The sequence below is a fragment of the Pandoraea vervacti genome, assembly GCF_000934605.2.
Lineage (GTDB): Bacteria > Pseudomonadota > Gammaproteobacteria > Burkholderiales > Burkholderiaceae > Pandoraea > Pandoraea vervacti.
The window spans coordinates 1,785,490-1,841,385 of the sequence record NZ_CP010897.2 but is presented as its reverse complement, the minus strand read 5'-3'; the positions used below and the strand labels follow the sequence as shown (position 1 = coordinate 1,841,385).

At 63.0% G+C, this 55,896-nt stretch carries 56 protein-coding genes and 1 tRNA gene (1 of these 57 only partly in view); 30 read left to right on the top strand and 27 right to left on the bottom strand.

Annotation, left to right across the window (positions count from 1 at the left end):
- Window positions 1–581 precede the first annotated feature (581 nt).
- The 6 genes from UC34_RS08295 to UC34_RS08275 form a co-directional block, all read right to left on the bottom strand.
- Window positions 582–863, bottom strand: a complete 282-nt coding sequence (locus UC34_RS08295) for a hypothetical protein (RefSeq protein WP_044455166.1) — start codon at window positions 861–863, stop codon at window positions 582–584.
- Between the two features lie 64 nt (window positions 864–927).
- Entirely contained in the window at window positions 928–1,872 is a 945-nt protein-coding gene (locus UC34_RS08290; protein WP_237165277.1) for a DNA/RNA non-specific endonuclease, read from the bottom strand.
- A 51-nt stretch (window positions 1,873–1,923) separates the two neighbouring features.
- Window positions 1,924–2,082: a hypothetical protein gene (locus tag UC34_RS25345; RefSeq protein WP_157123082.1), complete on the bottom strand. Its 159-nt coding sequence runs from the start codon at window positions 2,080–2,082 to the stop codon at window positions 1,924–1,926.
- A gap of 136 nt (window positions 2,083–2,218) precedes the next feature.
- Complete coding sequence (locus tag UC34_RS08285) at window positions 2,219–2,863, bottom strand: FMN-binding negative transcriptional regulator (protein WP_044455165.1); 645 nt, start codon at window positions 2,861–2,863, stop codon at window positions 2,219–2,221.
- 166 nt (window positions 2,864–3,029) lie between these two features.
- Complete coding sequence (locus UC34_RS08280; protein WP_237165322.1) at window positions 3,030–3,446, bottom strand: DUF2501 domain-containing protein; 417 nt, start codon at window positions 3,444–3,446, stop codon at window positions 3,030–3,032.
- 258 nt (window positions 3,447–3,704) lie between these two features.
- A complete protein-coding gene (locus UC34_RS08275) occupies window positions 3,705–5,336 on the bottom strand; it encodes a restriction endonuclease (RefSeq protein WP_044455164.1) in 1,632 nt (543 codons plus the stop codon).
- Window positions 5,337–5,870: 534 nt separating this feature from the next.
- Between UC34_RS08275 and UC34_RS08270 the strand changes: the two genes are divergently transcribed.
- The 5 genes from UC34_RS08270 (at window position 5,871) to UC34_RS08250 (ending at window position 9,633) form a co-directional block, all read left to right on the top strand.
- The gene (locus UC34_RS08270) at window positions 5,871–6,578 is read left to right on the top strand and encodes a phosphatase PAP2 family protein (RefSeq protein WP_044455163.1); all 708 of its coding nucleotides are present in this window, start codon (window positions 5,871–5,873) and stop codon (window positions 6,576–6,578) included.
- Window positions 6,579–6,666: 88 nt separating this feature from the next.
- The gene (locus tag UC34_RS08265) at window positions 6,667–7,428 is read left to right on the top strand and encodes a sulfite exporter TauE/SafE family protein (RefSeq protein ID WP_044455162.1); all 762 of its coding nucleotides are present in this window, start codon (window positions 6,667–6,669) and stop codon (window positions 7,426–7,428) included.
- A gap of 161 nt (window positions 7,429–7,589) precedes the next feature.
- Window positions 7,590–8,261: a phosphoribosyltransferase gene (locus UC34_RS08260; protein ID WP_237165276.1), complete on the top strand. Its 672-nt coding sequence runs from the start codon at window positions 7,590–7,592 to the stop codon at window positions 8,259–8,261.
- Window positions 8,262–8,462: 201 nt separating this feature from the next.
- Window positions 8,463–8,993 (top strand): glycine cleavage system transcriptional repressor, encoded by a 531-nt coding sequence (locus tag UC34_RS08255; RefSeq protein ID WP_044455161.1) that lies wholly within the window; start codon window positions 8,463–8,465, stop codon window positions 8,991–8,993.
- The gene (locus UC34_RS08250) at window positions 8,962–9,633 is read left to right on the top strand and encodes an SRPBCC family protein (protein WP_052810947.1); all 672 of its coding nucleotides are present in this window, start codon (window positions 8,962–8,964) and stop codon (window positions 9,631–9,633) included. The genes UC34_RS08255 and UC34_RS08250 overlap by 32 nt, the downstream gene beginning before the upstream one ends.
- 78 nt (window positions 9,634–9,711) lie before the next feature.
- Here UC34_RS08250 and UC34_RS08245 read toward each other — a convergent pair whose 3' ends face one another.
- Entirely contained in the window at window positions 9,712–10,470 is a 759-nt protein-coding gene (locus tag UC34_RS08245; protein ID WP_044455160.1) for an IclR family transcriptional regulator, read from the bottom strand.
- A 304-nt stretch (window positions 10,471–10,774) separates the two neighbouring features.
- Window positions 10,775–11,623 carry an NAD(P)-dependent oxidoreductase gene (locus UC34_RS08240; RefSeq protein ID WP_044455159.1) on the bottom strand — a complete coding sequence of 283 codons (849 nt, stop codon included), beginning with the start codon at window positions 11,621–11,623 and terminating at the stop codon, window positions 10,775–10,777.
- Window positions 11,624–11,970: 347 nt separating this feature from the next.
- Between UC34_RS08240 and ybgC the strand changes: the two genes are divergently transcribed.
- The 9 genes from ybgC (at window position 11,971) to UC34_RS08195 (ending at window position 19,073) form a co-directional block, all read left to right on the top strand.
- Window positions 11,971–12,453 (top strand): tol-pal system-associated acyl-CoA thioesterase, encoded by a 483-nt coding sequence (gene ybgC, locus UC34_RS08235; RefSeq protein ID WP_044455158.1) that lies wholly within the window; start codon window positions 11,971–11,973, stop codon window positions 12,451–12,453.
- Window positions 12,454–12,492: 39 nt separating this feature from the next.
- A complete protein-coding gene (gene tolQ / locus UC34_RS08230; protein ID WP_044455157.1) occupies window positions 12,493–13,167 on the top strand; it encodes a protein TolQ in 675 nt (224 codons plus the stop codon).
- Between the two features lie 21 nt (window positions 13,168–13,188).
- Window positions 13,189–13,623, top strand: a complete 435-nt coding sequence (gene tolR / locus UC34_RS08225; protein WP_044455156.1) for a protein TolR — start codon at window positions 13,189–13,191, stop codon at window positions 13,621–13,623.
- The gene (gene tolA / locus UC34_RS08220; protein WP_044455155.1) at window positions 13,620–14,690 is read left to right on the top strand and encodes a cell envelope integrity protein TolA; all 1,071 of its coding nucleotides are present in this window, start codon (window positions 13,620–13,622) and stop codon (window positions 14,688–14,690) included. Before tolR ends, tolA begins: the two co-directional genes overlap by 4 nt.
- Before the next feature lie 101 nt (window positions 14,691–14,791).
- Window positions 14,792–16,084, top strand: coding sequence for a Tol-Pal system beta propeller repeat protein TolB (gene tolB / locus UC34_RS08215; RefSeq protein WP_044455154.1), 1,293 nt, complete (start codon window positions 14,792–14,794; stop codon window positions 16,082–16,084).
- A gap of 30 nt (window positions 16,085–16,114) precedes the next feature.
- Window positions 16,115–16,615, top strand: a complete 501-nt coding sequence (locus tag UC34_RS08210; RefSeq protein WP_044455153.1) for an OmpA family protein — start codon at window positions 16,115–16,117, stop codon at window positions 16,613–16,615.
- A gap of 10 nt (window positions 16,616–16,625) precedes the next feature.
- Window positions 16,626–17,369, top strand: a complete 744-nt coding sequence (ybgF, locus tag UC34_RS08205; protein ID WP_044455152.1) for a tol-pal system protein YbgF — start codon at window positions 16,626–16,628, stop codon at window positions 17,367–17,369.
- A gap of 406 nt (window positions 17,370–17,775) precedes the next feature.
- Complete coding sequence (locus UC34_RS08200) at window positions 17,776–18,891, top strand: YeeE/YedE family protein (RefSeq protein ID WP_044455151.1); 1,116 nt, start codon at window positions 17,776–17,778, stop codon at window positions 18,889–18,891.
- A 106-nt stretch (window positions 18,892–18,997) separates the two neighbouring features.
- Window positions 18,998–19,073, top strand: a tRNA-Lys gene (locus UC34_RS08195).
- A 384-nt stretch (window positions 19,074–19,457) separates the two neighbouring features.
- Here UC34_RS08195 and UC34_RS08190 read toward each other — a convergent pair.
- Window positions 19,458–20,381 carry a phosphatidylinositol-specific phospholipase C gene (locus UC34_RS08190; RefSeq protein WP_237165275.1) on the bottom strand — a complete coding sequence of 308 codons (924 nt, stop codon included), beginning with the start codon at window positions 20,379–20,381 and terminating at the stop codon, window positions 19,458–19,460.
- Between the two features lie 138 nt (window positions 20,382–20,519).
- Here UC34_RS08190 and UC34_RS08185 point away from each other — a divergent pair, with 138 nt between their 5' ends.
- Window positions 20,520–21,572: a LacI family DNA-binding transcriptional regulator gene (locus tag UC34_RS08185; RefSeq protein ID WP_044455150.1), complete on the top strand. Its 1,053-nt coding sequence runs from the start codon at window positions 20,520–20,522 to the stop codon at window positions 21,570–21,572.
- Between the two features lie 3 nt (window positions 21,573–21,575).
- Here UC34_RS08185 and UC34_RS08180 read toward each other — a convergent pair whose 3' ends face one another.
- The 6 genes from UC34_RS08180 to UC34_RS08155 all read right to left on the bottom strand — a co-directional run bounded on the left by UC34_RS08180 (window position 21,576) and on the right by UC34_RS08155 (window position 28,159).
- On the bottom strand, window positions 21,576–22,460 hold the full coding sequence (locus UC34_RS08180) for a carbohydrate ABC transporter permease (RefSeq protein WP_044457905.1): 885 nt from the start codon (window positions 22,458–22,460) through the stop codon (window positions 21,576–21,578).
- 68 nt (window positions 22,461–22,528) lie between these two features.
- Complete coding sequence (locus tag UC34_RS08175) at window positions 22,529–23,401, bottom strand: carbohydrate ABC transporter permease (RefSeq protein ID WP_044455149.1); 873 nt, start codon at window positions 23,399–23,401, stop codon at window positions 22,529–22,531.
- A gap of 28 nt (window positions 23,402–23,429) precedes the next feature.
- Entirely contained in the window at window positions 23,430–24,671 is a 1,242-nt protein-coding gene (locus UC34_RS08170; RefSeq protein ID WP_044455148.1) for an ABC transporter substrate-binding protein, read from the bottom strand.
- Window positions 24,672–24,920: 249 nt separating this feature from the next.
- Window positions 24,921–26,498 (bottom strand): complex I subunit 4 family protein, encoded by a 1,578-nt coding sequence (locus UC34_RS08165; RefSeq protein WP_052810946.1) that lies wholly within the window; start codon window positions 26,496–26,498, stop codon window positions 24,921–24,923.
- A gap of 377 nt (window positions 26,499–26,875) precedes the next feature.
- Window positions 26,876–27,502 (bottom strand): flavin reductase family protein, encoded by a 627-nt coding sequence (locus UC34_RS08160; protein ID WP_044455147.1) that lies wholly within the window; start codon window positions 27,500–27,502, stop codon window positions 26,876–26,878.
- Between the two features lie 132 nt (window positions 27,503–27,634).
- Complete coding sequence (locus tag UC34_RS08155) at window positions 27,635–28,159, bottom strand: cupin domain-containing protein (protein WP_044455146.1); 525 nt, start codon at window positions 28,157–28,159, stop codon at window positions 27,635–27,637.
- Window positions 28,160–28,441: 282 nt separating this feature from the next.
- Between UC34_RS08155 and UC34_RS08145 the strand changes: the two genes are divergently transcribed.
- The 4 genes from UC34_RS08145 (at window position 28,442) to UC34_RS08130 (ending at window position 31,673) form a co-directional block, all read left to right on the top strand.
- The gene (locus tag UC34_RS08145; RefSeq protein WP_044455144.1) at window positions 28,442–29,095 is read left to right on the top strand and encodes a DsbA family oxidoreductase; all 654 of its coding nucleotides are present in this window, start codon (window positions 28,442–28,444) and stop codon (window positions 29,093–29,095) included.
- A gap of 6 nt (window positions 29,096–29,101) precedes the next feature.
- Window positions 29,102–30,508: an MFS transporter gene (locus tag UC34_RS08140; protein ID WP_084070444.1), complete on the top strand. Its 1,407-nt coding sequence runs from the start codon at window positions 29,102–29,104 to the stop codon at window positions 30,506–30,508.
- Between the two features lie 390 nt (window positions 30,509–30,898).
- Entirely contained in the window at window positions 30,899–31,237 is a 339-nt protein-coding gene (locus UC34_RS08135; protein WP_157123080.1) for an IPT/TIG domain-containing protein, read from the top strand.
- A 79-nt stretch (window positions 31,238–31,316) separates the two neighbouring features.
- On the top strand, window positions 31,317–31,673 hold the full coding sequence (locus UC34_RS08130) for an IPT/TIG domain-containing protein (RefSeq protein ID WP_072617446.1): 357 nt from the start codon (window positions 31,317–31,319) through the stop codon (window positions 31,671–31,673).
- A 162-nt stretch (window positions 31,674–31,835) separates the two neighbouring features.
- On the opposite strand, the gene UC34_RS08125 is transcribed toward UC34_RS08130, so the two are convergent.
- Window positions 31,836–33,034, bottom strand: a protein-coding gene (locus tag UC34_RS08125; protein WP_167370682.1) for an IS3 family transposase whose coding sequence is annotated in 2 segments (ribosomal slippage) — window positions 31,836–32,719 and window positions 32,719–33,034 — 1,200 coding nt in all. Because the reading frame shifts where the segments join, the coding sequence is not laid out codon by codon here.
- A gap of 385 nt (window positions 33,035–33,419) precedes the next feature.
- The gene (locus tag UC34_RS08115) at window positions 33,420–33,956 is read right to left on the bottom strand and encodes a lipocalin-like domain-containing protein (RefSeq protein ID WP_044455142.1); all 537 of its coding nucleotides are present in this window, start codon (window positions 33,954–33,956) and stop codon (window positions 33,420–33,422) included.
- A 146-nt stretch (window positions 33,957–34,102) separates the two neighbouring features.
- Between UC34_RS08115 and UC34_RS08110 the strand changes: the two genes are divergently transcribed.
- Window positions 34,103–34,987 carry a LysR substrate-binding domain-containing protein gene (locus tag UC34_RS08110; RefSeq protein ID WP_044455141.1) on the top strand — a complete coding sequence of 295 codons (885 nt, stop codon included), beginning with the start codon at window positions 34,103–34,105 and terminating at the stop codon, window positions 34,985–34,987.
- 124 nt (window positions 34,988–35,111) lie between these two features.
- Here UC34_RS08110 and UC34_RS08105 read toward each other — a convergent pair whose 3' ends face one another.
- Genes UC34_RS08105 through UC34_RS08095 form a run of 3 tightly spaced genes read right to left on the bottom strand, consistent with a single transcriptional unit; the run spans window position 35,112 to window position 36,796 of the window.
- A complete protein-coding gene (locus UC34_RS08105) occupies window positions 35,112–35,420 on the bottom strand; it encodes a YciI family protein (protein ID WP_044455140.1) in 309 nt (102 codons plus the stop codon).
- Between the two features lie 26 nt (window positions 35,421–35,446).
- Entirely contained in the window at window positions 35,447–36,052 is a 606-nt protein-coding gene (locus UC34_RS08100) for an FMN-dependent NADH-azoreductase (protein ID WP_044455139.1), read from the bottom strand.
- A gap of 24 nt (window positions 36,053–36,076) precedes the next feature.
- Window positions 36,077–36,796, bottom strand: coding sequence for an alpha/beta hydrolase (locus UC34_RS08095; RefSeq protein WP_237165320.1), 720 nt, complete (start codon window positions 36,794–36,796; stop codon window positions 36,077–36,079).
- 213 nt (window positions 36,797–37,009) lie between these two features.
- On the opposite strand from UC34_RS08095, the gene UC34_RS08090 reads away from it, so the two are divergent.
- Window positions 37,010–37,744 carry a DJ-1/PfpI family protein gene (locus UC34_RS08090; protein WP_237165274.1) on the top strand — a complete coding sequence of 245 codons (735 nt, stop codon included), beginning with the start codon at window positions 37,010–37,012 and terminating at the stop codon, window positions 37,742–37,744.
- Complete coding sequence (locus UC34_RS25795) at window positions 37,741–38,016, top strand: helix-turn-helix domain-containing protein (RefSeq protein ID WP_237165273.1); 276 nt, start codon at window positions 37,741–37,743, stop codon at window positions 38,014–38,016. Before UC34_RS08090 ends, UC34_RS25795 begins: the two co-directional genes overlap by 4 nt.
- Window positions 38,017–38,114: 98 nt before the next feature.
- Here the strand turns inward: UC34_RS25795 and glmS are convergent, their stop codons facing one another.
- Window positions 38,115–39,944, bottom strand: coding sequence for a glutamine--fructose-6-phosphate transaminase (isomerizing) (gene glmS / locus UC34_RS08085; protein ID WP_044455137.1), 1,830 nt, complete (start codon window positions 39,942–39,944; stop codon window positions 38,115–38,117).
- A 158-nt stretch (window positions 39,945–40,102) separates the two neighbouring features.
- On the opposite strand from glmS, the gene UC34_RS08080 reads away from it, so the two are divergent.
- The 4 genes from UC34_RS08080 (at window position 40,103) to UC34_RS08065 (ending at window position 43,959) form a co-directional block, all read left to right on the top strand.
- Entirely contained in the window at window positions 40,103–40,588 is a 486-nt protein-coding gene (locus UC34_RS08080) for an Lrp/AsnC family transcriptional regulator (RefSeq protein ID WP_044455136.1), read from the top strand.
- 103 nt (window positions 40,589–40,691) lie between these two features.
- Window positions 40,692–41,450 carry a DeoR/GlpR family DNA-binding transcription regulator gene (locus UC34_RS08075; RefSeq protein WP_044455135.1) on the top strand — a complete coding sequence of 253 codons (759 nt, stop codon included), beginning with the start codon at window positions 40,692–40,694 and terminating at the stop codon, window positions 41,448–41,450.
- A gap of 75 nt (window positions 41,451–41,525) precedes the next feature.
- Window positions 41,526–42,485, top strand: a complete 960-nt coding sequence (locus tag UC34_RS08070) for a glycerophosphodiester phosphodiesterase family protein (protein WP_044455134.1) — start codon at window positions 41,526–41,528, stop codon at window positions 42,483–42,485.
- 226 nt (window positions 42,486–42,711) lie between these two features.
- The gene (locus UC34_RS08065; protein WP_044455133.1) at window positions 42,712–43,959 is read left to right on the top strand and encodes a porin; all 1,248 of its coding nucleotides are present in this window, start codon (window positions 42,712–42,714) and stop codon (window positions 43,957–43,959) included.
- Between the two features lie 159 nt (window positions 43,960–44,118).
- On the opposite strand, the gene UC34_RS08060 is transcribed toward UC34_RS08065, so the two are convergent.
- From UC34_RS08060 to UC34_RS08035, 6 genes are all read right to left on the bottom strand, one after another.
- Complete coding sequence (locus UC34_RS08060; RefSeq protein WP_063389822.1) at window positions 44,119–45,009, bottom strand: AraC family transcriptional regulator; 891 nt, start codon at window positions 45,007–45,009, stop codon at window positions 44,119–44,121.
- Window positions 45,010–45,132: 123 nt separating this feature from the next.
- On the bottom strand, window positions 45,133–45,423 hold the full coding sequence (locus UC34_RS08055) for a DUF4148 domain-containing protein (protein WP_044455132.1): 291 nt from the start codon (window positions 45,421–45,423) through the stop codon (window positions 45,133–45,135).
- A gap of 376 nt (window positions 45,424–45,799) precedes the next feature.
- Window positions 45,800–46,291 (bottom strand): Rrf2 family transcriptional regulator, encoded by a 492-nt coding sequence (locus UC34_RS08050; RefSeq protein WP_044455131.1) that lies wholly within the window; start codon window positions 46,289–46,291, stop codon window positions 45,800–45,802.
- A gap of 187 nt (window positions 46,292–46,478) precedes the next feature.
- Window positions 46,479–47,213 carry a transporter gene (locus tag UC34_RS08045; protein ID WP_044455130.1) on the bottom strand — a complete coding sequence of 245 codons (735 nt, stop codon included), beginning with the start codon at window positions 47,211–47,213 and terminating at the stop codon, window positions 46,479–46,481.
- Window positions 47,214–47,357: 144 nt separating this feature from the next.
- Window positions 47,358–50,111 (bottom strand): magnesium-translocating P-type ATPase, encoded by a 2,754-nt coding sequence (gene mgtA / locus UC34_RS08040; protein WP_044455129.1) that lies wholly within the window; start codon window positions 50,109–50,111, stop codon window positions 47,358–47,360.
- 331 nt (window positions 50,112–50,442) lie between these two features.
- Window positions 50,443–50,793 (bottom strand): hypothetical protein, encoded by a 351-nt coding sequence (locus UC34_RS08035; protein ID WP_044455128.1) that lies wholly within the window; start codon window positions 50,791–50,793, stop codon window positions 50,443–50,445.
- A gap of 642 nt (window positions 50,794–51,435) precedes the next feature.
- Here UC34_RS08035 and UC34_RS08030 point away from each other — a divergent pair.
- From UC34_RS08030 to UC34_RS08015, 4 genes are all read left to right on the top strand, one after another.
- Window positions 51,436–51,954, top strand: coding sequence for a sigma-70 family RNA polymerase sigma factor (locus tag UC34_RS08030; protein ID WP_044455127.1), 519 nt, complete (start codon window positions 51,436–51,438; stop codon window positions 51,952–51,954).
- Window positions 51,955–51,957: 3 nt separating this feature from the next.
- Window positions 51,958–53,040, top strand: coding sequence for a FecR domain-containing protein (locus tag UC34_RS08025; RefSeq protein ID WP_237165272.1), 1,083 nt, complete (start codon window positions 51,958–51,960; stop codon window positions 53,038–53,040).
- A 247-nt stretch (window positions 53,041–53,287) separates the two neighbouring features.
- Entirely contained in the window at window positions 53,288–55,750 is a 2,463-nt protein-coding gene (locus UC34_RS08020) for a TonB-dependent receptor (RefSeq protein WP_084070440.1), read from the top strand.
- A gap of 71 nt (window positions 55,751–55,821) precedes the next feature.
- Window positions 55,822–55,896: the 5' end (the start) of a DUF4198 domain-containing protein gene (locus tag UC34_RS08015; RefSeq protein WP_084070439.1), read on the top strand. It continues 690 nt past the right edge of the window; the window shows 75 of its 765 coding nt (coding positions 1–75); its start codon is at window positions 55,822–55,824; its stop codon lies off the right edge, out of view.

Here is a 55,896-nt window from a genome sequence, read left to right as displayed (position 1 = left end):
TGCATCGTGATGAATCGTTCCCCAACCACTCGAATACACTTTTTTCCAACGGATGTGCATAAGTTACCTCGCGTTGTTTAGTGTTCGTAGCCTTGCCGGTCATCGATTCTCGCTATCGGAATCAACGAGACGCAGGGCTAGTATGCGCTTTGTCCGGCAACGGTAAACCCCTTATCCGTGCTGCGTCGCCACAAGGAAAACGCCTGATCCGTGTGGTTTTCGGGACCGGGAAATGTATCTCCCAATACCGTCACCGTGACGCGATTCGAGTTTTTTGGCGGAGCATGTCAATGCGACAGAATGTCGCAGGTGCGACAAGTTGTCGCGCAACCCGCATGAACCGTAGAACCGCCGGTTTTTGGCACCGGCGACAGGCAGGCGCATGTCGCAGGCAATGGCGTGACCCGCGATGGGGTGCTCAAGCAATCCTCGGGGCTGCGACGCCGCCCCGAAGGCGTTTCGTGCAATGCAACATCGATTTTTCAAATAAGCGACAAATCTGGGGTAATTCCGGGGGTGCGGCACGGCATGCGCCGCCCCTACGCCCGCCCATACCCCCGCCCCTTTGCTCTGCCGGACGCTCAGGATTCGAAGGGGTTCTTGACTTGTTTTACCGTCGTGCCCGTCGGCGTTTCGGCATGCGCGGGCAAATCGCCCCCCGAGAGCGCCGCCACAACCGCATCGAGGACTTCCTTGAGCGCCTGCGCCTGACGCAGCCCTTCGGCGTCGCGCCGGAACGCCACATTGCCGAAGATCGCCACGTGGTCGGTGTGGTTTTCGACGTTCAACTCACCGAGGGTCAGCGCTTCGGTATCGTTGGCGAACGGCGTGAATTTGACGTCGGCGGAAGACAAGTTCGACATTCGGGACTCCTGAATCGGGGGAAAGCAGTCGTTTGGGGTTGAATCGGGTAGTGACCGGATACGCTTAGCGAATGATCGTACGCAAGAAGTCGAGCACCGTCTGCACTTCGCGATACGTCGGCACGTCCTGATCGCGCTTGCGTTTGCCGCCCGCCGCCTTCGGCTTGGGCAGCGACATTGCCGTTTGCTTCACGCTCGCGGGCATGCCCGGAAAGAAATCGATGCCAGCGAGTTTTTCAAGCTCGGCCACGCTCACCACGGCATAGTCGCCTGTCGCCTCGTTCGCGACAAGATAGGCGCCCGCCTGCTTGCGCTTCGGATCGTAGACGACCTTGAAAAGCTGTGTCGGCACCATCACCCGGTCGCCAACCTGCGTGATCGTCTTGCCCTTGAAGAGCGGCCCGGTGATGACGAAGAGTTCGCCGCGGTCCTGCGCCAGCTTGCGCACGCTCGACTCGATGCCTGCCCACAAAAATCGGTTGTTCTCGCTGTTCTGCGGGACCATGTTCGAGAGCGAAAAACTCTCCGACTGCGCCTGCGGGTCCGGCATGTCGGCCGATGGCGCCATGTGGCCGCGGTCGTAGCCCGAACGTACGTAGTCACGCAATTCGGCGCGCTCGCTCGCGGGAAGCCGCGATTCGGCGTGGAAGTTGTTGACCCGTGAGATCTGGCGTGCATCGCTCAGGCCGGATCGCGTGAGGTGCTCGGCGGACCACAGCGGTGTGCGTGTCACCCCCGAGTGCATGACGCCGAATGCACTGAAGCACACCTCGCGCGCGGTGCGGGTCATGGCGCCGTTGGCGATGTCGGGTGCCGTGCCGGACCAATAGTGCTCGCCACACGCGGTGGTCGCCGCAGACGTGTCCTGCGAAAACGCCACGGCCGAGACGGCGGACAGGCAAAGAGAAATGAGAGAAAGGGAAAGAGGAAGGGGGATCGCCAACTGCCCGGCCATCGCGCGCAAACGGCTTGCGCGCACTGCGGTGACCGTCCATCGAGACTGCTTCATCGCACTGCTTTGGGTAAGACCTAAGGGGGTGCGATTGTAGCGGATGAACGGCTATTCGGGGACGACGTTCCCGGCGCCGTACGCGGCGCATTGCAATGTCTGGGCCGGACCGAGGTTGTCGCATTCGTCCGCCTGCACGCTCGGCATCCACGCCTGCCCGAGAAAGAGCAGGCACAGCATCAGGGCGAGCATGAGGAGCAGCGTTTTCATTGCGGCATCCGAGTTGGGTTGCCGCATTGTATGCGGGGACAATGGCGTGCGAGCGCCTCGCGCCCCGCAAAAGTGTTTCGTTTCGTTACCGGCCAAGCGTGAGGCGCGATCGCCGTGATCGAGATGATCGGGGCGCTCAGGCTGTCGGCACGTCTCCCCGACTGGCAACGAGCGCCGCCAGCGCGTCGCTGTGCGGCCCTTCGGCATGCAGACCGTTCACGACGCCAACGCGATCGGGCATCGGCCGGTTCTGTGACATCTTGAACTTGCCTTCGATGCGGCGAATCGGAATCTCCACACCGACAATGGCGCGCAGCATGCTGTCCACGTAGTCCGCCGGGGCGTCCTCGACGGCCCACGGCGCGGCGCGCCCGTGCTCCTGCGATTGCGTAAGCTCACCGACGAGGCGGCGCAACCACGCCGCGTCGTCGATCACGCGCGGCTTGCCCCACACATGCACGGCGGCGTAGTTCCAGGTGGGCACGACCTTGCCGTGCTCGGCCTTTGCGGCGTACCACGACGGCGTGATGTACCCCTGCGGTCCGGTAAAGGCGATCAGGCAATCGTCGACGTCGCGCAGCGCAGCGCCATGCGGATTGGCGCGCGCCAGATGTCCGCGAAGCGTACCGAACTCTCCCTCGTCGGCGTACATCAGAAACGGAATGGCGTCGGCCACCAGCCCCGCCGGGCCAGCGCTCACGAGCAGGCCGAGCGGGTGGGAACGAATCAGATCGTGCAGCACTTCGGGACGATCTTCGGTAAAGGCGGCGGGCTGATACATCGATGACTCCGGACGAAAGCGGCGAGGAAGGAACGACGCACAGCGTACGTCCGCGCGTGGCTCCCGGCAAAGACCCAATATCGATGATTTTCTTGATGCCACGACATTGGGAAAGCGGTGCCCCGCCTCCCGCTCATCTGTGACTGTCGGATCTGTGACTGTCGGCTCAGAGAAACGACTTGGCCTGATCTAGCACCTTGTCGCAGACCTTGCGCGTGAGCTGTTCCTTGAAGCCGCCGCCGTTCAGATCCACGGTCTTGCCGTCGGGCGACGACAGCATGCCTTTCACGCCGTCAAGATAGCCGGGGCTGGCAGCGGCCGAACCGGACTGTGTCCCGATCTTGCCAAGGAGCTTGTCCTTGACGTCGGTCGCCGAACTCAGATTGGCGCCACTCAGATAGTTGTTCTTGATGCAGAACTGAAGCACCCCGGTCGCGTTGCCGATACTGCTCGACGCGAGCGAGCCGGACGAGGCAAGACCACCGAGGCTTCCCGCCAAACCGCCCGAATCGCCACCGCCGACGCTGCCGCTACCACTACCCACGGCATTTTTCAGCAGATCCAGTTGGGCGTGTGCCTGCATCGGGGCGACGACGGCCAGCAGCAACGCGACGCTCGCCGCACCTCGGCTCGCCCATCCCCTGAAACCTGCTCGCGCCCGCTTCGCTGCGTCAGCCGCCGTGGCCTTGTGTGCCTGGTGTGCCTGGTGTGCGTTGTGTGCCTTGCATTCCATGCGTCGGGACATACGTTCCTCCGTGATGTGAATGACGTGGGGTCAGGTCGGAGCACTATAGCAGGCCCCACATGACGTATCACTCACCGCCTTGCCCCGGCACAGCCTTCACGACATGACAGCCACGGTATCGGCGGTGCCCGTCGTGTCCGGCACGACGACACTGGCATCGACGCCGGCGTTCTCCTTGAGCAGGAAGACCAGATGATGCCCGGCGAGCAATTCGATCCGGCGATCGCGCGCAAACTCCTCCACGCCCTCGCCGAACTCACCGGTCGTAATCAGCATGCCGCGCGCCGCACCGATCTGCTGCATCTCGGAGAGCACCGCACGCACCGCGGCCATGTCCAGTCTTGCGGCGCGGTCCATGACACGGAAGATGTGGACAACGACGTCGCCGCCGAAAATCGGATGCGGATCCCACGCCCGACAGGTAAGCATGCCTTCCTGATCGCCCGGCAGCAGCGGGGGCCCTTCGAAGCCATGCGAGCGCAGCAGGTGGAACATCACCTGCGTGAAATCCTTGTCGCTGAGCGTCATCAGGTTGAAACGCCGATCCACGGCGACATCGGCGTCCGTGACGACTTGCGTCATGTCCACACCGGCGACCGGCGCGACGGGCTCCAGGGCTTCGGGACGCGCCGACACGCGTGCGCCGAGCGCGGCAAGATGCGTCGCGGCATCGCCCTCGGTCAGCACGAGCGCGGCGAAGTCGGCACGCGCCACATGCACGCTTGCGAGACACACGCGCTCGTCGCCCGCCCGAGCGTAGACGTTGAACACGATGGCGCTCACATGACGCAACGGATCGGCCGCGAACAGCTCATGAAGCGAGCGCAGCACGATCTGGCGAAGCGCGTCGGCGTAGACTCGGGCACGCGTGGCGTCATCGGCGGGCACGCCCTGCATGGCGGCTTGCGCGGCGTTGTAGCGATATTCGAAGGCGACGGGAACTGCCGCGTCGAGCGTTGGCACGTCGTAGCCGATTGCGAGCAGCTTGTGGTTTTCGACGTAGTGCGCCGCCAGCGTTTGCTCGAAGGCCGTCGGATATGGACTGCGGCTGAGCACGATGCGGGCATAGCGCGTGATGGCGGCCGCTTCGCCGCGCAGCAGCGCGCCCTCGAAGTCCGCCACTGCCGCATTGTGTTGCGCGCTCTCGATACGCGCGGCTTCCGTGGCCTTTTGCTGTGCGATCTGCAGAATCATCGACCCTTGCGTTCGCCGGATCTTCGACGCTTCGTACTCACGCTCGGCATGCACGAATTCGCTGCGCGCCTTGGCGACGGCCTGCTCATAGCGTCCGGACGCGCCCGGCATCGCCAGCGCCAGACGTCCCGGTTTCTCGGGGGCAAAAGTCTCCCACTCGGGCTTGGGCAGAATCTTCGGAAGATGCCGGGTGTCGAGCACGGGCGGCGTGCTGCGAGCGCGCAGGTCCGCCGGCGGGATGCGCAGGTCGCGGGTCAGACCGTCGGCAAGCAAGCGGGACAATCGCGCCACCTCGAATCGGGCCCGCGCCCCTTCGGCGGCGGCTTCTGCCTGACGCCACGCCAGATGCAAGCGCTCGCTCGCGGCGGCGTCGCCTGCAGGGGCGCCTTCCCACGCGCGGTGCGCCTGATCCAGCGCCCGGACTTCCGCCAGCGAGCGTACCTGCGATTGGGCGTGTTGCTGTTCACGCGTGTGCGCGGCGCGCCAGAACTCACGCGCCAGTCGATCGATGATGCTCTCGAATCCCCGGATCACTCCTGCCCCCGCATGCAAATTTTGATTTTGTTTTGTCGACCGACGTTTGTGACGCTTACCACCCTTACGGCCAATCTACGGCAATTACGTAGGGGACGATTGTAGGACGTTGCGCCGCTTTGCCGCAAAAAATCTTTGCGTCTCAAGACGTCGTCGAGACTTCGGAGCATGGCACATCGACAACGTGGCGGCCATGACCGTCATCAAATCGCCATCGCGCCGAAGCACGCTTGCCTGTGGCGGAGGCACGCGCGGCGCGGTACGGGCGACGGCGTGACAGGCGACGTAAGGCCGGGCAAGCACCCATGCGCACGTGGAGGGCGTGCGCGTCGCTACTGACGCATAAGCCACTCAACCACGCTCAACGCTGCGTGAATGCCCCGAAGATTGTGCGCGGCCGTCCGATTGTCGCCAATGGCGACTACCATGACATCGTCTCACCGAATGTCCCCCGGTCCGTCATTGCGTTATTCCACTATTCCGGTACCCTCGTTATCCCGTTATCCCGTTATCCCGCCCCCCCGACATCGATTCATGACCCCACTTGCCCCCAGCACCGGACCGGCAACGCCGCCCGACACGCCAACCGCCGTCCCCTGCCTGCGCACCGCGCTTTGGAGCGCACTGGGCTGCCTGCTGATCGCCGTCGCATGCATTGCGTGGGTCGACCGCCCGGTCGCGGACTTCGCACATGCGCACACGCAAGGCACGCCATGGATCCAGCACGTCGCCGAACTGCCCGCGCCGCTGTTCGTTCTGGCATGGCCAGCGTTTGTCCTCCTTGGCGTCGCGCTGCTTTGGCGTCGCAAGCTGCCGGCGTGGGCAATCACACTGTGGCTGGCTGCCGGGGCGGTCGGCGTCGGCAGTCTGGCCAAACAGGCGCTGAAGTTCGTATTCGGCCGAACGTGGCCTGCCACGTGGATCCGTGACAATCCGTCGTATCTGCGCGACGGCGTATTCGAGTTCCGGCTCTTTGGCGGCGGCGACCAGGCGTTCGCGTCGTTCCCGTCCGGACACCTCACCGTGATGCTTGCCTTCACGACCGTGCTAGCGCTACGTCACCGCGCACTTCGTCTGCCGTGCGCAATCGCCATTGCCCTGACCGCCTTCGGGCAGCTCGCGTCCGCGTATCACTGGACCAGCGATGCGCTGGCGGGCGCGGCGCTCGGCATCGTCGCGGGCACGATGGTCGTTGCGGCATGGCAGCGGTGGCAGCCAGGGACACAGACGCTCGGGGCATAGTTCGCCGCACCAGGCACGCCATCGGGAACGCGGCCCGATTCATCTCGATGCGGGATCACAGCATAATGTCGGCGGAAAACAATAAACCATGACCGTCGATCCTTCGCTTCATCTCGTCCCCCTCATTGTCGGCGCCTGCGTTGCCGGCTTCGTACAAGGCCTGTCCGGCTTCGCCTTCAGCCTGGTGGCCCTCTCCTTCTGGGCCTGGTCGCTGCCGCCAACGCTCGCCGGCCCGCTGGCCGCCTTCTGCTCGCTCGTCGGCCAGTTGCTGGCGCTGCGCGCGGCGCGTCGCGCGGCGCCGCTCGATCGTCTGGCGCCGTTCGTGCTCTGCGGACTGGTCGGCGTGCCCGTAGGCGTGTGGATCCTGCGCTACCTGGACCCTGTGTGGTTTCGCGCGGGCATCGGGGCGATCCTCGTCATCTACTGCACGGTCCTCCTGCTCGCGGCACGCCTGCCGCGGATTCAACACGGTGGACGTACGGCCGACGGCATCGTGGGCTTCGTCGGCGGGGTCATGGGCGGCATCGGCGGGCTCGTCGGCGTAGCCCCGACGCTGTGGTGCACGCTACGCGGCTGGGACAAGGACACGCAGCGCGCCGTCATGCAGATCTTCTTCATCGTCATGCACACCCTTACCGTTACGCTTTATGCCGTGCATGGCGTGATCACCGTGCAAACGCTGCACGTGTTTGCGATCGCCGTGCCGTCGATGATCGTGCCGACGCTGATCGGCGCATGGGCGTACAGATTTCTCTCGGATCACGCGTTTCGCCGCATGGTGCTTGCGCTGCTGGCCTGCTCCGGCGTCACGCTGCTGGTCGGAACGGTGCCGGAGTTGCTTGTCCGATGAGATCGGTGGCGAGACATCCGGGGCAAAGCAGGCGAGGAGGGGCCGCCGGGCCTGACGGCATCGCGCAGCGCCGCAAACGCGCGTGAGGCTGCGGCGTTACGATAGCGGAACCGGATGGATTCCCCTAACTGACTCGTCGGACTTGCCACCGCACGCTCACCATGCCTGACATGCCTGCCGCTGCGTCTTTTCTCGATCGTGCCGCCGCAGGCCACGCACTGGCCGAAGCGCTTGCCGCACACGAGGCGCTCTCTCGTTGCGCACCGCCGCTGGTGCTCGCCATCCCGCGCGGTGGCGTGCCCGTCGCCATGCCCATCGCCCGTCAGTTGAACGGCACGCTCGACGTCCTGCTCGCGCACAAGCTGCGCGCGCCTCATCACGCCGAGCTCGCCGTGGGCGCGGTCGACGAGTTCGGCGGCATCTTCCTCGCCGATCACGCGCTGTCGCTAGGCGCGACCGGCACTTACCTCTCGCACGAAACCGCGCGGCAGCGCGCGCTGATCCAGCAACGGCGTCAGGCCTATACGCCGGGGCGCGGCGCGCCGCATGTCGCGGGACGACCGGTCGTCGTGGTCGATGACGGCATTGCGACCGGAGCGACCATGACGGCGGCATTGCGGGCGATGCGGCGCCTGGGCGCAACGCCGCTGGTGGCTTGCGCGCCGGTCGGCGCACGGGACGCCATCCAACGGCTGAACGCGCTGGCCGACGCCGTCGTCTGCCTGCAGACCCCGCAACCTTTCTACGCCGTTAGCGTGGCCTACAACGATTTCGCACAGACGGACGACGCTACGGTCATCGCGCTGCTCGCGATGGCGGCGGATCCCGGGTAAGTCACTGGTCGCACGGAACGAGGACCGCAGAACGAGAACGACAGAACGAGAGCGACGGTCGTCACATCCGGCGTTACCCGCCGTAGCGGCGCACCCCGCGATTGCACTACACTTGAGCCTGCTGCGCACGTCGGACCACGCCGGGGGACGAGCGCGCCGCCTGCGCCGCCTCTTGCCCCCTCAGTTTCGACGGAGCCTGTGATGACGACGTCCCTGATTCTCAACGTGATCGGTCCGGATCGCCCGGGTCTGGTCAACGCGATCGCCGATCGCGCCACCGCCGCCGGCGCCAACTGGCTGGAAAGCCGTCTCGCCAATCTCGCCGGCCAGTTCGCCGGCATCATCCATCTGCAAGTTCCCGACGATCGGGCCGATGCCCTCACCCAGGCCATGCACGGGCTGGAAACGCAGGGTCTGCAAATCTCGGTCACCCGGGCGCAAAGCGCTGCCGCCGATCCGGCAGCCCGCACGCTGCAGCTCGATCTCGTCGGACAGGATCATCCGGGCATCGTCAAGGAAATCTCGCACATGCTGTTCACGCGGGGCATCTCGATTGACGAACTGGCGACCGAATGTGTCGAAGGCTCGATGTCGGGCGGCACGCTCTTTCGAGCCACCGCGCGACTGCACGTGCCGGCCAGCGTGAGCACCGAGTCGCTGCGGGAGGTTCTGGAAAGTCTTGCCGACGACCTGATGGTCGATGTCGAACTCGATTCGCCTGCCGGTGCGTGAGCGCGCACCGATGAAGCGAGCCTTCCTGTTCCTGCTCGGGGCGGTGGCCATCGTCGCCCTGCTCTCGCTGCTTCCCCTGCCGTTCGAGCGCACGACGCATGTGGTGAGCGTAGTCACGTTACGTGCGCCGCCGCAAGTCGTGTACGACTATGCGACCACGCCGGCGAACTGGCCGAAGTGGCATCCGGCGTCGCTCACCGTCCAGGGGGCGACCGATCATCCGCTCGAGGTCGGCGAGGAAGTCGCCGAGGAATTCCGGCTCGCAGGCCGACACGGCATTCTTCACTGGAAAGTGATCGAGGCGAACCCGCCATTCGAATGGCGTATCGAGGGAGAAGTGAACCGGCGTCCGTCGGGCGAAGTCCGCTACAAGCTCACCCCGGACGGCACGGGTACCCGCTTCGAGCGAGACTTCATGTACCGCACGCCCAACTTGCTGTTCCTGATTCTCGATCCGGTCTTCATCGGACCGCGCGTGCGCGCCGAAGCCAGGCAAGGCGCGACACAACTCGAGCAGGTGTTCGAAGCGCTGGCGCCGGGCATCCCGTCGGCATCGTCGGCATCATCGACGTCCGCGACGCCCGCGATGCCCGAGACGGCCAGCGCCTCGGGGAGCCGCGTCGACGGTAAAGGACAATAAGGATCGATAAGCCCGGCCGAGCGTCGGTCAGCGCCAAAAAGACGACAGAGGGCATTTATCCCCCTGCCTCCTCGGCGCTTACTCGTTGAAGGTCGCCGCCATGGCTTCGGCGGCGTTCCGAAGCGCCGGCAGGAAGGTCATCAGCGTTTCCAGCGTGCAATGCTGGGCACTGGCCTGCACCGCGATCGCGGCACAGGCGCGATTGCGGTCGAGCATCACCGGCACGGCCACGGCGATCATGCCCGGTACGTGCTCCTCGTTATTCGTCCCGACCCGACGCTTGCGTGTCTCGACCAACTCGGCGCGCAGATCTTCCAGATCGGTAATGGTGTTCTCGGCACGCGGGCGCAACGGCAGGTGCGCGATCAGCTTCTCGCGTCGGGCCCTCGGCAGGAAGGCGAGCAGTAACTTGCCGCTTGCCGTGCAGTGCAGCGGCACGCGCGAGCCGGGGGAAAGCTTGAGCTGGCGCGACCAGTCGGTCTCCACACGGTCGAGGTAGACGAGGTCGTCCCCCGAGAGCATCGACAGGTTGCAAGTCTCGCCGAGCTTTTCGACCAGTTGCTGAAGAATGGCGTGACGCGCCGCCGCCGGCCCCACGTGCATCAGCGCATTGACGGCCATGGCGCGCACGCGCGACGACGGCTCATAGTGCCGGCTGCCCGCCTCGCGGGAAACGAGCCAGGCTGCTTCCAGTTGCTTGAGGATGCGATGCACCGTCTGCTTCGGCAGGCCGATCGCGCCCACGATTTCCGCGAGGGTCATCGGCGCGCCGGAGGCGCTGAGAATTTCGAGGATACGAAATGCGCGGACGGCCGCGGCGTTCGACTGATTGCTCATGTCGGTTGGATCTCGGGGTCGAGTTGTGTTCTGGATCGTTATCGCTCGCGGCGGTCTCCCTGCTCTGTCACGCCGACACGCCACCGCCCCAGCCCACTCCCAAGCTGCCACGTCGAAGTGCCGTCGCGCCGCGACGTCCCGTTTTCCGCATTCTAGTGCCAATCGTCTATTCCGACGATTGCAGACAAACCCGGAGATATTTCGAATATTTGATACCCGGCCAACAAAAAGCGGACGGAAGAGGTCAGGCAGGCGCCGAACCCGGTCCGTCCGCTATCGGACGCCGCGCAAGGGTTTGCCGCGCTTACGCTTTGCCCGACAACACGCGCAGTCGGTGGATCAGGCTGGACGTATCCCAGCGCGAACCGCCCAGTGCCTGAACGTCGCCATAGAACTGATCGACGAGCGCGGTCACCGGCAACGACACGCCATTTCGCTGCGCTTCTGCCAGACACAGTCCCAGATCCTTGCGCATCCAGTCCACGGCGAAGCCGAAGTCGAACTTCCCGTCGATCATCGTCTGGCCGCGGTTGTCCATCTGCCAGCTGGCGGCGGCCCCCTTGTTGATGACGTCGAGCACGAGCGGCATATCCAGTCCCGCGCGCTGGCCGAAGTTGATGGCCTCCGAGAGTCCCTGTACGAGACCGGCAATGCAGATCTGATTGACCATCTTGGCCAACTGACCGGCCCCGGCTTCGCCAATACGGGTCACCGCGCGGCCATAGGCGCCCAGCGTTGCGCGCACGCGCTCGAATGCCGGGGCGTCGCCACCGCACATGATCGTGAGCACGCCGTTCTTGGCGCCGGCTTCGCCGCCGGAGACCGGCGCGTCGACGAAATGCAAGCCCTTTTCGCGCGCCGCGGCGTAAAGCTCGCGCGCCACGTCGGCCGAGGCCGTGGTGTGGTCGACGAAAACGGCGTCGGCTTTCATGCCCGCGAACGCCCCATGCTCGCCGAGCACGATGCTGCGAAGGTCGTCGTCGTTGCCCACGCAGGCGGCCACGATGTCCGCGTCGCGCACCGCCTGCGCAGGCGTTGCGGCAGCCGAACCGCCGTACTCGCTGGCCCATTGCTGTGCCTTGGCGGCCGTACGGTTATAGACCGTCACCGTATGACCGGCGCGTTGGAGGTGACCCGCCATCGGATAACCCATCACGCCGAGCCCGAGGAAGGCGACGCGAAGGGTGGAAGATTGCGTTGTGGGGGAAGTCAATTCAAAGGCCTCGCAGGTTGAGCACTATGAGAGACCGGAGGGCGCGCGACGCAGGCGTGCGCACGCGGCGGTCTTGTCTGAAATACAGGGGGCTTGCGAGCCATCATTATAGAGACGGCCCGGGCTCACACGCTAGCGCAATCCCCCGTCACACGGGGCGTTAGCGCCCACTCTCCCCACTTTGGTGCGGCAGAACGGTTGCAATAATCGCTCGTAAACAAATCGGTATCACGCTTGTTTGAAAAATTCTGTTTCCGTGACTGGCGTTACCGCTCCGTTCCGATACAATGCGCGGCATGGCTGATTTTGATACCAGTTGGTCAATTCGCGTTTACTACGAGGACACGGACGCCGGAGGCGTCGTCTTCTACGCCAACTATTTAAAATTCTTCGAACGGGCCCGAACCGAATGGCTCCGTTCGCTTGGCATCGAACAACTTGAACTGGCCCGCAATACTGGAATGATCTTTATTGTGCGCGCCACTGCCGTCGACTATCTGAGCCCGGCCCGGCTCGACGACCTCGTCGTCGTGAAAAGCCGCATTGACCGTATCGGCGGCGCCTCGGTCGATTTCCTTCAGGAAGCGTGGCGCGACGCGCCGGACGGCACCAGCGAACTGTTGGCGCGCGGCAGCATCAAAATCGGCTGCGTGGCCGCCGCGACGTTGCGCCCCGGCAAGATTCCCGCGCACGTCCGTCACGCCATGCAATCGGCCGCCAAGGCGGCCAACACCCTGGCGAATGCCTCTGCCCGCGCGGCAGCCGCCTGAAGCCAGGGACAAAAATTCCGGTCAGTCAATAACCACACCATGCCCGATCAAGACCTTTCCATCATTTCGCTGGTCATGCATGCCAGCGTGCTCGCCCAGGCAGTCATGGGCTTGCTGCTGCTGCTCTCGCTGCTCTCGTGGACGCATATCTTTCGCAAGATCTTCGCGATCCGCCGTGCCCGCACCCAGACGGAGCGCTTCGAGCGTGACTTCTGGTCCGGCGGCGACCTTCAGGCGTTGTACCAAAGCGCACTGAACAACCGCCATCAGACGGGTTCGCTCGAACGCATCTTCGAATCGGGCATGCGCGAGTACATCAAGGCGAGCGAGAAAGGTCTGAACGATCCGCATGCGATTCTGGACGGCGCTCGCCGTGCCATGCGCGCCTGCTATCAACGTGAAATGGACGCCCTCGAAGCCAATTTACCGTTCCTCGCATCGGTCGGCTCGGTCAGCCCGTACATTGGTCTGTTCGGTACGGTGTGGGGTATCATGAACGCATTCCGCGGCCTCTCGAACGTGCAACAAGCCACGCTCGCCAATGTGGCGCCGGGTATCGCGGAAGCGCTGGTGGCCACGGCCATCGGTCTGTTCGCCGCTATCCCTGCCGTGGTTGCCTACAACCGCTTCGCCACCGACATCGACCGGCTGTCGATCCGCTTCGAGAGCTTCATCGAAGAATTCTCCAACATCCTGCAACGGCAGATTCACTAAGCATTCCGGGAGCGCCGAGACATGGCAGGTTCTATGCGCAACGCTCGCCGCGGCCGTCGCGCCATGGCGGACATCAACGTCGTACCGTACATCGACGTGATGCTGGTGCTGCTGGTCATCTTTATGGTGGCCGCCCCGCTGGTCGCGCCGTCGATCGTCAATCTGCCGAGCGTCGCCAACGCGAGCCCGCAGCAACAGACACCGCCGGTGGTCGTCAATATCGAAGCGGACAATCGCATGCTGGTGCGCTACAAGGATGGTGAGAACACCATCGAACAGCGTATGAGCGCCGGCGATCTGACCGGTTTCCTGCAAGGCCGCCAGGCGGCGAATCCGGATCAGCCGGTCGTCATTGCCGCCGACAAGTCGGTGAAGTACGAAATCGTCATGAACGTGATGTCCGATCTCAAGGCTCAGGGCGTGAAGCGCGTGGGCCTGCTCGTCAAGCAGAAATGAGTCGCACCGTCGCCCAGCCGGGCCGCCCCGTTCGTTCTGATCGTCCTGATCGTCCCGATCGACCTATTGGACCGCGCAACGCCGAGCGCGGCACGGGGCGGGCATTCCTGCTCGCGCTGCTCATGCACGCGCTGCTGTTCGCGCTGCTCTTCTACGGCATGCGCTGGCAGAACAGTTCGCCGGCCGGCTCCGAAGCGGAGTTGTGGACCCCGTCCGAGGTCGCCGAGCCGACACCGCAGGTCGTAACCCCGCCGCCGACGCCGGCACCGCCGGCCGTGGCCGCGCCTGCACCGCCGGAAGAAGACGCCGATATCGCGCTGCAGCAAAAGAAACGCAAGCAGGAACAGCAGGCCGCCGAGCAGGCGCGCCTGCTCGAAGCGCAGCAGGAAAAGGCGCGTCAGGAAGCGCTCAAGCAGAAGCAACTCGCCGAGCAGCAGGCCGCAGCCGAACTGGCGCGCAAGAAGGCGGCGGCCGACGAAGCCGCGCGACAGCAAAAGCTGGCTGATCAGAAGAAGGCCGACGAGAAGCGTCAGAAGGACGAAGAGGCCAAGAAGGCAGAACAACTCAAGCAGCAACAGGCAGACGCGCAAAAGAAGGCCGACGCCGAGAAGAAGGCTGCGGAAGACAAGGCAGCCAAGGCCAAGGCCGCGAAGGAAGCGGCGGCGCAAAAGGCGGCAGAGGCGGCGAAGGCCGATCGTCTGGCCTCGTTGCGCGGCATGGCTGGCGGAACTCCGGGCGCGACCGGCAACGGTCTGGGCTCGCAGGCGGGCGGTACCGGCTCGGGCGCTGGCGGCACGGCATCGGCGGGGTACGCCGACCGGGTGCGCGCCAAGGTCAAGCCGAATATTGCCTATGGCGGCGACACCGATGGCAACCCCACGGCCGTCGTTGCGGTGCGTCTTGCTCCGGATGGCAGCGTACTTTCGATGCAGCTGGTCAAGTCCAGCGGCAACCCCGCCTGGGATGCCGCCGTGCAGGCCGCCATCACCAAATCCGACCCGTTGCCGCGCGACACGAACGGCAAAGCCCCCCCGAGCGTCAATCTCCGCTTCAGCCCGAAGGGTTGACGGTGTTGTCAAACGGGAACGAAAACCGAGCGTTGTGAGTCCATTTTCACTCGAATGTGGTAAAAATGGCCCTTGCACCGCGTAACTGACCAAACGAACGCATGCGAATCTCCAGTCAATATGCATGGCGTGCGCTGGTGGCCACCTGGCTCACCGCGGCTTGCACGATCGCCCATGCGCAGACACCGCTGACCGTCGACATCACTGGCGTCGGTAGTAACCGCTACCCGATCGCCGTGTCGAACTTCAAGGGCACCGCACCGACGGACATCGTGTCCGTGGTCAAGGCCGACCTGAGCAACAGCGGCCGCTTCAACCAGATCGACACGGGCGGCGCCACCGTCGGCGTGGACGATTCGGTCGACCTCGGCACCTGGCGCGCCAAGGGTGCGAATGCGTTCGTCTCCGGCACCATCGTTCCGCAAGGCAACGGCAACTTCCAGGTCAGCTTCCGTCTTTACGACGCCGTGAACGGACAACCGCTCGGCGGGCTGGCCCTCACCTCCTCGCAGGCGAACCTGCGCCTGACCGCGCACAAGATCGCCGACTACATCTATCAGAAGTTGCTGGGCGATCGCGGCGTATTCGCCACGCGTCTGTCGTACGTGCTGCATAACGGTCCGAACTATCAGTTGCAGATCTCCGACTCGGACGGTCAGGATGCGCGCGTCGCGCTCAACAGCCGTGAGCCGATCATCTCGCCGGCCTGGTCGCCGGACGGCATCAAGGTCGCCTACGTCTCGTTCGAGAAGCGCAAGCCGGTCGTGTACATCCACGATCTGCCCAGCGGTCGCCGCGCCGTGCTCGCCAACGAGAAGGGCAACAACTCGGCGCCGTCATGGTCGCCGGACGGCAGCAAGCTCGCCGTGGCGCTCTCGCGCGACGGCAACACGCAGATTTATCAGGTCAACGCCAATGGCGGCGGCCTCAAACGTCTGTCGCGCAGCGGCGCGATCGACACCGAACCGCAGTATTCCCCGGACGGCAAATGGATTTTCTTCACGAGCGATCGTGGCGGTGGTCCGCAAATCTACAAAATGCCGGCCGGTGGCGAGAGTGAAGGCGGCGCGCAGCGCGTCACTTTCAAGGGGAGTTACAACGTCAGCCCGCGAATCAGTCCCGACGGCAAGTTGCTCGCGTTCATCGCGCGTCAGGGTGGCGGATTCAAGCTGTGCGTGCAGGATATGAGTACTGGCGATGTTACGGCTCTGACCGACACCAGCCACGACGAGTCACCGAGTTTTGCCGCGAACGGCAAGTACATTCTTTATGCAACGCAGTCGGGGGGCCGGAAGGTTCTTGCGGCAGTCTCGGTGGACGGGCAAACCCGGCAGATTCTTCAGGTTCGGGGAGGGGAAGTTCGCGAACCCTCCTGGGGCCCTTTCATGCAATAACATCAACAGCAACATCACTCGGAGGCTCATATGAGTTCCCTGCTTCGTAATATCCTCGCCATCTCTTCGCTGGCCGCGCTGGCCGCTTGCTCGTCGGGCGTGAAGCTCGACGACCAGGCTAACGCCAACAAGGGTCAAACCACGACCGACGCCCGCGCCGTCGCCCCCGTCGACGCTTCGGCCGACGAACTGAATAACCCGAACGGCCCGCTCGCCAAGCGCAGCGTGTACTTCGGCTTCGATTCGTACAGCGTCGATTCGCAGTACACCCCGCTGCTCCAGGCCCACTCGGCTTTCCTGACGAAGTACTCGCAACGTCGCGTGCTGCTGCAAGGCAACACCGACCCGCGCGGTACGAGCGAGTACAACCTGGCGCTGGGTCAGAAGCGTGCGGAAGCCGTTCTGAAGACGATGACGGCACTGGGCGCGAACGCCAGCCAGATGGAAGCCGTGTCGCTGGGCAAGGAAAAGGCTACGGGTACCGACGAAGCCACCTGGGCTCAGGACCGTCGCGTCGACCTGGCTTATTGATTGAATCGTTATGACGTCTCGTTTGCTTAAAAACATGATTTGCGCGGTGACGCTCGGCACTTCGGTGCTGAGCCCGCTCGCGCATGCCGGATTGTTCGACGACGACGAGGCGCGCAAAGCGATCCTCGATATCCGCAGCCGTCTGGATTCGGACAAGCAGCGGATCGAGGGGCTCACGCGCAACGTGCTGGATTTGAACAACCAGATCCAGCAGTTGCAACGTGATCTGGCCGACCAGCGCGGCCAGAACGAAGATCTGAAAAACCAGCTTGCCAACCTGCAACAGAGTCAGAAGGACTTCTATACCGACCTCGATGGCCGGTTGAAGAAATTCGAACCTCAGCAGATGACCGTCGGTGGCGTCACCGGCACCGTCCAACCGGGCGAGAAGGAAGTTTTCGACGCCGCGCTCGACAAATTCCGCAAGGGTGACTACAAAGGGGCGCAAACGGATTTCCGGACCTTCACCGCGAAGTATCCGGGCAGCCCGTATCAGCCTGAAGCGTTGTTCTGGCTTGGCAATTCGCAGTACGCCAACAACGATCTGAAGGGCTCGACCGCGACGCTGCAAGGCATCGTGACGAAATACCCGGATAGCCCCAAGGCTGCCGAAGCGCTGATGGCGATCGCCAGCAATGCTGCAGCGGCCGGGCAAGTGGCCGTCTCGAAAAAGGCGTATAACGACCTGTTGGCCAAGTATCCGAACAGCCAATCGGCCGCGGACGCCAAGAAGCGCTGGCCGAATCCGAAGTAAGACCTGCCTCGGGAGATTGCGCGAACCGATCTCCCGCTCCGGTCTCTCGTCATGCGTACGACGCCGCCTTTGGGCGGCGTTGTCGTTTTCAGCATCTTCAGCCCTCATCCATCCTCCCGGCCCTCCCGACATCCTCCCTGCCCTGTTTCGCCCTCCAATTGCGTCGGCTTTGCCGGACACGCGCGAGACCTCAAGTAGAATACGGACTTTCCAAACGTTCGAGGCGCGGCGTCTCAGGGGATGCGGGCGGGCCATCATGGCACTGCCACGTCATGACGACCGTGTCCGCGACAGGTACGCGCACCTGGCTGTGCGACATGTCTGATAACAACAAAGCCGGCCGCGCCCCGTGGCCCGCATCCATGTATCGAACGGCCGGGCACGGCCGCTATCGTCCTCTCGCCTCATGACCGACGTCGATCTCACCGCCCTCTCCCACACTGTCGTGTGGCTCACCTTCGGACTGGCCTTCGTGTTCGGGGCCGTGCTTCAACGCACCCACTTCTGCACGATGGGCGCGCTCTCGGACATCGTCAATATCGGCGACTGGAATCGCATGCGCATGTGGTGGCTCGCCATCGGCGTCGCCACGATCGGCACCGGCGTGATGGCGTCGCAAGGCATCATCGACCCGGTCAAGGCGATTTATACGACGCCGCGCTTTACGTGGCTGTCCTATCTCGTTGGGGGGTGGTGCTTCGGCGTGGGCATGGTGCTCGCTTCCGGTTGCGGCAGCAAGACGCTGGTGCGCATCGGCGGCGGCAACCTGAAATCGTTGCTCGTGTTCGTGATGATCGGCGTGTCGGCTTACATGACGCTCAAGGGTCTGTTCGCCGTATTGCGCGTCGCGGCGCTCGACAGCGTGCAAACGACGTTTGCGACGTCACAGGATCTGCCGACGTTGCTTGGCGGCGTGTTCGGCGGCGACGTGCATCGTGCACAACTCATCCTCGGTGTGGTGATCGGCGGCGCCTTTGTGATTGCCGCCGTCGCCCGTCGTGAATTCTGGACGTTCGACAATTGGCTCGGCGGGCTCGTCGTGGGCGCGATCATCGTGGCGCTGTGGTACGTGTCGGGCAACGTCGGCTACGTGGCTGAAAATCCGAACACGCTCGAAGAGAGTTTCGTGGCGACGAACTCCGGGAAGATGGAAGCCCTGTCGTTCGTCTCGCCGCTGGCTTACACGCTTTACTGGCTGATGATGTGGAGCGACACGAGCAACGTCATCACGCTGGGCATCTCCAGCGTGCTGGGCGTGATCGCGGGATCGTTCGTCTATGCGCTGGTATCACGCAATTTTCGCTGGGAAGGCTTTCAGGGAACCGAGGACACGGCCAATCACATGGTGGGCGGTGTGTTGATGGGGTTCGGCGGCGTGACGGCGCTGGGCTGCACCGTAGGCCAGGGCTTGTCGGGCGTATCGACGCTGGCGCTCGGTTCGTTCGTGGCGATCGGCGCAATTCTCGTGGGCGGCATCTGCGCATTCAAGTATCAGATGTGGCGCATTGAGCGCAGCGTTTGAGCACGAATTGCGCACAACCGCGAGAAAAGCCCGCTAATCGGACACATCTGCGTCCCAGAAGTATTGACACTATAACGACCCCGACGCTATAATCTTTTTCTTCGTTGGGTCGTTAGCTCAGTTGGTAGAGCAGCGGACTTTTAATCCGTTGGTCGCAGGTTCGAATCCTGCACGGCCTACCAGAATACAGAAGGGGTTGCGAGAAATCGCAACCCCTTTTCGTTTTTTCGGGGCGGGATTTCCATGAGCCATTGGTGATCTCGGCACGCGGCCTATAGTTGCGGCCCCAATCATTCCAGCCCTTCGTTGTGGGAATGCAGTTCTTGACACGCGCATCGCAGGCGCCAAAACTCGTTCGTCGTTTCGTGCACGGGCGCCTCTCGGAATTGCTCGACGGCATGTCTGACATACCGTCGAAGATCGACTGCGTTCTACGTTGTCCGAGAATGGCCTTTGGCGTCAGATGCTCTCAAGACGCCTTCCAGAAGATGTAGTCGGCCTGATATTTGACGGCTTGCTTCGCGCCTTTGGTTGCCATACTGCACTGCGCACTCGGGGCGTCATCGTTAGATGACTCGCGCTGCCAGCCAAGCATTGCGCGCGACCAGTTCCCGAACGAGCGCCCAATCGGCGTGTTCGCAAAAATCGTGCATCAACGTGCCGCACGGCCCCGAATATGCAGCCAACCGCGCGAGCAGCATGGCGTTGATTCCGCGCTGATCGTCGCGTGCGCCGCCGCACGCGACGCGAAAGGGATTCGCGCCCATGCCGGTGCCGCTGCAAAAATTGAGCACCCAGCGTTGCGCCGCAAGGCGCGCCGTCTGCCCGAGCAATGCGTCGATGCGGCGAAATTTGTAGTCGATGGCGCGCTCGATCGGCACGCGGTACTCGTCCTGAATCGTGAACGAAGCCCCGGGCGCGTCGATATCGAACGTTGCGTTATCCGGCCACGCCGTGAGATCGATGCCCAGCGCTTCGCTGGCCGTGTGCGAACGAGCAAAGCGCCGCAGCACCACAATGCGCCCCCGCACGTCGCCAAGCATAGGAATCGTGTCGCCCAGATACCATCGCACGTGCGCGGCGTAGCGCTCGACGTAAGCGGCAAAGGTCTGCGCGAAACTGCGCGAGCAGTGCCGATCGCCACATTCGTCCTTGATCGACATGACGATGCACTCGCCGGGGTGCCGCGCGAAGAACGCCGCGCACGTCGCGACGACATCGTCGAACCTCAACCCCAATGCAACGCGCTGATGGTTGATGTGAAACGCATCGTCTTCGTGACGGCAGCGAATGTCGAGCGCCCGCACACCGCGCGCCAATTGGACGGCAAGGCTCGCCCCTTGTGTTTTGACGAGTGCGTCGTCCACGGTATAAGCGCAGGTATCGTGACTGCCGGGCAACGTCAGACGATTGAGCGCGATATCGTCGGGCAGCGTTGTCATCCAGCCGGCCATGCCCGCGCCGGTCGACTCAATAGGCATCAGGTTCATGAGAAATCATTCCCCGGCGCCGTCTGGCGACCGGCATCGTACGTGTTACCGTTGCCTCTCGTTTCGTCGTCATCTTCCTGCCCTTTTCTTCGGGCACGCTGCGCGAAGCAAGCTTTGCGTCTCCTTACTCGCCACGCCATGCCGAAGAAACAAACGTCCTGGGTCACCGCCGCCGATGTCGCTCGTCACGCGGGCGTCTCGCGCTCCGCCGTATCGCGCGCTTTCTCGCCCACGGCCAGCATCGCCCCCGAGACCCGGGAGCGCGTTATGGAAGCTGCCCGCTCGCTCGGCTATCAGGTCAACCTGATCGCGCGCGAGATGATCATGCAACGCAGCAGCATGGTCGGGGTCGTCACCGCCGGGTTCGAAAACCCGTTCCGTGCGAAGCTCCTCGCACACATTATTGCCGCGCTCGGACGCCACAAGCTCACCCCCATCGTGGTGAATGCCGACGATCCGGTGCAGATCCGGCAATCGCTGGACATGCTGCTGAGCTACCGGATCGGCGGCGTCGTCATGACCTCCGCGTCCCCCCCACTCGGCCTCGCGCGCCAATACCTCGAAGGCGAAATCCCGGTAGTGATGATCAACCGCGCATCGAATCTGCCGGGCGCCGATGTCGCCGTGAGCGACAACGCCGCAGGCGCCAGCCTCGCGGCGCACATGCTGATCGACGCCGGCGCTACCCGTCTGGCTTTCGTCGGGCCGACGCGGCCGAGCTACAACGGCAAGGCGCGTTGCGCCGGCTTCCTGCGCGCGACCCGGCACATTGCCAACGCCGACCCGCATCGCGTACACCGCGTCGACACGCACGGCACGACCGGCGACACCTACGAGTGCGGCGTAGCGGCCGCGCACGCCCTGCTCTCGCAGGCCTCGCGGCCCGACGGCGTCTTCTGTTCGTCCGACCTGCTGGCGCTCGGCTTCATCGATACGGCTCGCCGACACTTCGCGATGCGCGTGCCGGAAGACGTGCGTATCGTCGGCTTCGACGACATTCCTGCGGCGAGCTACGAGAACTACCAGCTCAGCACCATCGCGCAAGATACTCATGCGCTGGCCGACGCCGCGACCGACATGCTCATCGAGCGGAGGAACGCCTATTCCGGTGCGTCCCGCACCCGCGTCGTGCCGGTCGCCCGCGTGGTACGCCATAGCTGCGGCCTCACGCCAGCGAACCGACTCCCCTGACGATCATTTGAGTCCGCCGGAAAAGCCATGCAGCAAATACCGCTGCACGTATCCGGCGAGCGCGAGCGTGGGCAGCGACGCCATCACCCCCACGCTCATCAGATCGCCCCAGTCGATGCCGTTCTCCGTCACGTAACCTGCCACGGCAAGCGGCAACGTAAAGCGGCTCGGCGACGAGACAAACAACAAGGCGAGCAGAAATTCGTTCCAGGCGGCGATCAGCACGAAAATCGCCGTGGCTACCAGCCCGGGCGCGCATAGCGGCAGCATGATGTGAACGAGTCGCTGGACGAGTCCAGCGCCATCGATACAGGCGGCCTCGTCGTAATCCACCGGAATCTCCCGCACGAACGAGAGCAGCATCCAGATGGCGAGCGGCAATGTGTACACCTGATACACCAGCATGAGGCCGACTTCGGAATCGAGCAGGTGCAGTGTTTTCGCCAACGAAAACAGCGGCACGGCCACGGTAATCGGCGGCATCAGCTTAACGGCGAGCACGAGCATCAGAAACACGATGTCGAGACGCCCCGGAAACCGCAGGCGCACCAGCGCATATGCCGCCGGAAACGCCAGCGTGAGCGAAAGCAACGTCGTGCCGACGCTCACGAGCAGCGAGTTGAGCATCTGACGACCGATGCCGCTCTCCCATACCACCTGGAAGTGCTGCAACGTCGGCGCGTGCGGCCACAGGGCGAGGGGACGTTCGAGCCGCTCCAGCGTCGGCATGAACGCCGCGCCGACCATCCAGACACACGGCAGGAGCATCAGGATCAGCGCAGCCATACGCAACGCCCAGAGCGCCGCGTGCTGTCTCGACGCGCGAAACGCGGGCGCGCCCGTCTGCCTAGCCTGCGAGGGGTGCGCAGTTGCAGGATTCGCACCCATCCCCGAAGCGGCGGAAGCGGTGGAAGCGGTGGAAGGAACGGCGTTCGTCATACGATCGGTCATACCGTTCATCGCGCCCTCGGCTGACGAATCGACATCCACACGTTGACCGACACCAGTACCGACGCCACGAGCAACATCAACACCGAAGCCGCACCGGCCGGTCCCACACTGAAAAAACGAAAGCCTGTGTCATAGACATAGGTCGACAACGTCTGCGTGGCATTCCCCGGACCACCGCCAGTGAGCGCATAGACCTTGTCGAAGAGCTTAAACGTGTCGATCGAGCGCAACAGCAACGCGAGTACGAACTGCGGCACGAGCAACGGCAGCGTGATGTCGCGCAGACGTTGCCACTCGTTCGCGCCGTCGGTGCGCGCCGCCTCGTACAACTCGGAATCGATGGACTGAATGCCCGCGAGAACGATGAGAAACGCCATCGGTGTCCATTGCCAGACGTCCACGAGAATGAGCGACCAGATCGCCATGCCCGGATCCGAGAGCCATGGCACGCCGGGCATGCCGAACTTCGCGAGCCATGCGTTCAGGAACCCGCCGAAATTCAGCCAGTTGCGCCAGATGGCCGAGCACACGAGCGTCGAGAGCATCATCGGCAGGATCAGCAACGGCATGACGAAGCGCCGCCCGCGAAACACCCGCGAGAACAACAGCGCCAACGCACCGCCGAGCGCCACCTCGCATATCGATGCGACAACGGTGAAGTGCACCGTATTGAAGAAGCTCGCCGAAAAGTTGTCGTCGGCGAGTACCGCCCGATAATTCCTCAGGCCCGCGAATACCCGGCGCCCGGAAGCGTAGTCGACATGAAAGAACGAATCGACCAGCACTTGCAGCACCGGATACAACGCCAGCACGGCAATCACGGCGAACGCCGGTCCAACGAGCCAGACCAAGGGCAACCCGCGACGCACAGCGCTCATGGAATCGTCAAATGTCCGTGTGGCGTGATCAGTTGGCCGCGGTGGCAATCACCGGTGCGATTTTCTGCGACGCCTGTCGCAGCGCCACCTCCGGCGTGAGTTGTCCGATGAGCGCCAGTTGCAGCGAATCGCCCAGCAGGCTTTCGATCTGCTCCCAGTTCTTGACCCGCGGACGTGCGCGGCCCGCTTCGAGCGCCTTCAATTGATCCGGGTACCAACGGAACTGCTTCACCAGCGCGGGGTCTTCGAACACGCTCTTGCGGGTGGGAGGAATGCCCATCGCGGCCAGACGCGTCTGCGTCTCATGCGAGCTCAGGTACGCGAGGAACGCGTGGGCCAGCGCAGCGTGCCGGGCGTCCTTCGGGATGGCCATCTGCCAGATGCCGAGCATGGGCGCCGATCCCTTCACTTGTCCGGGCGGCGCCTGCAAAGCGACGTCGCCGACAACGCGCGACTGCTTCGGATCGTCTAGCGCGGGCACCCATGCCGGCCACACTTCGATGGCCTGCGCAGCGGCGCCCTTTTGCAGCGCATCGCGCACCTCGGCCGCACCGTACACGGCAACGTCTCTGGGCGCATGGGCCTTGAGCGAGACGAACACCTTCAATGCGGCGAGCGCCTGCGGCGAATCGATCGCGACCTTCCCGTTCGTGTCGATCACGTCACCGCCGTAGGCCCACAGAATCGGCAGAAAGCCCGTCACGACCGGATTGCCCTTCGTGCCACGGAACACGACGCCGGACACGGCTGGATCGGCGCTGGTCGCCTGCGCGATCTTCAACACGTCGTCCCAGGTGCGCGGGGCTTGCAGTTTGTACTTGGCGAGCAGGTCGCGACGGTAGGCGAACATTTCGACGTTGCCGACGACCGGCAACGCGTACAGATTGCCGTTCGGCGCGCGCCCCAGCGCCACGGTGGACGCCACCATATCGGCATCGACCAGTGTCGTCGGCAGCGGCTTGAGCCAGCCATTCGCCATGAATTCCGGCGACCAGGTGTCGTCCATCATCACGAGGTCGTAAGCGCCGGTACCTTCGCGCATCGACAGCTTCAGCTTCTGATAAAGATTGGCATTGGGCAGCTTGAGCAACTCGATGTCGGCATCGGGATGCTGCTTCCTGAAGCCCGCGACAGCGTCGGTGAGGCCCTTGCCGTATATGTCGTCGCGCCCGGCGATCACCAGATCGGCCGCACTCGCGCCTGCCGCCGCAACGAACAGCCCCACAGACGCAGCGACGCACGCAGCGCGCAGGCGGGTGAATGGTTTCATACGATCTCTCAGCGGGTTGACGACATCGGCGGACCGCGATTTGCACACGTGTGCAAATCTGGCACAGAAACTGGCCAGTTGCATGGCATGTCGACATTCTGGCGAGGGATCGTTAAAGAATTGTGGCAGCAAGCCAGGCGCTGCCAAATGAACAAGAGCGGACCAACAGCGAACCGAACGTGGACCATCAGGGGAACGCCGGGGCGCCCTGTGGCGCCCGCGTCCATGTCTGCGCTCAACGTCAACGCGTCAGGCATCCGGGCGCACGCCCTTCACCGTCGCTGTCGCATGGCCCGCAGTGTCGGCGTGAGGGTCGGTGTGCCGTCGCCCGGCCACCTCCGCACTGCCCGGGTCGCCCGCAGGCAACCGGTGGTTCTCGATGTCCTGCACGACCTGGATAGCGGTCGCGTCGATGCCATCGGTCAATGGCTTTGGATCGAGGCCGATACCGAGCACCATGACCGCCATCGCCCCCAGCAAGGCGAACTCACGACGGCTCAAATCGTTGAGCGAGGCCACACGTTCATTGCCCACGCGACCGAAGATCACGCGCTTGTACATCCACAGGGTATAGGCCGCGCTTAGCACGAGCGTGAGCGAGGCCAGCGCACCGATCCAGAAGTTGGCCTTGATGGCGCCCATCAGCACCAGAAACTCGCCCACGAAACCGGACGTGCCCGGCATGCCGACATTCGCCATCGAAAACAGCATGGTGAACGCGGCGAAGCGCGGCATGGTGCTCGCCACCCCGCCATATCCGTCGATCGACGCGCTGCCGGTGCGGTCGTACAACATGCCGGTGCACAGCAGCATGGCGCCCGACACGATGCCGTAGGAGATCATCTGCATGACCGCGCCGTCGGTGCCCATCTCCGAAAAGAGAAACAGGCCGAGCGTCACCAGTCCCATGTGCGCCACGGCGGAATAGGCCAGCAGTTTGCGCAGATCGGTCTGCACCAGGGCCACCAGACTCGCGTAAATCACGGCGACGAGCGACAGCACCACCATCAGCGGCGCAAGGAAGTGACTGGCGTCGGGCAGCAGCGGCAAATTGAAGCGCAGCAATCCGTAGCCACCGAGCTTGAGCATGCCGAGCATGACGGCCGCGCCGGTCGGGCCGTCGAGATGCACTTCGGGCAGCCATGTGTGCACCGGCCACATCGGCACCTTGACCGAGAACGCGGCAAGGAATCCGATGAAGAGCATGACCTGCACGGCGAGCGGCAAATGCAGCGCCTGCCAGCGCGCCATGTCGAAACTCTGCGTCTGCATGTAGAGATACAGCATCGAGACGAGCATCATCAGCGAACCGGTCAGTGAAAAAAAGAAGAACTTCACCGCCGCGCGGGTCTTGTTGGCCCGCCCATACACGCCGATCAGCAGGTAAAGCGGCAACAACGTCGCTTCGAAGAAGACGAAGAACAACATACCGTCCTGCGCGGTAAACACGCCCTGCATCAGACCGGAGAGCACCAGAAAGCTGCCGAAGTACGCGCTCGTGCGCGTGGTCACGGCACGCCATGAAGCGAGTACGACGATGATCGTGGTCACGCCGGTCAGAGCGACGAGCCACAGCGAAATGCCGTCGATGCCCACATGCCACGATGCGTCGAACGCGTCGATCCAGCGAAAGCGCTCCACGAACTGCAAATGCGAGACGCTGGTCTGGAATCCACGCACGAGCGGCACGATCGGCGCGGCCGACATCACGGCAGCGACAAGCGATGCCCAACGCACGGTATTGGGGTGACGATCACGGCCGAGCAGCATGACGAGCGCGCCGGCGACGATGGGAAGCCAGATCAGGAGGGACAGGATGGGGAACATGAAGGGTCCTGGTGTGCCGCAACAAAAACGAGCGCAATTGCGCTATGTCGACGCGGCCACGGACGAACTTACCCCTCGCGCCTCACATGACGCGAAACGCGAAAAACAAGGCATATCAATGCCTGCAGAGGGGACGCCGGGCGCAGAGGCGCCAACGAAGGTGGCAAGCATACGCGCGTCAAATGTATTTTGCATCGCAGCAAATTTTACAAATGATTGCGAGTGCGTTGTCCGACTGGCCGGTCGGCGTTTGGCGTGTCGCAGGCGGCCTTGCGCGGTAAAGCCGGGACACGGGGAGCGTGCGAACGCAGCAAGCACTGAGAACGCGCGATGAACCGCCGCGCGTTACCGCGAGAGCGTCGGAATTGAAACGTCGCTCAGACCTTGGGACGGCGCAGATCGAACATCGGACCGATCTCGGCATAGTCGCCGAGATACCCGGCGCGCATGACCGGGTGCGCGCGGGCGGTGTCGAAGAGGCCATCGTCGTTCAGGAACTCGCGACGAATATGCACGCCGACCACCTGCCCCAACGTCAGCCAGTTGTTCATGGGTTTGCCATCGAGGTCGTGCATGCGCACCACTTGCAGCAGCTTGCATTCGAGCGACGCGGGCGACTCGGCCACATGCGGCACGTCTACATTGACGCCGGGCGCCTTGGTCAGCCCGGCGAGCTCGAATTCGTCGACCTCGTGCGGCACAGACGCCGACGATTGATTCATCTGTGCGACGAGGGTCTTGCTCGTCAGATTCCAGACGAACTCGCGCGTGGCTTCGATGTTGGATAAAGAGTCCTTGTAGCCTTCGCTGCAAAACCCGATGATCGGCGGGAAAGTGGCAAACGCCCCGAAGAAGCTGTAGGGCGCGAGATTGGCGCGGCCTTGCGCATCGCAGCTGGAAATCCAGCCGATCACGCGCGGCGCGACAATTGCCTTGAACGGGTCGTGCGACAAGCCGTGGCCTTTGGCCGGATCGTAGAAATGAACGTCGTCGGATTGGGACATGGGAGTGGATAAGCGATGGAGTGCGGTATTGCGTCGATGCTATCGCACTCTGATGATTTGCGTTTGCCGTCCATTTTTCCCCGATCTCCGATAACAGCTTGCGCCTTCCCGTCGCGGACTTCAAGCGCAAGGTCAGGCCGATGCGCTGCGGCCCAGGCGTTCGATCAGGTCGCGATGCATCGGCCATTGCACGCCCAGCGCCGCCGGGTCGGCCATTTCGAAATCCTCGAAGGCAAAGCCCGGCGCTACGGTACACCCGACCAGCGCGTAACGCGTCGACGGCGCGGGTTGCGCGGCAAACCAATGCCCGGCCGGCACGACATGCTGGAGTTGCTCGCCGCTCGCAACATCATGACCGAGGCGCGTGGTGATTTGTTTGCCAGACATATCGATCTCATGAATCAATAACGTGCCGCCCAGATGAAAATGCCAGACTTCGTCGCTGCGAATGCGATGGAACGCAGAAAAATCACCTGCTTCGAGCAGATAGAGAATCGCCGTCGAGACATTGCGAGCGCCGGAGAATCCGCTGGGTAACGCCTGGACGGCGATCGTATCCGAGGCGCGGTACGTCTCGCGATAATGTCCTCCTTCGGGGTGCGGCAACAGGCCAAGCGCAGCGACGAGCTCGGCTGCGGAGGATGCAGCTGTGGACATAACGGACTCCTTGGAAAGTCTTCACACGATATCGCATGTCGTTATCGTAACGAAGGCGAACGCCGCCTGATTCGCCTGACAGAACGAATATTCCGACAGATAAAACACATCGCAAACAAATCGCCCCCGTCCCAGCTCCCCAAACGGCGCATCGCGCCAGGCCACGCGCACAAACGCGGCGCGCATCGGCGAGATTTTTCGATTTGTGCGACGATTGCCGTATTGCGTCGCGCCAGGCGACGCGTTTTTCATTGCACGCGCCGTTGTTGGCGCCGTCGGATCATGTCTGCCACTCTCAAGATTGACTTTGTTTCGGATGTCGCCTGCCCGTGGTGCGCCATCGGCCTTGCCTCGTTGAAGACGGCACTTGCCCGTCTGGGTAACGAGGTCGACGCCAACCTGCACTTCAGCCCCTTCGAACTGAACCCCGACATGCCGGCGCAGGGCGTGCCGCTTGCCGACTACATGTCGCGCAAGTATGGTCTGTCGCCGGAGCAACTGGCCCAGAATCAGGCGAACATCAGCGCGCGCGCCGCCGCAGAAGGTTTTCCTATGCGCATGGATCTGCGCACGCATGCTTACAACACGTTCGATGCGCACCGCCTGCTGCACTGGGCGCAGACGCTCGGCAACGACAAGCAACTCGCGCTCAAGGAAGCGCTGTTTCGCGCTTACTTCGTCGAGGGCAAGCGTACGAGCGATCCGGAAGTGCTGGTCGACGCTGCGCAACAGGCCGGCCTTGACGCCGCACGTGCGCGCGAGATCCTGTCGACGAACGAATACGCGGAGCAAGTCCGTGCGCTTGAGCGTCATTATCAGAACCTGGGCATCAGTTCCGTGCCTGCCATCATCTTCAACAACCGTCATCTGGTGAGTGGCGGCCAGCCGCCCGACGTCTTCGAGCAAGCCATTCGTCAGATTCTGGCCGAGGGCTGAGCCGTCATGTCGTCGTTGCCCCCGACCGCCGAGCATTCGACGGTGAGCGCCCCTGCGGCGCAATTGCACGAACCGCCCGCCTCCGGACGCGGCCTCGCGATGACGGCGATTCTCCTCGCCGTCTCGCTGGCCAGTCTCGATACCGCCATCGCCAATACGGCCCTGCCGCAAATGGCGCTCGACCTGAAAACGACGCCGTCGGCGTCCGTCTGGATCGTCAATGCCTATCAGTTGGCGATGGTCGCCACCTTGCTGCCGTTTGCCTCGCTGGGCGAGCGTGTCGGACACAAACGCGTTTTCATGTGGGGCGTGGCGCTGTTTCTCGTCGCATCGCTGCTGTGTGCGCTCTCCCCTTCGCTGGGCTTTCTCGCCGGCGCGCGCGTGCTGCAGGGGGTGGGCGCGGCGGCGGTGATGAGCGTCAACATTGCGCTCATTCGTTTCCTGTACCCGGCCGCGCAATTGGGGCGTGGTGTCGGCCTCAATGCGCTGATCGTCGGCATCTCGTTTGCCATCGGCCCGACGGTGGCGTCACTGGTGCTTGCGTTTGCGAGCTGGCCCTGGCTGTTCCTCATCAACGTGCCGACCGGGCTGCTGGCGCTGGCGTTCTCGCGTCGCAATCTGCCGGATACGCCGCGCAGCGAGCACAAGCCGGACATGATCGCCGCGCTGCTCAACGTGCTGACGTTCTCGCTGCTGATCTTCGCGCTGAGCCAGAGTGCGCAACAGGCCGACTGGCATCTGACGCTCGCCTGCTTCGTCGGCGCCCTCGTCTTCGGATGGGCATTGATCCGACGTGAGCGCGGCCATCGTGCGCCGATGCTGCCGGTGGATCTGCTGCGCTTACCGGCGTTTGCCTTGTCGACGCTGACGGCGATCTGTGCGTTTGCGACGCAGGGGTTGGGGTTGGTGTCGTTGCCGTTCTACTTCGAGAACGTACTGCATCGCAGTCCGATCGAGACCGGTTTCTTGATGACACCGTGGCCGTTCTTCGTCGCCGCGATTGCCCCGCTCGCGGGACGCCTGTCCGACAGGTATCCGCCGGGCGCATTGGGCGCGATTGGATTGGCAATGCTCAGCGCTGGGATGGCCTTGCTGGCGATCATGCCGGAGCAGGCGCAGTTGTGGGATATCGGCTGGCGCATGGCGTTGTGCGGTCTGGGCTTCGGCTTCTTCCAGTCGCCGAACCTGAAGGCTTTCATGCACAGTGCGCCGCCGGAGCGCAGTGGCGGCGCGAGCGGGATGGTGGGCACATCGCGTCTGCTGGGACAGGCGACAGGTGCCGCGCTGGTCGCACTCGCACTCGGCCTATTCGGCACGCACGGCTCGACGTGGGCACTGGCGTGGGGCGCCGTGTTTTCTGCGGCGGGATGTGTTGCGAGCGGAATGCGGTTGGTGGGCAAGCGCCCGCATTGATTGCGCTTCACCGAGCTGAAATGCAAAGCCCCGCCGAGTGCGGGGCTTTGTCGTTTGGGGAGGTGGACCTGTCAGGGTTGACAGGTACCGAACGCATCGTCATCACCTAAAGTGAGAATCGTCCGGGACCTAGTCCGTTGCGCTGTTCGCCCGGCACCGTTTTCGGCGGCCACCGCCCGGCCCGGTAGCAGCGGAAGCCGAGGGAACGCATGCCCCAATTGGCGAGCACTTTACCGCCCTAGGCGACGGGATCTGGGTCAGTTCAACAAAGTCTGAACATCGGTTTAACCTGAGAACCTGATTGACGGCAGACGTGCGTGCGCCGCCCGTCGCCCCCCTTGGATAGAAGTGGCGCTTGCGCCCACCTCCGGATACCGTAAGAGGCAGATCATGGCGACCATTACGAATTTCACTGGCGGGGACGTCGATCGCGCAGGTGGCACCCCGTTTACGATGACGGGAACTGGACTGGCGAAAACCGTGCAGGTCTACTTCGTCGACGCGGCTGGCAAGAAAATCCATGCGGCCAGTTTCACTGTCGTGAGCGATACAAAGGTCACCGGTATCTTTCCGCCATTCTCGAGTTCGGGCAAGGCAAGTGTCACGTTAAGTGTCGGTGAGCACGCGACGCCCACCGCCTCCACAAGCTCCGGCATCCTCGACAACTCGTACGAATACGCGAATGAGTTTTTTGTTTTTGGGTTGCCGTCCGAGAGGCCGAAGCAGTAGAGGGCACCCCCACTCACTTCTCAATACCCAACCTGACGAAACTCTGGGTTCAACGTCTCATTCTTGTGGGGGGTCTACGATGGTATCCATAACCAATATCGAGCTTGGAAGCTTCAGCATGACGGGCGGGAGTGCGTTCACCATTTCCGGCACTGGGCTATCTGAAGTGGCACAAGTGCACTTCATCGACGCAGCGAACAAGAGAAATCCGGCCAAGACGTTCACGATCGTCAGTGACACCAAAATCACCGGCGTCTTTCCCGCACTTTCGGCGCCCGGTGGAGTAGTCGTCGTATTGAGAGTAAGACGAGATGCGACTGCTGCCGTGAGTCAAACCCGTACAGCTGATGACTCCCCCATCGTCGATCCGTGGGAAGTCCACCTGCAAAACCAAATCGCTTTCGTCAATCAATTCCATGTCGGACCTGTTTTTTAGATGGATAGATCTGTGGAAAAAATTTGCGAGTCTTAATCTCGCTCGCTGACTCCTCGGTGCTTCCAATACAAGCGAGACTCGTCATGGCGACCATTACCAAAATCGATGTTGGGAATACAAGCAGCTGGAGTTGCCCCTGTAACTCAGGACAGGCGGACACTGTTAGGTTGATGACACCGCATTACGCCTGAACTCGCGAGGCGAGCGGTATTTCAAGGCTTTGTGCGGGTGGCGCTCATTGTAGTGTTCAAACGCGATTGCCAGACGCGAGAGCGCTGTTGGTGCGTCAGGCTTGTCCATATAGGCGACGTAATCGTGCTTCATGGTCTTCACGAACGATTCGGCCATGCCATTGCTCTGCGGCGAACGGACCGGCGTGGTCAGCGGCTCAAGACCCAGTTCGCGAGCGAAGCTGCGCGTGCGGTAGTCGATGTAGGCCGAGCCGTTGTCCGTCAGCCATTCGATGGGGTGCGCGGCCTGCGTGGTGCCGAAGCGCTGTTCGACGGCGGCCAGCATCACGTCTCGCACCACATCACCGCTATGCCCGCCGGTCGTTGCGGCCCAGCTAATCGCCTCGCGGTCGCAGCAGTCCAACGCAAACGTCACGCGCAGCGGCGTACCATCGTCGCACCGGAACTCGAAGCCATCGGAGCACCAGCGGGTGTTGCTGCGCTCCACGGCAACGCGACCGTCATGCCGCCGCTTGTCTTGCCGCACGCCGGGGCGGCGCAGCAGCAACTGATGCTCCCGCATGACCCGATACACGCGCTTGACGTTGATGCACGGCGCACCGCTCTGCTCCCGACTGCGGCGCAGCAGCGCCCAGACACGCCGGTAGCCATAGGTAGGAAGGTGCGCCACATGGGCCTGAATCTCCTCGACCAGCCCGGCATCGTTGGTCACGCGGGCACGGCGACCATCGCGCCAGTCGGACGAGCGAGCTCGCTTGACCGCCACGGCAGAGCGCGCCACGCCGAGAACTTCGCAGACCGTCTTCATCGGTCGTCCCCCGGCAGCAAGGGCGAGCGCGCAATCAGGTTTTTTGACCGGCCCCATTCCACGGCTTCTTTCAGGATTTCGACCTCCAACGTCTTCTTCCCGAGTAGCCGTTGCAACTCCTTGATTTCCTTGATGGCGGCGGCTAGCTCAGATGCCGGTACAACGGTTTCACCCGCCTTCACCGCCGCCAGACTGCCTTCCTGGTATTGCTTGCGCCAGCCGAACACCTGGTTGGCATTGACGCCGTGCCGACGTGCAACGGCCGACACCGACGCTCCCGGCTCCAATGTTTCCTGCACGATGGCGATTTTTTCCTGCGCCGTGCGCCGACGACGGCGCTCCGGCTCGGTCAGAATTTCGATGCTTTCCACGTAATGACTAGGCTTACTGATAGGCACAAGACTATCCCTTATTTTAAGAGAGTCCTCGTGTCCTCAGATACGTGGGGCCGCTCCAGCAGCCGCAATGGGGGGCAATTTACAGTGACTGGAACGGGACTCTCCAACACCGTTGCCGTCTATTTTCTGCTATTTGCAACAGGTCAAAGAATTCCCGCTCAAAGTTTCACGATCGTTAGCGATACAAAAATTACCGGCACGTACTCGGCATTCCCCACTCCGGGATTGGCACAGCTGAACGTGACGGTTGAAGAGGACGTCTAAGTTGGCGAAACATGCCTGCCTGTCTACGACAGGTCGGTCGCATAGTTAGCCGACTTACCCTACCCAACCTTTAACGTCGTTTTCATCAATCGCCGAGATCGCTATCGCTCACCCGCTGCCAGATCGAGATCGGCACATCCCCGTTCGGACGTGGTGTCACGCGATAGCTCAACACGTCGCCGTTCAATTCGTAATTGCGCTTCTGCACCTGCCCTTCCCAATTCGGAAATGACGCGCTCTGAATATGGAAGCTCAACGTGCCGGCCGCCGAGTCGACCTTCAGCGTGCCGAAGTGCGTGCTGGAACCCATGACGGCCGCCTTGTATTCCTCCGCAGACGCAACGGCCTTATCCCCCGAGATAAATTTCACTCGCTCCGATTTGAAGATTTGCAGCGAGTAATGACCTTGCGCGTCGATCACGAGCCTCCCCTTCGGGTCGGCGCCGTAGTCGCGTGCGCGCGAACCGTCGGGGCGTTGAACGTCTGCCGCGACCAACGTCCATGTCCCTATCAGCGCACGTTGGTCCGTCTTCGCGTCCGCTTGCGCGGCGTTCGCCGTCAGTCCATACGCCACAAGCATCGCGCCGATCGCGCTCCATTGGCACATCGTCTGAGCCTTCATGCCTCGTTTCCTTCTCCGTTTGGGTTGGCACAGCGCGACAACCGTTGCCGCGCACCGGTGACGCTTCATTTCACGCGTCGATGCTACCCGCACGAAACTTCAGTGGATGCGATAATTCAGCACTCTCAGTTCAGAGATTCTGCACAATGATGCGACCCAATCTCGACATGGATGCGCTGCGCACCTTGATTGCGACGCAGAAGCTCGGCAGCCTGAATCGGGCCGCGGAGCGGATCGGGCGGTCGCAATCCGCTGTCAGCCAGCAAATGCGAAAGCTCGAAGCACAGGTCGGGATGCCCCTGTTCCGGCGCAAAGGACGCGGCCTCGCGCTCACCGATGCCGGAGAAAAAGTCGTCTCGTATGCGCATCGCATTCTCGATCTGAACGACGAAGCAGTCCGGTCGGTGCGCGCGACGTCGGTCGAAGGCGTGGTGCGCTTCGGCTTGCCGGGCGATTTTGCGGAAACGTGGTTGCCTGCCGCGTTGGGGCAGTTCAAGAGGACACATCCGGGTGTTCGCGTGGAAGTTGCGGTTGAGCGAAACGGTGCACTACTTGAACGGCTCGACCGGGGCGAACTCGACATGGTCCTGGCAATGGGCTACGAGACGCGCGCCGAGGCCGAACCGGTCGCCACACTGCCCATGACGTGGATCGGTCCGGCGCACACGCATGGCGCGATGCGGCCGGGTGAGCCGGGTGAGCCACTCGATCTGGCGCTTTACGACGCGCCATGCTTTTTCCGACGCGCTGGCTTGGCAGCGCTCGACAACGCGGGTATTTCGTGGCGCGTCGCCTATACCACGGCGAGCCTTCAGAGTTTGTGGTCAGGGGTTGCCGCAGGGCTCGGCATCACGCTCAGAACGGCCACCGGACTGCCGTCGACGCTCAAACCGCTCGGTGAGAGGGATGGTCTTCCTGCGCTGCCGGCAGTCGAACTCTGCTTGCATGCGGGGCATCAGGACATGACACCCGCGCTGGCCCGTCTCAAGCAAGTCGTGACAGAGAACGCTTTGGCAAACCTCGCGACCTGAAGGCTGTGAGAGGTGCCTGAAACGTCGCGCGACGCGGCGTTTTGTCATACTGCCGCCGGTGCGCTTCTGCTCTCCTGACGACGCCGCTGCACCATGGCTTGCACTGCCTCCGGCAGTCTCTGCGTTAAATCACCTTGGCTTGCTCGGCCCACATTTGGGGGAAACCTTCGGCACGGATTGCCGGCGTGATGGCATGAATGCTGAAGCCAGCCAGTTGGTGGACGGCAAAGGGGTCAGTTGCAACCATCTGTTGTATGTCCGCTTCTTGCTCGCCATGTGCGAGGATGAACCCACCCGTGCCGTCAAGCAGCGGGCCGGCAATCAGGATGCGGCCTTGCCGGATATTGTCGACCAACCATGTCTTGTGGCCTTCGAGTTGTGCCCGGACTTCCTGCCCCGGGCGCAGATAGTTAAGGGTGATGGCAAATAGCATGCTTGCTCCGCGCGAATTGAGGTGATTTACAGGCTGGCAATGGCGCTTTTGGCCTTGGCAATGCCTGCCTGACGGATTTCAGCGCCCCTCGAAGCCCCCTCCGCGCGGACGAAATGCACATCCTCGATACCCAGGAAGCCGAAGAATGCGCGCAGATAGCGCTCCTGAAAGTCCATGTGCGCCAGCGGGCCTTCGGCATAGAAGCCGCCACGAGCCGAGGCAACGATTACGCGCTTGCCACCGGCCAGTCCAACGGGGCCACGCTCGGTGTACTGGAACGTTCGTCCGGCCTGGGCCAGGCGATCCAGCCATGCCTTGAGCTGGGTGGGGACGGAAAAGTTGTACATGGGAGCCGCCACGACAATGACGTCGCTGGCCATGAATTCCTCCAGTAGCAATTCCGATACTTGGTGTTCCTGCAGCGTGACTTCGTCAAATGCAGTCACGCCGGTGGGCCGGAATCCGGCGGCGATGGCACCGGTCAGATGGCGAATTTCCTGCTGCACCACATCGCGGTAGACAAGGCGAGTTTCAGGGTGTGTGGCTTGCAGCTGCTGCACAACAGAAGCAGCCAAGTCACGAGTGATGGACTGTTCGCAAAGAATGCTGGCATCAATATGCAAAATGTTCATGGCAATTCCCTGATGGGTGAGTCGTTAGCGGCTGGCTGCCTTGGCTGCCCGATCAAGCAGACTGGCGATAGTGGCAGGGTGAGACATCATGGATAGATGACTGGATGACACGGAGTAGACGGTGGCACCGATCTGGCTGGCCATGCGCAGTTGCACCTCCGGCCGCAACGCCTGGTCACGCGTGGTATTCACATACCAGCTGGGTTTGTCATGCCATGCGGCATGGCCGACTTTGCCGCCAAAGCTGGCGATGGCAATGGGTTGCTGTACGGCGGCTAACAGCCGTGCCTGCTTGAGGGAGATATCTGCGGCCATCACCTGGCGAAACTGTGCGGGTTGGTCCAGCCAGAGCATTCCATGCTCGTCTGCCTTCAATCCGTCCATGGGGGCATGCAGGCGGGTCAGCAAGTCACCGACCGATTCGTCGCTATCCGGCGCCAGGGCCGACAGATAGACCAAGCCTTTCACGTTGGCGGCATTGCCCGCCTGAGTGATGACGGCTCCGGCCCAGGAGTGGCCTACCAGCAGCACGTCACCACTTTGCCGTTGCAACACCCTTTCGGTCGCGGCCACATCATCAGCCAATGAAGTCAGCGGGTTTTGCACGGCAGTAACGTGATAACCCAGACGCTGCAGCCTGCCGATGACTTGCGCCCAACTGGAACCATCGACGAATGCACCATGCACCAGCACGATGTTGCGGATGGCGGGCGCAGCCTGGCCTGGCGTGCTTGTCAGTGCCATCAGCAGACCGGCGAGGATCAGTAGTTGTTGCTTCCAGGCGCGAAGCTTCCGCGCACCGGCATTCTTTCCTAAAAGACCTTTTGAATCATTGGCTTGTGACATTTTCCCGGTCCAGCTGATCAATGTCATGCAGTGTAGCCGGACGAATGCTGGCCAATAAGATGGCGAATCAGACATTGTTCATGCAAAATTCGCCAAACAAACAAGGGGAAGATGATGCAGATCGCAATCGTGGCACTGGAGGGCAGTTTGTCGTCCGCCATCAGTGGTCTGGCTGACATGTTCTGGATCTGTAATCAGGCGAGTCGCAACCCGCCGCCGGGGGTGGTGACCGCGCTGGCTGGCAGTCCCGGGCCGCTGTTTCACACCCGTATTGTCAGTACTGATGGCCAGCCGCTGCGCGACCCGCAAGGGCGATGGATTCCGGTTGACGCCGCATTTGATGCCGACACAGCCTACGACGCCATCCTGATTGCCGGCATGGCGCTGGGACCTGACGGCGCGCCCCCGCATACCGAAGCGCACGCACAGGCAGCCCACTGGCTGTCATCCCGCCACCACGCTGGCGTGCTGATTGGCGGCGCCTGTGCCGGCACCTTTGTGCTGGGCCAAGCTGGCTTGCTCGACCGGCGCCGTTGCACCACCACGTGGTGGTTACACCATGTGTTCAAGCAGCGCTTTCCTGCCGCCTTCCATGTGTGGGGCAGTGCCCTGGAAGAGCAGGACGGCATCATTACCACCGGAGGGCCGCTTTCCTGGGTCGATCTGGCCTTGCATGTCATCCGGCGACTGGCTGGCCCGGCGCTTGCCAAGCTGGCGGCAGACATTTCCGTGGCTGACAGCCAGCCTCTGCCACAATTGCTTTATGTTCCACGTGGCTTCGTCAACACGGCCAACCCCCTGCTGTTGCAGGCAGAGCAAATCATTCGCCATGCGCATCCGGCATGACCGCGCAAGCCTTGGCCCAGGCATTGCACCTGAGTGAGCGCACCTTACACCGCCGCCTGAAGCAACTGACGGGTGAGTCACCCAAAGCCTTTATGACCCGAGTCCGTATCGAAACGGCCTGCGTGTTATTGGGTACACCGGGCATCAGCATAAAGCAGGTGGCCAGTCAGTGCGGTTATGGAGATGAAACCGCTTTCCGGCGGGCCTTCATACAAGCCATGGGCCTTCCCCCTCAGGATTACCGCCGCAAAATGCAAAGCCGCCAGCACTGACAGGTGAACTTGCTAACGGCCCGGCACAGCGTACTGCTACCGGAATGCGTTGTGCTTCTTCTGAGCAAAGCAAAAGCCTCCCGCCCGTTTGCCGCCTCTCACTCCACCGTCACCGACTTCGCCAGATTCCTTGGCTTGTCCACATCGGTGCCCCGTGCCACTGCGGCGTGATACGCGAGCAGTTGCATCGGGATGGTGTGCAGAATCGGCGAGAGCAGACCGTAGTGTTCGGTCAGGCGGATCACCTCGATATCGGGTCCCGGCGATAGCCCGCAATCGCTATCCGCAAAGACGTAGAGCTTGCCGTTGCGCGCGCTCACTTCGTGCATGTTCGATTTCAGCTTCTCCAGCAATTTGTCGTTGGGCGCCACCGCCACCACCGGCATCTCATCGCTCACCAACGCCAGCGGTCCGTGCTTGAGCTCGCCGGCCGGATACGCTTCTGCGTGGATGTACGAAATCTCTTTCATCTTCAGCGCGCCTTCCATCGCCACCGGATAATGCAGCCCCCGCCCGAGAAAAAGGATGTCCTGCCGGCGCGTCAACTGCTCCGCCCAGCCGATGATCTGCGGCTCCAGTGCAAGCACCTTGGCGATCGCATCGGGCAGATGACGCAACGCCTTGAGATGCGCCGGCTCATCCGCCTCGGACAGACGATTGCGGGTTTGCGCCAACGTCAACGCCAGAATGAACAGCGACACCAATTGCGTCGTGAACGCCTTGGTCGAGGCCACGCCGATCTCCACCCCCGCCCGCGTGAAAAACGTCAATGCGCATTCGCGCGCCAGCGCACTCGTCGCCACGTTGCAAATCGCCAGCGTATGCAACATCCCCCGTTGCTTCGCCACGTGAACGGCGCCCAGCACGTCCGCCGTCTCGCCGCTCTGTGAGACGGCGACGACCAGCGTCCTCGCGTTCGGCACACTGTCGCGATAGCGATACTCGCTCGCAATCTCCACACTCACCGGCACCTGCGCGAGACTCTCGATCCAGTACTTCGCCGTCAACGCCGCGTGATAGCTCCCGCCGCAAGCCAGCAACAGCACCGAATCCACCGCGTTGAACACACGCCAGGCGTTATCGCCGAACAACTCCGGCATGATCGAGGTGACGTCGAGCAACGTGTCCGCCACCGCGCGCGGTTGCTCGAAAATCTCCTTCTGCATGTAATAACGATACGGTCCGAGATCCGCCGCACCGCTGTGCGCCGCCACCTGATTCACGGCGCGCTCGACACGATGACCCTGCGCATTCACCACCCAGTAACGATGCAGCTGAACATCCGCCACGTCGCCGTTCTCCAGATACACGATGCGATCGGTAACGTTCGCGAGCGCAATGGCATCGGAGGCCAGAAAGTTCTCGCCGTCGCCGACGCCGACAATCAGCGGCATGCCGTCGCGCGCACCCACGAGCCGATGCGGTTCGTCACGGCAGATCACGGCGATCGCGTAACTCCCAAGCAATTGCGCCGTGGCCGCCCTGACCGCCTCGAACAAATCGCCGTCGTAAAGATGATCGATCAGATGCGCGATGACTTCGCTGTCCGTCTGGCTCGCGAACGTGTAGCCCTGCGTCACCAGCATGGCGCGCAATGCCTCGTGGTTCTCGATGATGCCGTTATGCGACAGCGCGATGCGCGGCGTCTGCGCGTTCGGCGAGAAGTGAGGATGGGCGTTGTCGGTAATCGGCTTGCCATGCGTCGCCCAGCGCGTGTGCGCAATGCCCGTGTAACCCGCAAGCCCGAGCCGCGCCACCTCCTGCTGCAGATTCGCCACGCGCTCGACGCTGCGCGCCCGGACCAGATTGCGGTCCCGATACAGCGCAACGCCGCACGAGTCATACCCGCGATACTCAAGGCGCTTCAGCCCGTCGACCAGATTGGGCACGATGTCCCGTTGCGCCACCGCGCCGATGATTCCACACATAACGCTTCTCCAGAAGGATTCGTTGCCAGCCAGTGAAGCGATGGTAGAGTCGGTGGATTGAAATTAATCTTCAATATATACATCGATATGAAATTAAAATTCACCATCGTCTTCTAGTGAAATTAAATTTCACGCGCAACTTACAACGGGAATCCGACATGGCGAGTCTCACCCTCGACGATCTTGACCTGCGTATCCTCGGCGTACTTCAGACCGACGCCTCCATTTCGAATCTGGAATTGTCGCGACGCGTCCATGCGTCTGCGCCGACATGCTTGCGACGCGTACGCGTACTCAGAGAGGCCGGGATCATTGCCCGCCAGATCGCCATCATCGACGCCGCGAAGCTCGGCCCGACGCTGCGCGCCATCGTCGAAGTGAGCCTGGACAGGCAGGCCGCCGAGGATTACGACGCCTTCGAAGCCTACATCTGCGAAGAACCCGCCGTGACGCAGTGCTACCGCGTCTCGCCGGGGCCGGACTTCGTGGTCATTGCCGAGGTCCCTGACATGGCCGCCTACGACGAACTGGCGCGGCGCCTGTTCAAGAGCGCCGCCAACATTCGCAACGTACGCACGTTCTTTTCGACTCGTTGCGCCAAGTTCGAAGCGAATGCGCCGGTTCATGCGAAAGCGTCTCGCTGAATGAAAATGTTCATTTGAACATCCGACATCGTCATTTGAATGTCATTCTCGGGTGTCAAAGTGGCGCCCATTCCAGAACGAATGCGCAACGCCCGACCGCCCGATGGACCTTTCCGAACGTCAGACCCGCATCGTCGCGCTCTTTCGCCAGCATGGGGAAATGAGCGTTGACGCCCTCGCCGACCATTTCGGCGTAGCGACGCAAACGATTCGCCGCGACGTGAACACGTTGTGCGACGCGAACGTGCTGCGTCGCTATCATGGCGGCGCGCGTCTCATGCCCCCTGGCACGAATCAGCCGTACGAGGTGCGCCGGGTGCGCAATCTCGAAGGCAAGCTGCGCATCGGGCATGCCGCCGCCGAGCGCATTCCCGATGGCGCGACCGTACTGCTGGGCATCGGCACCACGCCGGAACAGGTCGCTGTCGCCCTGGTGCATCGCAAACGCCTGTGCGTCATCACAAACAACCTGCGTGCGGCGCTCGTGCTTGCGAGCAATCCCGAACATCGCGTGATCGTGCCCGGTGGCGAATTGCGCTCGCCCAATCCCGAGATTCTTGGCGACGAAGCCGACCGGCTGTTTCGTGCGTATCGCGCCGACGTTGGCGTGTACAGCGTTGGCGGTATCGACGACGACGGCACGCTGCTCGATTACGACCGCGAGGAAGCGGCGTCGCGCGAAGCGCTGCGTGAGGCCAGCCGGTATCGCATGCTTGTGGCCGACGCCTACAAATTCACGCGCAAGCCCAGCGTGCGCGGCGGCCAGCTGGATGAGCATGACCTCGTGATTACGGATGCGCCGCTGCCCGACACGTTGCGTCAGCGCCTGCCGATCGCATCGCCGGAAATCCTTGTTGTCTGAACCCGTCGCCACCACGCCTCATTTCGCATGCCCACCTCCCTGTTCACGCCCGCCCTCGCAACGAGATCGCCCACCATGCCATCCATCCCCCTGCGTTCGTTCAACTGGCGCGTTGCCGCTATCGGTGCGAGCGTCGCCGCCTGTCTTTTCGGTGCGGTGATGCCGCTCGCGGCCGGCGCTGCCCCGCTCATCGTCGCCCATCGCGGCGGGACAGGCGATACGCCGGAAAACACGGTGCAAGCCTTTACCAACGCGCTGCAAAACGGCGCGCAAGCCTTGTGGATGACGGTTCAGGTCACGCGCGACGGCGTACCGGTGATGTACCGCCCGGCCGATCTGTCCGCACTGACCGACGGTCGCGGCAAACTTGCCGACCTCGACTATACCGACGTGAAGCGGCTCAACGCCGGCTATGCCTTCGCTCGCAAGGACACGGCGGGCCAGACGGTCTACCCGTATCGCGATCACCCACTGCCCATCCCCACGCTGCGGGAGGCGCTCGCCGCTGTCCCCGCAGACGTCCCCGTGCTGCTCGACATGAAGCAGACGCCCGCGGCACCGCTGGTCGAAGCCGTCATCAAGGTGCTCGACGACATGCATGCGTGGTCGCGCGTGCGCCTCTACTCCACGGAAGCCGAGGCCACCGACCGCATGCGTGCGCGCCGCCCGCAAGCCCAGTTGTTCGAATCGCGCGACGCCACACGCAACCGACTCGTTGCCGCAGCGCTGGCCGGTCAATGCACCGCCCCGCCGGCGCCGGGCACGTGGGCCGGCATCGAATTCCATCGTCAGGTCGAAGTGGTGGAGCGTTTCACGCTGGGCGAAGGCATCTCGAAGGTCGTCGCCAACTGGTGGACGCCCGCCGCCGTGCAGTGCTTCAAAGCGCGCGGCAACGTGCATCTCGTCGCCTTCGGTATCGAAACGCCGCAGGACTTCGAAGCCGCCTCGCAATTGGGCTTCGACGCGGTGATGACCGATTCGCCCGCACGCTTGCGCGACGCGCTGAACAGGCAAGGCAAGGACATCGCCAGGTAACGCAACTAGCGCAACGCGCAGCGCCGCCTCGGGGACCTCCCCCCCCACGCCCAGCGGCGGCGCGCACGTCGGATCTCCCTCGTCGATGGAAACGTCTGCGAGGGAACTCGAAAATTTCGTACTTAGTATTCCTAATTTATAAATCGATTCGCCGACCCGGGACATGACACCGGAACGCGGATCGCCTTTTTTACTCGCCCGTCCGAACTCACTCAGGAAACACACCATGAAGTCCTTCGCAACCTCTCTCGCTCGTGCGCCGCTCGCCCACGCCGCCGCGCTCGTGATCGGCTGCGGTGCGGCCACACTCGCCTGCGCCCAGTCCAATGTCACGCTCTACGGAATCGTCGACGGCGGCATCGGCTATGCCAGCAACGTGGCATCGGTCACGCGTGCGGGTGCGGCAGGACGCCCCGCTGTCCTGACCGGCGCGTCGAACTACGCGTTCCAGAGCGGCACATGGCAAGGCAGCCGCTGGGGCATTCAGGGTTCGGAAGATCTGGGGGGTGGTTTGAAGGCGCTGTTCCGTCTCGAGAACGGCTTTAACATCGGCAACGGCACGGCCAGTCAGGGCGGCGCAGAGTTCGGCCGTCATGCTTACGTCGGCTTGCAGGACAAAGCCTACGGCACCGTCACGCTGGGTCGTCAGTACGATCCGCTGATCGATCTCGTCGGTTCGGTGGGCGGCACCGCCCTGCTCTCGGGCGTGGGCGCGCACCCGGGCGACGTCGACAATCTCGACCACAGTTCGCGCGTCAACAACAGCGTGAAGTACCGGTCGCCGACGTGGGGCGGGTTCACCTTCGGGGCCATGTACGGCTTCGGCGGCCAGCCCGGCACGATGGGGCGTCAGAACACCTGGGGCCTCGCCGGCCAGTACGCCAACGGCCCGCTGACGTGGGGCGTTGGCTACTCGCACGCCAACAACGACAAGGCAAGCGCCACGGATACGACCATCGGAAGTTGGGCGGGCTCGTCGGAATCGGCCTTTGCCTCGTCCATCAACGCCGGGTATGCCAGCGCCAGATCGCGTGACATCGTCGCCACCGCCATGACGTACCAGTTCGGCAACACCACGCTCGGTGCAAACTACAGCCACACGGAGTACTCGGCGGGCACGTACTCGCGCTTTACGCGCACGGCCAAGTTCGACACGGTCGGCGTGCTGGGCATGTATCGCTTCACGAATGCCTTCCGCTTCGGCGGCGGATACAGCTTCACGAACGTGAATGCCCCGGCGGCGAATGCATCAGGCGCGAAATACCATCAGTTCAACCTCGCCGCGTTCTACAACCTGTCCAGGCGCACGGAGCTGTATGCCTTGGCGGGATACCAGAAGGCATCGGGCAATACGCTGGACGCCTACGGCAACGTGATCGACGCTACGGCATCGGTGGGCGACGCCGCCAACGGCATGTCGTCTGCCACCAGCTCGCAGACGGTCGTGCGTCTGGGTGTCAGCCACGTGTTCTAAGCCGAATTGAAAATCTGGCTGGCGACGACATAAAAGCGCACGCAGTCCCAGCCAGAGAACGGCCTCTGGACACGGTTACGTCATGACTGTCATGACGACGCCGAAGATGCAAATGACGATACCGATGACGACAACGACGACGGCGCGTTCGTCAGGCGATTACGCCGCCTGGGCGGGCAACACAGGCTCGAACTGCACGCGCGGTCGCGGCAACGTCGTGACCGCATGCATCTGGGCGCGTAGCCAGTCGCGTGGGCTGCTGCCCGTCTTGCGCCGGAAAGCGCGCGCCAGCGCCGACGCGCTGTCGTAACCCACTTCCTGCGCCACACGCGCGATCGGCTGACCGTCACGCAAACGCTTCTGTGCAAGCCCGATGCGCCAGTCCAGCAGATAATCCGCTGGCGACTGCCCTACCACTTCGCGAAACTGCGCGGCGAAATTCGCCCGCGACATGTTCGCGGTGCTTGCCAACGACTCTACCGTCCACGGCTCGCCCGGCTGGTTGTGAATGACGTTCAACGCGCGGGCGAGCCGCGGGTCGCCCAATCCGGCCAGCATGCCGAAGCTCACAAGACGATGCTCCAGCACGTGCCGCAACAGTTGAATGACCAGCAATTCGAACAAGCGGTCCATCACGGCCAGACGCCCGCAATTCTGCCCGAACGCTTCCGCGAACAGCCAGTTCAACGTCAGTTCGAGCGTGGACAGGGATTTGGTGGGCAGGACAAGGAAATCGGGCAACGCGGCCACGAGCGGATTGTTGTGGCCCCCGTCGAACGACAACGAACCGCACACCAGTTCCGTGCGGTCCGCTTCGCCCGAGAGCAATTGATGATGGTTGCGACGCGGAAAGAAGATCAGCGACGGCTCGTCGATCTGTCGTCGTGCGCCATCTTCCGTAACCAGCGCCACTTCGCCCGAGCGCAGCAAGTGGAGATGCCCACCGTCGTGAGCATCGATACCGTAGCTGGCGATGCCACACATGCCGCCGCTATGAAACACACCGGCGCGAACGCCGAAATTCGAAATCAGGGTGGAGAGCCGGTCCATGGCGCACTCGTTGAAATAACCCGGTGCGCCGATTATGGAGGATTTATCGAACCCTTGCTTGGACCGGCCTTTCCCAGCGAACGGAAGGAAAGTCCGTTGCTGGCCCCAACGTCAATACGTACATCAGGCACGGCTGTCGGCAAGCGCCGCAGTGGTCCCAATTTCCGAGCGGACTTCGGCGCGCGAACGGCCGATCGACGGCGTTTGTTGCAGCAGCGAGGGATACGTTTCGAGCGATTGATCGAGCTTTCCGGAAGCGCGTGCCTGACGCAGTTCTTCAAGGACTTGCGCGCGGCTCAGGCCCTGGGACACAGCGGGTTGACCCGCGTCCGCCGTTTGGGTGTCGGCGAATGCCGGTACGGAAGCCAGCGTGACAGTGGCGATCAGGGCGGCGGCAAAGATACGTGCGTTCATGATGAAACTCCTTTCGGTCGGCAACAATGGCCGGATGTCGAGTCCCGCGAAGCGCTCATTTTCGTGATCGGATGGACGCTATCGGGTATGACTGAAGATTACGAAAGGACACCGCGCGCTGCGCGGCAGGACGTCTACAAGATGCAACCGTTCGTCCAGTTCTGATGGCGGGGATCGCTCGGCGATTGCGCAGCGCTATGACGACGATAGCAAGCCTCGATGGGATGGCCGAAAATGCCGGAATGATGGCCGACGACACGCTGCCAGTGCCGACCCAATAGCAGGAATGACCACAGGGGGAATGACGACAGGAGGAATGACGGCAGCGGAAATCAGGACAGTGGGAACGACACAGCGGCAATTACGGCAACGGGAATTACGACTGCGTGACGCGCTTGCGGACCTTGAGGTCCGTCAGCGGAACGATGGTGGCCGCGGCGTCGCCGAGCAGGCGGCGCAGCACCGCCGGTTGTGCGACGAGGTCGGCCAGCGTGTAGCGATCGAGCACCGCGAAGTAGGAACGCAACGCCTCACCCAGAACCCCGCGCAGATTGCATGCGGACGTAATCACGCACGCGTTGTCGCCCTGGTGAAAGCACTCGACCATCGCAAAATCGGGTTCCATCGCCCGCACCACGTCTCCCAGACCGATGCGCTCAGGCGGACGTCCGAGACGAATGCCGCCTGCCCGCCCGCGCACTGTGTGAAGGAAGCCCAGTTGCCCCAGCTTCTGAACGATCTTCACGAGGTGGTTTTTGGGAATGTCGAAGGCGTCCGCCACCGACTGCACATGCACCAGTTCGTCGGGATGAACCGCGACGTAGATCAGAGTGCGCAGACTGTAATCGGTGTGGTCGGTAAGTCGCATGCGACGGGCGCGGATCAGGACGGATCGGACAAATGAGGGCGGCACGGTGTGCCGCCCGGTGGTGTTGCGAGGCAGTTTAACATGGGCTCGGTATGCATCTTATGCCCTGCGCCCGTCCTGCATCAGGCGGACGTATTTCCCCAGGCGCCACGCGTGGCGTTGGGAAATCGTCCACCGACACAAGGGCTCACCAGCGCATCGTCAACCCGCCCATCCACGAGTCATCGTAGGTTTGCGGATTCAAGCCACGCCGGTACCCGACGTCGAGATCCATCCATGACGTCGGGCTGTAAATCGCGCCGAGAATCATGAACGCCGGATTCGTCTTCTGAGCGAAATCCGGATTTTGGGCCGTGCCAATATCGACAATCAGTTGCGTGGACGGCAGCACCCGATAGAGCACCGCTGCGGACACCTTCCACACGCCCTGCCGCTGGGCCTGCCGGTTCGCCTGATATGCGGCCCCCGCATTGGCCAGAAACGTCCAGTCGTCGATCTGATACTGCGCGAGCAATGTCGCCCCGGCATTCACGCGACCGGTGCCGAGTCCGCGCTGGTCGTTGCCGGAGGGAAACGTCAGGTACGGCTTCAGGCCGACGCTGAACGCCCCATCGTCATACATACGCCACTTCGCGCCGGTCTCCACGTCGCCGACGCCGCTGCCGGCCGACTCGGAACGATTTTGGATGTTGGTATACGGCACGTTGACGTAAAGATCGAGCGCTTGGCCGAAGCCCCGGGTGAGCGTGCTGTTCCAGAGCGTTTGACGCCCGATGTCCGGCTGCTTCGACGTCGCTTCGGCATTGCTCTCGAATTGCCAGTTACCGTCGCCTTGCGTGCCGGTATCGTCTGAGGTCAGCGGGTGGGCTGCGAAAGCGCTGAGCGGGCAGAACAGCGCCAGATACATCAGTTGCTTCTTCATGAGTCGTTCTCGATATGCTTGTGCCGCCCCGATGCCGCGCATGGATTTCGCGCAGTTCGGGACATGAATGTGGGAGCCGGGCTCCCGCCCTCGGGGGCAGGAGCATTCCAGCGATTCGGGTGTCAGGTGACTATCAGGCTTCGCTCAGAACCAGCGACCGAAGCGTCGGATGTAGATCGTCTTGACCGTCTGGGCGAGCATGATGTAGCCGAGCATGGTCGCCACGAGCCAGTAGAAATACGAGCCCGGCAGACCGACGAAACCCATGGCCTGCGCAAACGGCGAGTACGGCAGCCAGCAGGCGATGGCAATCGCGACCGACGTCGAGAGCATGATCGGCAGCGCCGGCGTGCTTTGCAGGAAGGGGACCTTCTGCGTGCGCAGCAGATGCACGACCAGTGTCTGGGAAACCAGCCCTTCGATGAACCAGCCCGAGTTCATGATGACCTGCCCCCCCGTGCCGCCGTGCAGGTGATAGAGCGCGCCTGCACCGAAGACCGTCCACATCAACGCATAGGTGGTGATATCGAAGACCGAGGAGGTTGGCCCGATCCACAGCATGAAGCGACGAATGTTGCCGGCATCCCACTTGCGTGGTTTCTTGAGGAACTCCGGATCCATGCGGTCCCACGGCAGGAACATTTGCGAGATGTCGTACACGAGGTTCTGCACGAGCAGTTGCACCGCGAGCATGGGCTCCCAGGGCAGGAAGGCGCTCGCCACCAGTACCGAGAACACGTTGCCGAAGTTCGAGCTGGCCGTCATGTTCAGATACTTGAGAATGTTGCCGAACGTCTCGCGCCCCTTGATCACGCCGGCCTCCAGCACCATCAGGCTCTTTTCGAGCAGGATGATGTCGGCGGTTTCCTTCGCGATGTCGGCCCCCGTGTCCACCGAGATGCCCACGTCGGCGTCGCGCAACGCGGGCGCATCGTTGATACCGTCGCCCAGGAAGCCAACGGTATGGCCATTGGCTTGCAAGGCCTTGACTACACGCGCCTTGTGCAGCGGCGCGAGTTTGGCGAACACGGTCGTGCGACCGACCACGTCGCGCAGCGTTGTATCGTCCATCGACTCGATGTCGGCGCCCAGCAGCGGCGTGCCCGGCTCGATGCCGACCTGGCGGCACACCTTCATTGTCACGATCGGGTTATCGCCGGTGAGGACCTTCACCGTCACGCCGTGCTCGCGCAGCGCCGCAATCGCGGGGGCGGCCGAATCCTTGGGCGGATCGAGGAACGTCAGGAAGCCGCAGACGGTCAGGCCGTGCTCGTCGGACGTCTTGTACTGGTTTTTCGTCTCACCGGCCGGAACGTCCCGGGTGGCCACGACGAGCACGCGGAAGCCGTCTTCGTTGTAGGCCTCGGCACGGGCGATGAGCATGGCGCGGGCTGTGTCGTCGAGCGCGCGCACGCCATGCGGGGTCTTCACGTGCGTCGAGACCGACAGCATCTCTTCGACGGCGCCCTTGGTGATCATGAGATGTTCGTGGCGCTCGTTCTCCACGACTACCGACAGTCGGCGACGTACGAAGTCGAACGGCAGCTCGTCGACCTTGGCATAGGTGCGCGGCTGCACGGACTCGCCGATCTCGTTGGCGCGACGGATGATGGCCACGTCGATGAGATTGCGCTGGCCGCTCTGGTGGTAGCTGTTGAGCCAGCCGAGGCGCAGCACGTCTTCCTGCTCGTCGCCCGTCACGTCCAGATGCTGCTCGAGAATGATGCGGTCCTGCGTGAGCGTGCCGGTCTTGTCTGTGCACAGCACGTCCATGGCGCCAAAGTTCTGTACCGAATTCAGACGCTTGACCACGACCTTGCGACGCGACATCGCCAGTGCACCGCGCGCGAGGTTGGCGCTCACGATCATCGGGAGCATTTCCGGCGTCAGACCGACAGCCACGGCGAGGGCAAATGTTAACGCGCTCAGCCAGTCACCCTTGGTCAGGCCGTTGATCATGAAGACGATGGGAACCATCACCAGCATGAAGCGAATGAGCAGCCAGCTCACGCTGTTCACGCCCCGGTCGAAGCTCGTCTCCACCCGCTTGTGGCTGACGACGTTTTTCGCCAGCGCACCGAAGTACGTGTCGGCGCCCGTGGCCACGACCACGCCGACGGCGGTGCCGCTCACCACGTTCGTGCCCATGAAGCAGATGTTCGAGAGGTCGAGCAGGTTGGCATGCCCCTGCCCTGCGGCGAGCGCGGCGGACTTCTGTGCGACGGCGCCCATCGTGTCGTACTTTTCAACAGGCAACGCCTCGCCGGTCAGCACGGCCTGACTGATAAACAGGTCGCGGGACTCGATCAGCCGCAGATCGGCCGGGATCATGTCGCCTGCCTGAAGCGTCACGATGTCGCCCACGACCAGATCGCGCATGGCGACCTCGTGACGCTCCGACTTGCCCGACGCCGTCGTGCGGCGACGAACGCTGGCCGTCGTGCGCACCATCGCCTTGAGCTTCTCGGCGGCACGAAGCGACCGGAATTCGGAGAAGAAGCGCAGCAGGCCGCTGATCGTGACCATGGTCATCAGAATGATGATGCTCTTGTAGTCCTCGTCGCCCGGATCGGCGAAGTAGACGTCGGTACAGAAGCTGATCGTGACGAGCGCGAGCAGCACGAACACGAAGGGGTTATTGAAGGCGCCGATCAGCTGACGCGTCCAGTGTGGCGGTTTGTCGTGCGCGATTTCGTTGGGACCGTAGCGCGTCTGGCGCTGTCCCACATCGGCAAGCGGCAGGCCGGCGGTGTCGGTGCCAAGAGTGTGGAGAACATGGTGCAACGGTTCGGTCGCAAGACGGGCGACGACGTCGGGACCCGAGAGCGGCAGATCGGCGGCGGTCGAATGATCGACGAAACCGCGCTGCTTATGGCGGGAGCGGTGGTTGTTTGTCATGACGATTTTCCTGGCGCGGCTTACGCTGGCATGCATGGCGCATGGCGGCCGGCCGGTCTCGTCAGACGCTAGCGGAGACCATTTCTCCGGAAAACAGCGCGAACGCACCCAGCCGCGCCGCGCTGCGCGCGGTCGGTGATAGCGAAACAATGGGGGTATGGCATCAGCTCGCCCGTCGGGAAGTCGCACGCAACATACAGCGCAGGTGCGATCCCGACGGGCCACATTCGACTAGATCCGTCTTCCATTTCGGACTCCTTATATTTTGGTATTCGGCAGTCGGCAAACGGGCAAGCGTCGGCCGGGGGTAGTTCGGCAGATCTGCCGGCGCTTACGCGGCTGCGGCTGCGGCCGCGCCGAGCGTTGCGCGACGCGACGGGTCATCGGACCAGAACACGCGGCGCACACTGTGCTCACCCGACAGTCGCATGACGAGCGACGTGAGCGATGCCCGCGCCCCATGCGGGCAGTCGAGCGTAACGGTGGCGGACGCCTCGTCGCGGTCGCTCCAGCGCGTGATGCTCACATGGGTGGCGCGCAGGCCGAGCGCGGTGAGATCGATGAACATCTGCTTGCGCAAGGCGCCAAGGGCCTCGGCCAGACAGACGATGGTCAGATGCGACACGGGCGTCGCGCGCGTCGGTTGGCTCTGGAAAGCCTGAAACGTTTGAAAAGCTCGCATGATTTCCTCGCATGGCTGCGAAGTGCCCGTGGCACGCACGGACGGCCGGCACGCAAGAGCGCAGTCAGGTGGCGCATGAGCAACGCACACGCGCAACACGACGACACCCATGACGGGCACGACGATGGAAATTCTTGCGGAAATCGCGCCGGGAAGCCCTGAAAGGGCACGCTCGGGAAGAGCGTTAGGTTGGCGCTGGATACCGCATCCTGCATGAGGACGCGGCACAGGGAAGGCTGTGGATCCTCAGGCAATCAATCGATCAAAGATCGAGGACTACTGGCATCGGAATTCACGGACTAACCCCTTAAATTGAAGACAGGGCGGATGGTAACTGAGGCTAATTTAGAGCGTCAAGCGATAAATGCTGCATCGCAAACTTCTTCGGAATTTGCTCGAATACAACACTCGCCGTCCCCGCACACGGCCCATGGACGGCCTTGCGCGGCGTTGTCTCGAATTACGGACACCGAGCGATTCCCGGGTCAAAAGACTTTAGATTGACAGGGACATTTCCCATGCGTTATTAATAATGATTATCATTAACAAATTACTGCGAGTTGTCTCAACTGCTGCATGACCGTTAGCCAGTGCTTGCGCTGGTCCCAAGTGTCGTGAGTGGACCGAGCATCAGGCTGGATCATGCAAACCCCGGGCCCCCTTCCCTCTACCGTCGAACTGCTTTATTGCCATCACCATTCCTGGCTAAAGGGCTGGCTGCATCGACGGCTTGGCAGTGCCGAGCAGGCAGCGGACATCGCCCACGACACTTTCGTGCGACTGCTTGGCAGCGAGCGCGTGCCGTCGACATTCGACGAACCTCGCGCCTATCTCACGACGGTAGCGCAGAATCTCGTCTCTAATCACTGGCGTCGTCAGAAGCTCGAACGGGCTTACCTCGATGCGCTCGCGCAAGTGCCTCGCGGCGTGGAATGGTCGCCCGAGACGCGCGCCATGATGCTGGAAACACTGCTGGAGCTCGATCGGCTGCTCGACGGCCTGCCGCCCCTTGTCCGTCAGGCGTTTTTGTCCTCGCAACTGGACGGGCAAACACACGCACAGATCGCGCAGACGCTCGGTGTCTCGCTACCAACGGTCAAACGCTATCTCGCCAAGGCACTGCACCGCTGCTACTTCGCCGACCTGTCGTTTCTAGGCTGACGCATGCGCAAGAACGCCTCCATGCCTGCCTCGCCGGCTACACATTCAAGCTGGTACGACACCACCCGCGACGCCGCCAACGTGCCGCCACAGGTCGCGCAGCGGGCGGTCGAATGGCTCATCGAATTGCAGAGCGACGATACCTCGCCGCAAACCATGGCCGACTGGCATGCGTGGCGTGCCGCGCATCCCGATCACGAACGCGCATGGCAACGCATCGAGTCGGTCAACGGCAAGCTCGCCCCCCTGGCTGCGCCCGTCGAAGCCGGGGTCGCGCAAGTCGCATTGGCGCGATCGGGGACAACGGCCCCCCCTTCACCGTCATCACCGCCCGCATCGAAATCGCGTCGGCGCGCCGTGAAGTCGCTCACCGTCCTTCTTTTCGGCGGCTCCGGCGCATGGACTGCCCTGCACTCATCGGCGTGGCAGCGCTGGTCGGCAGACGTGCACACCGCCGTCGGCGAGCGCCGCACTTTGCTGCTCGATGACGGCACGCGCCTGGTACTCAACACCGACAGCGCCGTCGACATCCGGTATCGCGAGGACGAACGACGCATCAGGCTCGTGGCCGGCGAAGTGCTGATCACGACCGCGCCGGACAGGCATGCACCGCCGCGTCCCTTTTTCGTCGAGACCTCGCAGGGGACCGCACGCGCGCTCGGTACGCGCTACACCGTGCGGCAGTGCGAGGACGGAACCCATGTGAGCGTTCTCGAGGGCGCGGTCGAGCTCCGTCCGCGTGCGGCGCCCGCCAGATCGCTGATCGTGCAAGCCGGGCGACATGCCAGTTACACGGCCGACAGCATCTCCGGGACGATCGACGCGCCGAGCGCCGACGCGAGCTGGGCCGAGGGCTTCATCGTCGCACGCAGCATGCGGCTCGCCGACTTCGTCGCCGAGCTGGCCCGCTACAGCGATGCGTCGCTCTCTTGCGACCCCGACATCGCCAATTTGCGCGTATCGGGCACATTCCCGCTCGACGATGTGGGCAAGGTCCTCGACACGCTGGGCAGCACGCTCGCCGTGCGCGCCGAAGCGTTCACGCGCTTCTGGGGCAGGCGCGAAATCCGGCTGGTCCCAGCGTAGATCAGTGCGCCGCCGATGCACCAGGCATGACAGACATACCCGACGTAACGCCACGCAACGCCACGCAACGCCACGTCATTCCACTTAACTCGACGCGATCCGGCGCAGCCCAACGACCGAGACATGCCCGCTCGGTCGCATGAGAATCAACGGCGCAAAGTTTTTTTCACAAAGGTGATCCGTTTCTGTGTTTCGCGGGTCATGGAGGACGAGCACCACCACTCTCTTCCACACGAAAGGTCAGATCATGGGTCACGTCCGCGGGCGGCAACAACGCCCCAGCCAACAACTTCGGGTACACCGCCGCACGCGGCTGGCCTATGCACTGGGTCGCATCGCGCTGGGCGCAGCCGTCGCTGCACCGACGGCGATGATCGCCCTCACGCCGCTGACGGTCCGTGCCCAGAGCACCGCCGCGCCGGGGGCGCGTGCCTTCGACATTCCGGCGGGCTCGCTCGAAGACACCTTGAGCCGGTTCGGGCGCGACGCCGGGATCATGCTGTCGTTCAAACCCGAAGTCACGGCAGGCCGCCACAGCCATGGCCTCAGAGGCACGTACACGCCGCGTAACGGGCTGGAAGCCCTCGTCGCGGGCACCGGCGTTGAGGTCGTCCCCCAATCGAACGGCAGCTATCTGATCCAGCCCGCCACGACGCCCGTGGGCGCCGAAGGCGCCGTGGCGCTCCCGACGACCCACGTCACCGCAAGTTATGACAACGGCTTGCAACCGGCCTACGCGGGCGGTCAGATCGCGCGCGGCGGCAGTCTTGGCATGCTCGGCTCGGCCGATGCGATGGACGTGCCCTTCAGCACGATGAACTACACCGAGCAGATGGTGCGCGACCAGCAGGCCCGCACGCTCGCAGACGTCGTCATCAACGAGTCGTCGGTACGCATGCTGACCTCCAGCGGAGGGTTCGGCGAAGACTTCCAGATTCGCGGCTACACCGTCTCGAGCAGCGATGTGGGACTCAACGGCCTGTACGGCATGGCGTCGGCCAGTCGGGTGCCGGCGGCGATGGTCGAGCGCGTGGAGGTTCTGAAGGGCCCCGGCACACTGATGAATGGCATCGGGCCGAGCGGCAGCATCGGGGGGGCCATCAATGTGGTGACCAAGCGGGCCACGAGCGAGCCAATCACGCGGCTGACGACAACGTTTCAGAGCAAATCGCAGTTGGGCGTGGAAGCCGACGTGGGCCGCCGCTTCGGGGAAGACCAGGCGTGGGGCGTGCGCCTGAACGGCGTATTTCGCGACGGCAACACCACGCTGGATAACGGCAGGCAGAGCGTCGGTTTCGGCTCGGTCGGCCTCGACTACACCACGCAGCGCCTGCGCTGGACACTCGACGCCTACACGCAGCACGAAGGCGACGACAATTTCCGTCCCCAGATCGGCTTCCAGTCGTCGGTGAAGACGATTCCTGAAGCACCGTCGGGATATCGCAACTTCTATCCCGGCACCGAACTGCACCTGCATGACTCCGCCGTGACTTCACGCCTCGAATACGACGTGCTGCGCAACGTGACCGTGTGGGGCGCCATCGGCTACCACTACGCGAGCGCCTACCAGACGTTCCCGAGCGGCCCCGCAGACGCCCTCGGCAACTTCACGGCAACGAATTCGTATTACGACTCTTACACCCGCTCACGCACGGGGGAAGTGGGGGCTCGGGCAAGTTTCAGAACGTTCGACATCGGTCACACCCTTACGGTACAGGCGTCGCGCCTCGAGCAGGATTCGGGCAACGCTTACGTGCCGGGTTCGAAGTCCGTCGCGTCGAACATCTACAACCCCGCGCCGCTGCCTGCCGTCGACGCCCCGCGAACGGATCCGAGGAAAGCTTCGGAATCCACGTTGACGAGTATTGCCGTAACAGACACGCTTTCGTTCTTGAACGACCGCGTGCTGCTCACCGGCGGTCTGCGCCACCAGCGCGTCGCGCTCGACAACTTCAACACGACGACCGGCGCACTGTCGTCGAACTACGACCAGAGCGCCGTCTCTCCGCTCGCGGGTATCGTCGTCAAACCGCTGCAAAACGTCTCCGTGTACGCAAACTTCACGTCGGGTTTGTCGCGCGGCGGCGTAGCGCCCGTCGGCACGCAAAACGCTGGACAGGTCTTCCCGCCGTACAAGTCCAAACAGTACGAGGCCGGTGTGAAAGCCGACTGGGGCCCGTTAACGACGGTGGTGTCGGTCTTTCAGGTGCAGCGCCCGAACGCGATTACCGACCCGGCCACCAACGTCTACAGTTTCGACGGTGAACAGCGCAACCGCGGCATCGAAGTGTCGGCATACGGCGAAGTCGTGAAGGGCCTGCGTCTGATGGCCAGTGCAACGTTCTACGATGCCAAGCTGACCAAAACAGCCGGCGGCGTGAACGACGGCAACGATGCGAACGGTGTGCCAAAGCGCGCGTTCAACCTTGGCGTCGACTGGGATACCCCGTGGGTACCGGGGCTTTCGCTCAACGGCCGCATCATCAATACGTCGCGCATGTACTTCAACGCGGCCAACACGCTCGAACTTCCCGCCTGGACGCGCTACGACATCGGCGCGCGCTACCGCACCCGCATCGCGGGCAAGCCGGTTGTGCTGCGCGCCAACATCGAGAACCTCTTCAATTCGAACTACTGGCTCATGAGCGGCACCTACGCCACCGTGGCAGCGCCGCGCACGTTCCTGCTCTCGGCGCAGATCGACTTCTGAGCCGCATCGACATGACACAACCTTCCACGCCAGACGTAACCCGCATCCGCCATTTCACCAAGGAGACCGCAATGCCGACCACCGTCGACAACCGAAAAACCAGGATCGCCCGGCTTGCCGGGTTCACGCTCGGAACCCTCATCACC

Bases quoted from the DNA above. Each gene is read 5' to 3' on its own strand.
- UC34_RS08295 (WP_044455166.1), bottom strand. From the start codon at position 863: ATGTCGAACTTGTCTTCCGCCGACGTCAAATTCACGCCGTTCGCCAAC.
- UC34_RS08290 (WP_237165277.1), bottom strand. From the start codon at position 1,872: ATGAAGCAGTCTCGATGGACGGTCACCGCAGTGCGCGCAAGCCGTTTG.
- UC34_RS25345 (WP_157123082.1), bottom strand. From the start codon at position 2,082: ATGAAAACGCTGCTCCTCATGCTCGCCCTGATGCTGTGCCTGCTCTTT.
- UC34_RS08285 (WP_044455165.1), bottom strand. From the start codon at position 2,863: ATGTATCAGCCCGCCGCCTTTACCGAAGATCGTCCCGAAGTGCTGCAC.
- UC34_RS08280 (WP_237165322.1), bottom strand. From the start codon at position 3,446: ATGCAGGCACACGCCCAACTGGATCTGCTGAAAAATGCCGTGGGTAGT.
- UC34_RS08270 (WP_044455163.1), top strand. From the start codon at position 5,871: ATGACCCCACTTGCCCCCAGCACCGGACCGGCAACGCCGCCCGACACG.
- UC34_RS08265 (WP_044455162.1), top strand. From the start codon at position 6,667: ATGACCGTCGATCCTTCGCTTCATCTCGTCCCCCTCATTGTCGGCGCC.
- UC34_RS08260 (WP_237165276.1), top strand. From the start codon at position 7,590: ATGCCTGACATGCCTGCCGCTGCGTCTTTTCTCGATCGTGCCGCCGCA.
- UC34_RS08255 (WP_044455161.1), top strand. From the start codon at position 8,463: ATGACGACGTCCCTGATTCTCAACGTGATCGGTCCGGATCGCCCGGGT.
- UC34_RS08250 (WP_052810947.1), top strand. From the start codon at position 8,962: ATGTCGAACTCGATTCGCCTGCCGGTGCGTGAGCGCGCACCGATGAAG.
- UC34_RS08245 (WP_044455160.1), bottom strand. From the start codon at position 10,470: ATGAGCAATCAGTCGAACGCCGCGGCCGTCCGCGCATTTCGTATCCTC.
- UC34_RS08240 (WP_044455159.1), bottom strand. From the start codon at position 11,623: ATGGGTTATCCGATGGCGGGTCACCTCCAACGCGCCGGTCATACGGTG.
- ybgC (WP_044455158.1), top strand. From the start codon at position 11,971: ATGCGCGGCATGGCTGATTTTGATACCAGTTGGTCAATTCGCGTTTAC.
- tolQ (WP_044455157.1), top strand. From the start codon at position 12,493: ATGCCCGATCAAGACCTTTCCATCATTTCGCTGGTCATGCATGCCAGC.
- tolR (WP_044455156.1), top strand. From the start codon at position 13,189: ATGGCAGGTTCTATGCGCAACGCTCGCCGCGGCCGTCGCGCCATGGCG.
- tolA (WP_044455155.1), top strand. From the start codon at position 13,620: ATGAGTCGCACCGTCGCCCAGCCGGGCCGCCCCGTTCGTTCTGATCGT.
- tolB (WP_044455154.1), top strand. From the start codon at position 14,792: ATGCGAATCTCCAGTCAATATGCATGGCGTGCGCTGGTGGCCACCTGG.
- UC34_RS08210 (WP_044455153.1), top strand. From the start codon at position 16,115: ATGAGTTCCCTGCTTCGTAATATCCTCGCCATCTCTTCGCTGGCCGCG.
- ybgF (WP_044455152.1), top strand. From the start codon at position 16,626: ATGACGTCTCGTTTGCTTAAAAACATGATTTGCGCGGTGACGCTCGGC.
- UC34_RS08200 (WP_044455151.1), top strand. From the start codon at position 17,776: ATGACCGACGTCGATCTCACCGCCCTCTCCCACACTGTCGTGTGGCTC.
- UC34_RS08190 (WP_237165275.1), bottom strand. From the start codon at position 20,381: ATGAACCTGATGCCTATTGAGTCGACCGGCGCGGGCATGGCCGGCTGG.
- UC34_RS08185 (WP_044455150.1), top strand. From the start codon at position 20,520: ATGCCGAAGAAACAAACGTCCTGGGTCACCGCCGCCGATGTCGCTCGT.
- UC34_RS08180 (WP_044457905.1), bottom strand. From the start codon at position 22,460: ATGGGTGCGAATCCTGCAACTGCGCACCCCTCGCAGGCTAGGCAGACG.
- UC34_RS08175 (WP_044455149.1), bottom strand. From the start codon at position 23,401: ATGAGCGCTGTGCGTCGCGGGTTGCCCTTGGTCTGGCTCGTTGGACCG.
- UC34_RS08170 (WP_044455148.1), bottom strand. From the start codon at position 24,671: ATGAAACCATTCACCCGCCTGCGCGCTGCGTGCGTCGCTGCGTCTGTG.
- UC34_RS08165 (WP_052810946.1), bottom strand. From the start codon at position 26,498: ATGTTCCCCATCCTGTCCCTCCTGATCTGGCTTCCCATCGTCGCCGGC.
- UC34_RS08160 (WP_044455147.1), bottom strand. From the start codon at position 27,502: ATGTCCCAATCCGACGACGTTCATTTCTACGATCCGGCCAAAGGCCAC.
- UC34_RS08155 (WP_044455146.1), bottom strand. From the start codon at position 28,159: ATGTCCACAGCTGCATCCTCCGCAGCCGAGCTCGTCGCTGCGCTTGGC.
- UC34_RS08145 (WP_044455144.1), top strand. From the start codon at position 28,442: ATGTCTGCCACTCTCAAGATTGACTTTGTTTCGGATGTCGCCTGCCCG.
- UC34_RS08140 (WP_084070444.1), top strand. From the start codon at position 29,102: ATGTCGTCGTTGCCCCCGACCGCCGAGCATTCGACGGTGAGCGCCCCT.
- UC34_RS08135 (WP_157123080.1), top strand. From the start codon at position 30,899: ATGGCGACCATTACGAATTTCACTGGCGGGGACGTCGATCGCGCAGGT.
- UC34_RS08130 (WP_072617446.1), top strand. From the start codon at position 31,317: ATGGTATCCATAACCAATATCGAGCTTGGAAGCTTCAGCATGACGGGC.
- UC34_RS08115 (WP_044455142.1), bottom strand. From the start codon at position 33,956: ATGAAGGCTCAGACGATGTGCCAATGGAGCGCGATCGGCGCGATGCTT.
- UC34_RS08110 (WP_044455141.1), top strand. From the start codon at position 34,103: ATGATGCGACCCAATCTCGACATGGATGCGCTGCGCACCTTGATTGCG.
- UC34_RS08105 (WP_044455140.1), bottom strand. From the start codon at position 35,420: ATGCTATTTGCCATCACCCTTAACTATCTGCGCCCGGGGCAGGAAGTC.
- UC34_RS08100 (WP_044455139.1), bottom strand. From the start codon at position 36,052: ATGAACATTTTGCATATTGATGCCAGCATTCTTTGCGAACAGTCCATC.
- UC34_RS08095 (WP_237165320.1), bottom strand. From the start codon at position 36,796: ATGGCACTGACAAGCACGCCAGGCCAGGCTGCGCCCGCCATCCGCAAC.
- UC34_RS08090 (WP_237165274.1), top strand. From the start codon at position 37,010: ATGATGCAGATCGCAATCGTGGCACTGGAGGGCAGTTTGTCGTCCGCC.
- UC34_RS25795 (WP_237165273.1), top strand. From the start codon at position 37,741: ATGACCGCGCAAGCCTTGGCCCAGGCATTGCACCTGAGTGAGCGCACC.
- glmS (WP_044455137.1), bottom strand. From the start codon at position 39,944: ATGTGTGGAATCATCGGCGCGGTGGCGCAACGGGACATCGTGCCCAAT.
- UC34_RS08080 (WP_044455136.1), top strand. From the start codon at position 40,103: ATGGCGAGTCTCACCCTCGACGATCTTGACCTGCGTATCCTCGGCGTA.
- UC34_RS08075 (WP_044455135.1), top strand. From the start codon at position 40,692: ATGGACCTTTCCGAACGTCAGACCCGCATCGTCGCGCTCTTTCGCCAG.
- UC34_RS08070 (WP_044455134.1), top strand. From the start codon at position 41,526: ATGCCATCCATCCCCCTGCGTTCGTTCAACTGGCGCGTTGCCGCTATC.
- UC34_RS08065 (WP_044455133.1), top strand. From the start codon at position 42,712: ATGAAGTCCTTCGCAACCTCTCTCGCTCGTGCGCCGCTCGCCCACGCC.
- UC34_RS08060 (WP_063389822.1), bottom strand. From the start codon at position 45,009: ATGGACCGGCTCTCCACCCTGATTTCGAATTTCGGCGTTCGCGCCGGT.
- UC34_RS08055 (WP_044455132.1), bottom strand. From the start codon at position 45,423: ATGAACGCACGTATCTTTGCCGCCGCCCTGATCGCCACTGTCACGCTG.
- UC34_RS08050 (WP_044455131.1), bottom strand. From the start codon at position 46,291: ATGCGACTTACCGACCACACCGATTACAGTCTGCGCACTCTGATCTAC.
- UC34_RS08045 (WP_044455130.1), bottom strand. From the start codon at position 47,213: ATGAAGAAGCAACTGATGTATCTGGCGCTGTTCTGCCCGCTCAGCGCT.
- mgtA (WP_044455129.1), bottom strand. From the start codon at position 50,111: ATGACAAACAACCACCGCTCCCGCCATAAGCAGCGCGGTTTCGTCGAT.
- UC34_RS08035 (WP_044455128.1), bottom strand. From the start codon at position 50,793: ATGCGAGCTTTTCAAACGTTTCAGGCTTTCCAGAGCCAACCGACGCGC.
- UC34_RS08030 (WP_044455127.1), top strand. From the start codon at position 51,436: ATGCAAACCCCGGGCCCCCTTCCCTCTACCGTCGAACTGCTTTATTGC.
- UC34_RS08025 (WP_237165272.1), top strand. From the start codon at position 51,958: ATGCGCAAGAACGCCTCCATGCCTGCCTCGCCGGCTACACATTCAAGC.
- UC34_RS08020 (WP_084070440.1), top strand. From the start codon at position 53,288: ATGGGTCACGTCCGCGGGCGGCAACAACGCCCCAGCCAACAACTTCGG.